Annotated in this window: 50 protein-coding genes and 3 tRNA genes (2 of these 53 only partly in view); 33 read left to right on the top strand and 20 right to left on the bottom strand. The window is 54.5% G+C overall.

Features of this window, described 5'->3' with window-relative positions; all coding sequences use genetic code 11:
* The 3 genes from ACTOVJ_RS03665 to ACTOVJ_RS03655 all read left to right on the top strand — a co-directional run.
* Positions 1 to 1114, top strand: the 3' portion of a protein-coding gene (locus ACTOVJ_RS03665) for a DEAD/DEAH box helicase (RefSeq protein ID WP_449504630.1). Its footprint begins 2219 nt before the window's first position; the window shows 1114 of its 3333 coding nt (coding positions 2220-3333); the start codon falls outside the window, past its left edge; it ends in the stop codon at positions 1112 to 1114.
* 166 nt (positions 1115 to 1280) lie between these two features.
* On the top strand, positions 1281 to 2066 hold the full coding sequence (locus tag ACTOVJ_RS03660) for an alpha/beta hydrolase family protein (RefSeq protein ID WP_449501294.1): 786 nt from the start codon (positions 1281 to 1283) through the stop codon (positions 2064 to 2066).
* Between the two features lie 66 nt (positions 2067 to 2132).
* Entirely contained in the window at positions 2133 to 3008 is an 876-nt protein-coding gene (locus ACTOVJ_RS03655) for a patatin-like phospholipase family protein (protein WP_449501293.1), read from the top strand.
* A gap of 66 nt (positions 3009 to 3074) precedes the next feature.
* Here ACTOVJ_RS03655 and ACTOVJ_RS03650 read toward each other — a convergent pair whose 3' ends face one another.
* Positions 3075 to 5048, bottom strand: a complete 1974-nt coding sequence (locus ACTOVJ_RS03650) for a potassium transporter Kup (RefSeq protein ID WP_449503709.1) — start codon at positions 5046 to 5048, stop codon at positions 3075 to 3077.
* A gap of 177 nt (positions 5049 to 5225) precedes the next feature.
* On the opposite strand from ACTOVJ_RS03650, the gene ACTOVJ_RS03645 reads away from it, so the two are divergent.
* Complete coding sequence (locus tag ACTOVJ_RS03645; protein ID WP_449501291.1) at positions 5226 to 6518, top strand: M18 family aminopeptidase; 1293 nt, start codon at positions 5226 to 5228, stop codon at positions 6516 to 6518.
* A 67-nt stretch (positions 6519 to 6585) separates the two neighbouring features.
* Here the strand turns inward: ACTOVJ_RS03645 and ACTOVJ_RS03640 are convergent, their stop codons facing one another.
* Together ACTOVJ_RS03640 and lipB are read right to left on the bottom strand one after the other, a co-directional pair.
* Positions 6586 to 7665 (bottom strand): lipoyl synthase, encoded by a 1080-nt coding sequence (locus ACTOVJ_RS03640; RefSeq protein ID WP_449501290.1) that lies wholly within the window; start codon positions 7663 to 7665, stop codon positions 6586 to 6588.
* Positions 7662 to 8420: a lipoyl(octanoyl) transferase LipB gene (gene lipB / locus ACTOVJ_RS03635; protein ID WP_449501289.1), complete on the bottom strand. Its 759-nt coding sequence runs from the start codon at positions 8418 to 8420 to the stop codon at positions 7662 to 7664. Before lipB ends, ACTOVJ_RS03640 begins: the two co-directional genes overlap by 4 nt.
* A gap of 287 nt (positions 8421 to 8707) precedes the next feature.
* Between lipB and ACTOVJ_RS03630 the strand changes: the two genes are divergently transcribed.
* The 6 genes from ACTOVJ_RS03630 (at position 8708) to ACTOVJ_RS03605 (ending at position 18635) form a co-directional block, all read left to right on the top strand.
* The gene (locus ACTOVJ_RS03630) at positions 8708 to 9709 is read left to right on the top strand and encodes an ABC transporter permease (protein ID WP_449503710.1); all 1002 of its coding nucleotides are present in this window, start codon (positions 8708 to 8710) and stop codon (positions 9707 to 9709) included.
* Positions 9710 to 9711: 2 nt separating this feature from the next.
* Complete coding sequence (locus tag ACTOVJ_RS03625) at positions 9712 to 10662, top strand: ABC transporter permease (protein ID WP_449501287.1); 951 nt, start codon at positions 9712 to 9714, stop codon at positions 10660 to 10662.
* Complete coding sequence (locus tag ACTOVJ_RS03620) at positions 10659 to 12782, top strand: ABC transporter ATP-binding protein (RefSeq protein ID WP_449502709.1); 2124 nt, start codon at positions 10659 to 10661, stop codon at positions 12780 to 12782. Before ACTOVJ_RS03625 ends, ACTOVJ_RS03620 begins: the two co-directional genes overlap by 4 nt.
* Positions 12783 to 12961: 179 nt before the next feature.
* Positions 12962 to 14647 carry an ABC transporter family substrate-binding protein gene (locus ACTOVJ_RS03615; protein ID WP_449504629.1) on the top strand — a complete coding sequence of 562 codons (1686 nt, stop codon included), beginning with the start codon at positions 12962 to 12964 and terminating at the stop codon, positions 14645 to 14647.
* 293 nt (positions 14648 to 14940) lie between these two features.
* Positions 14941 to 16905 (top strand): ABC transporter ATP-binding protein, encoded by a 1965-nt coding sequence (locus ACTOVJ_RS03610; protein ID WP_449503712.1) that lies wholly within the window; start codon positions 14941 to 14943, stop codon positions 16903 to 16905.
* Positions 16905 to 18635, top strand: coding sequence for an ABC transporter ATP-binding protein (locus tag ACTOVJ_RS03605; RefSeq protein ID WP_449501283.1), 1731 nt, complete (start codon positions 16905 to 16907; stop codon positions 18633 to 18635). The genes ACTOVJ_RS03610 and ACTOVJ_RS03605 overlap by 1 nt, the downstream gene beginning before the upstream one ends.
* Before the next feature lie 68 nt (positions 18636 to 18703).
* Here ACTOVJ_RS03605 and ACTOVJ_RS03600 read toward each other — a convergent pair whose 3' ends face one another.
* Positions 18704 to 19429: a PH domain-containing protein gene (locus ACTOVJ_RS03600; protein WP_449502712.1), complete on the bottom strand. Its 726-nt coding sequence runs from the start codon at positions 19427 to 19429 to the stop codon at positions 18704 to 18706.
* Between the two features lie 549 nt (positions 19430 to 19978).
* A complete protein-coding gene (locus tag ACTOVJ_RS03595; RefSeq protein ID WP_449503713.1) occupies positions 19979 to 21064 on the bottom strand; it encodes an alpha/beta fold hydrolase in 1086 nt (361 codons plus the stop codon).
* 116 nt (positions 21065 to 21180) lie between these two features.
* On the opposite strand from ACTOVJ_RS03595, the gene typA reads away from it, so the two are divergent.
* The 4 genes from typA to fdxA all read left to right on the top strand — a co-directional run bounded on the left by typA (position 21181) and on the right by fdxA (position 25779).
* Positions 21181 to 23103 (top strand): translational GTPase TypA, encoded by a 1923-nt coding sequence (gene typA, locus ACTOVJ_RS03590; protein ID WP_449501279.1) that lies wholly within the window; start codon positions 21181 to 21183, stop codon positions 23101 to 23103.
* Positions 23100 to 23462 carry a hypothetical protein gene (locus ACTOVJ_RS03585; protein ID WP_449503714.1) on the top strand — a complete coding sequence of 121 codons (363 nt, stop codon included), beginning with the start codon at positions 23100 to 23102 and terminating at the stop codon, positions 23460 to 23462. Before typA ends, ACTOVJ_RS03585 begins: the two co-directional genes overlap by 4 nt.
* A gap of 24 nt (positions 23463 to 23486) precedes the next feature.
* Positions 23487 to 25307, top strand: a complete 1821-nt coding sequence (locus tag ACTOVJ_RS03580; protein WP_449503715.1) for a VanW family protein — start codon at positions 23487 to 23489, stop codon at positions 25305 to 25307.
* 154 nt (positions 25308 to 25461) lie between these two features.
* Positions 25462 to 25779 carry a ferredoxin gene (gene fdxA, locus ACTOVJ_RS03575; protein ID WP_449501276.1) on the top strand — a complete coding sequence of 106 codons (318 nt, stop codon included), beginning with the start codon at positions 25462 to 25464 and terminating at the stop codon, positions 25777 to 25779.
* Between the two features lie 55 nt (positions 25780 to 25834).
* On the opposite strand, the gene ACTOVJ_RS03570 is transcribed toward fdxA, so the two are convergent.
* Together ACTOVJ_RS03570 and ACTOVJ_RS03565 are read right to left on the bottom strand one after the other, a co-directional pair.
* Positions 25835 to 26527, bottom strand: a complete 693-nt coding sequence (locus tag ACTOVJ_RS03570; RefSeq protein WP_449501275.1) for a Maf family protein — start codon at positions 26525 to 26527, stop codon at positions 25835 to 25837.
* On the bottom strand, positions 26524 to 28179 hold the full coding sequence (locus ACTOVJ_RS03565; RefSeq protein ID WP_449503716.1) for a DUF885 domain-containing protein: 1656 nt from the start codon (positions 28177 to 28179) through the stop codon (positions 26524 to 26526). The genes ACTOVJ_RS03570 and ACTOVJ_RS03565 overlap by 4 nt, the downstream gene beginning before the upstream one ends.
* 68 nt (positions 28180 to 28247) lie before the next feature.
* Here ACTOVJ_RS03565 and ACTOVJ_RS03560 point away from each other — a divergent pair, with 68 nt between their 5' ends.
* Genes ACTOVJ_RS03560 through ACTOVJ_RS03550 form a run of 3 tightly spaced genes read left to right on the top strand, consistent with a single transcriptional unit; the run spans position 28248 to position 31073 of the window.
* Positions 28248 to 29273 (top strand): adenylate/guanylate cyclase domain-containing protein, encoded by a 1026-nt coding sequence (locus tag ACTOVJ_RS03560; RefSeq protein WP_449502732.1) that lies wholly within the window; start codon positions 28248 to 28250, stop codon positions 29271 to 29273.
* Positions 29274 to 29323: 50 nt separating this feature from the next.
* The gene (locus tag ACTOVJ_RS03555) at positions 29324 to 30004 is read left to right on the top strand and encodes a response regulator transcription factor (RefSeq protein ID WP_449502717.1); all 681 of its coding nucleotides are present in this window, start codon (positions 29324 to 29326) and stop codon (positions 30002 to 30004) included.
* A complete protein-coding gene (locus ACTOVJ_RS03550) occupies positions 29997 to 31073 on the top strand; it encodes a sensor histidine kinase (protein ID WP_449501272.1) in 1077 nt (358 codons plus the stop codon). The genes ACTOVJ_RS03555 and ACTOVJ_RS03550 overlap by 8 nt, the downstream gene beginning before the upstream one ends.
* 1 nt (position 31074) lies before the next feature.
* On the opposite strand, the gene ACTOVJ_RS03545 is transcribed toward ACTOVJ_RS03550, so the two are convergent.
* The 4 genes from ACTOVJ_RS03545 to ACTOVJ_RS03530 form a co-directional block, all read right to left on the bottom strand.
* Positions 31075 to 31536: a GtrA family protein gene (locus ACTOVJ_RS03545; RefSeq protein ID WP_449501271.1), complete on the bottom strand. Its 462-nt coding sequence runs from the start codon at positions 31534 to 31536 to the stop codon at positions 31075 to 31077.
* 9 nt (positions 31537 to 31545) lie between these two features.
* Positions 31546 to 32811: an LCP family protein gene (locus tag ACTOVJ_RS03540; RefSeq protein WP_449503717.1), complete on the bottom strand. Its 1266-nt coding sequence runs from the start codon at positions 32809 to 32811 to the stop codon at positions 31546 to 31548.
* Complete coding sequence (locus ACTOVJ_RS03535) at positions 32808 to 33956, bottom strand: LCP family protein (protein ID WP_449501269.1); 1149 nt, start codon at positions 33954 to 33956, stop codon at positions 32808 to 32810. The genes ACTOVJ_RS03540 and ACTOVJ_RS03535 overlap by 4 nt, the downstream gene beginning before the upstream one ends.
* Positions 33957 to 34027: 71 nt before the next feature.
* Entirely contained in the window at positions 34028 to 34702 is a 675-nt protein-coding gene (locus ACTOVJ_RS03530) for a TIGR03089 family protein (RefSeq protein WP_449501268.1), read from the bottom strand.
* Positions 34703 to 34955: 253 nt separating this feature from the next.
* Between ACTOVJ_RS03530 and ACTOVJ_RS03525 the strand changes: the two genes are divergently transcribed.
* Genes ACTOVJ_RS03525 through ACTOVJ_RS03515 form a run of 3 tightly spaced genes read left to right on the top strand, consistent with a single transcriptional unit; the run spans position 34956 to position 39679 of the window.
* Positions 34956 to 35327, top strand: a complete 372-nt coding sequence (locus tag ACTOVJ_RS03525) for a WhiB family transcriptional regulator (protein ID WP_449501267.1) — start codon at positions 34956 to 34958, stop codon at positions 35325 to 35327.
* Positions 35328 to 35360: 33 nt separating this feature from the next.
* Entirely contained in the window at positions 35361 to 38285 is a 2925-nt protein-coding gene (locus ACTOVJ_RS03520; RefSeq protein WP_449503718.1) for a glycosyltransferase, read from the top strand.
* Positions 38282 to 39679, top strand: coding sequence for a DUF5719 family protein (locus ACTOVJ_RS03515; protein WP_449503719.1), 1398 nt, complete (start codon positions 38282 to 38284; stop codon positions 39677 to 39679). Before ACTOVJ_RS03520 ends, ACTOVJ_RS03515 begins: the two co-directional genes overlap by 4 nt.
* Here ACTOVJ_RS03515 and ACTOVJ_RS03510 read toward each other — a convergent pair.
* Entirely contained in the window at positions 39676 to 40080 is a 405-nt protein-coding gene (locus tag ACTOVJ_RS03510; protein ID WP_449503749.1) for a metallopeptidase family protein, read from the bottom strand. The genes ACTOVJ_RS03515 and ACTOVJ_RS03510 overlap by 4 nt on opposite strands.
* A gap of 48 nt (positions 40081 to 40128) precedes the next feature.
* Here ACTOVJ_RS03510 and ACTOVJ_RS03505 point away from each other — a divergent pair, with 48 nt between their 5' ends.
* Entirely contained in the window at positions 40129 to 40560 is a 432-nt protein-coding gene (locus tag ACTOVJ_RS03505) for a DUF3499 domain-containing protein (protein WP_449503720.1), read from the top strand.
* Here ACTOVJ_RS03505 and ACTOVJ_RS03500 read toward each other — a convergent pair whose 3' ends face one another.
* Entirely contained in the window at positions 40561 to 41391 is an 831-nt protein-coding gene (locus ACTOVJ_RS03500) for an RDD family protein (RefSeq protein WP_449504628.1), read from the bottom strand.
* Positions 41392 to 41436: 45 nt separating this feature from the next.
* Here ACTOVJ_RS03500 and ACTOVJ_RS03495 point away from each other — a divergent pair, with 45 nt between their 5' ends.
* On the top strand, positions 41437 to 42399 hold the full coding sequence (locus tag ACTOVJ_RS03495) for a stage II sporulation protein M (protein ID WP_449501262.1): 963 nt from the start codon (positions 41437 to 41439) through the stop codon (positions 42397 to 42399).
* Here the strand turns inward: ACTOVJ_RS03495 and ACTOVJ_RS03490 are convergent, their stop codons facing one another.
* Genes ACTOVJ_RS03490 through ACTOVJ_RS03470 form a run of 5 tightly spaced genes read right to left on the bottom strand, consistent with a single transcriptional unit; the run spans position 42400 to position 47330 of the window.
* Positions 42400 to 43593 carry a DUF58 domain-containing protein gene (locus tag ACTOVJ_RS03490; protein ID WP_449503722.1) on the bottom strand — a complete coding sequence of 398 codons (1194 nt, stop codon included), beginning with the start codon at positions 43591 to 43593 and terminating at the stop codon, positions 42400 to 42402.
* Positions 43594 to 43649: 56 nt separating this feature from the next.
* Complete coding sequence (locus ACTOVJ_RS03485) at positions 43650 to 44594, bottom strand: AAA family ATPase (protein ID WP_449501260.1); 945 nt, start codon at positions 44592 to 44594, stop codon at positions 43650 to 43652.
* Positions 44591 to 45643, bottom strand: coding sequence for a DUF4350 domain-containing protein (locus tag ACTOVJ_RS03480; RefSeq protein ID WP_449503723.1), 1053 nt, complete (start codon positions 45641 to 45643; stop codon positions 44591 to 44593). Before ACTOVJ_RS03480 ends, ACTOVJ_RS03485 begins: the two co-directional genes overlap by 4 nt.
* Positions 45640 to 46212, bottom strand: a complete 573-nt coding sequence (locus tag ACTOVJ_RS03475) for a DUF4129 domain-containing protein (protein WP_449503724.1) — start codon at positions 46210 to 46212, stop codon at positions 45640 to 45642. The genes ACTOVJ_RS03480 and ACTOVJ_RS03475 overlap by 4 nt, the downstream gene beginning before the upstream one ends.
* Entirely contained in the window at positions 46212 to 47330 is a 1119-nt protein-coding gene (locus ACTOVJ_RS03470; RefSeq protein ID WP_449503725.1) for a DUF7847 domain-containing protein, read from the bottom strand. The genes ACTOVJ_RS03475 and ACTOVJ_RS03470 overlap by 1 nt, the downstream gene beginning before the upstream one ends.
* 188 nt (positions 47331 to 47518) lie before the next feature.
* On the opposite strand from ACTOVJ_RS03470, the gene mtrA reads away from it, so the two are divergent.
* From mtrA to ACTOVJ_RS03440, 6 genes are all read left to right on the top strand, one after another.
* Positions 47519 to 48199: an MtrAB system response regulator MtrA gene (gene mtrA, locus ACTOVJ_RS03465; RefSeq protein WP_449501256.1), complete on the top strand. Its 681-nt coding sequence runs from the start codon at positions 47519 to 47521 to the stop codon at positions 48197 to 48199.
* Positions 48196 to 49830, top strand: a complete 1635-nt coding sequence (gene mtrB, locus ACTOVJ_RS03460; RefSeq protein ID WP_449501255.1) for an MtrAB system histidine kinase MtrB — start codon at positions 48196 to 48198, stop codon at positions 49828 to 49830. Before mtrA ends, mtrB begins: the two co-directional genes overlap by 4 nt.
* The gene (locus ACTOVJ_RS03455) at positions 49827 to 51500 is read left to right on the top strand and encodes an LpqB family beta-propeller domain-containing protein (RefSeq protein ID WP_449503726.1); all 1674 of its coding nucleotides are present in this window, start codon (positions 49827 to 49829) and stop codon (positions 51498 to 51500) included. The genes mtrB and ACTOVJ_RS03455 overlap by 4 nt, the downstream gene beginning before the upstream one ends.
* Before the next feature lie 225 nt (positions 51501 to 51725).
* On the top strand, positions 51726 to 52259 hold the full coding sequence (locus tag ACTOVJ_RS03450; RefSeq protein ID WP_449504627.1) for a ComF family protein: 534 nt from the start codon (positions 51726 to 51728) through the stop codon (positions 52257 to 52259).
* A gap of 182 nt (positions 52260 to 52441) precedes the next feature.
* Positions 52442 to 53101, top strand: coding sequence for a ribosome hibernation-promoting factor, HPF/YfiA family (gene hpf / locus ACTOVJ_RS03445; protein ID WP_449501252.1), 660 nt, complete (start codon positions 52442 to 52444; stop codon positions 53099 to 53101).
* Positions 53102 to 53237: 136 nt separating this feature from the next.
* On the top strand, positions 53238 to 54623 hold the full coding sequence (locus ACTOVJ_RS03440; protein WP_449501251.1) for an FAD-dependent oxidoreductase: 1386 nt from the start codon (positions 53238 to 53240) through the stop codon (positions 54621 to 54623).
* Between the two features lie 66 nt (positions 54624 to 54689).
* Here the strand turns inward: ACTOVJ_RS03440 and ACTOVJ_RS03435 are convergent, their stop codons facing one another.
* Positions 54690 to 55184 carry a YajQ family cyclic di-GMP-binding protein gene (locus tag ACTOVJ_RS03435; RefSeq protein WP_449501250.1) on the bottom strand — a complete coding sequence of 165 codons (495 nt, stop codon included), beginning with the start codon at positions 55182 to 55184 and terminating at the stop codon, positions 54690 to 54692.
* A gap of 117 nt (positions 55185 to 55301) precedes the next feature.
* Between ACTOVJ_RS03435 and ACTOVJ_RS03430 the strand changes: the two genes are divergently transcribed.
* The 5 genes from ACTOVJ_RS03430 (at position 55302) to ACTOVJ_RS03410 (ending at position 57157) form a co-directional block, all read left to right on the top strand.
* Positions 55302 to 55382 (top strand) — tRNA-Tyr (locus ACTOVJ_RS03430).
* A 100-nt stretch (positions 55383 to 55482) separates the two neighbouring features.
* Positions 55483 to 55558 (top strand) — tRNA-Thr (locus ACTOVJ_RS03425).
* 27 nt (positions 55559 to 55585) lie between these two features.
* Positions 55586 to 55659: transfer RNA gene (locus tag ACTOVJ_RS03420), tRNA-Met, on the top strand.
* A 51-nt stretch (positions 55660 to 55710) separates the two neighbouring features.
* Complete coding sequence (gene rpmG, locus ACTOVJ_RS03415) at positions 55711 to 55881, top strand: 50S ribosomal protein L33 (RefSeq protein ID WP_278013162.1); 171 nt, start codon at positions 55711 to 55713, stop codon at positions 55879 to 55881.
* Positions 55882 to 56002: 121 nt separating this feature from the next.
* Complete coding sequence (locus ACTOVJ_RS03410) at positions 56003 to 57157, top strand: UDP-N-acetylmuramate dehydrogenase (RefSeq protein ID WP_449503727.1); 1155 nt, start codon at positions 56003 to 56005, stop codon at positions 57155 to 57157.
* A 42-nt stretch (positions 57158 to 57199) separates the two neighbouring features.
* Here ACTOVJ_RS03410 and ACTOVJ_RS03405 read toward each other — a convergent pair whose 3' ends face one another.
* On the bottom strand, positions 57200 to 57671 hold the end of the coding sequence (locus tag ACTOVJ_RS03405) for an adenosine deaminase (RefSeq protein ID WP_449503728.1). 548 nt of this gene lie beyond the right edge of the window; 472 of the gene's 1020 nt are visible here — the last part of the coding sequence; its start codon lies off the right edge, out of view; its stop codon occupies positions 57200 to 57202.

Here is a 57671-nt window from a genome sequence, read left to right as displayed (position 1 = left end):
AGATATCGTCGTGACATCCTATACCCTGTTGCGCCTGGACGAGGAGGTCTATACGCGTCTTGAGCCGACCGGTGTGGTTCTTGATGAAGCACAGAATGTGAAGAACTATGCGTCGAAGGGGTTCGCGGTTGTTTCTTCATTAGGGGCGCCCACGACGTTCGTCGTCACAGGTACGCCGATCGAAAATAACCTGTCCGAGCTGTGGGCAATGTTCGCCTTGGCGGCTCCGGGGCTACTCGGTAGTCCGCGACAATTTGCGGCGGCATTCCGCACGCCTATTGAGGACAACATTGCGGGAGGCGACCGCTCTGTTGCCGATGAATATATGGCACGGTTGCGTAGACGAATCGAGCCTTTCCTCCTGCGACGAACGAAACGTTCAGTGGCGCTCGATCTGCCCGAAAAAGCGGAACAAATTGTGAGGGTAGAGCTCGAACCCGATCACCGGCGTCTTTATGACCGCCAGCTGGCACATGAACGTCAGGCTGTTTTGAAACTGACCGCCGACGGTGATGACCATCGTTTCCAGGTGCTTGCAGCGTTGACACGCTTACGGCAGATGGCGATTGATCCTCGGCTTGTTGACAGTGAATCAACGGCCACCCCCTCGAAGCTCAACGCTTTGATGGAGCTCCTTGACCAAGCAATGAGTGAGGGACATCGAGCTTTGGTCTTTTCGCAGTTCACTTCTTTCCTTGAGCTAGTAAAGGAACGGTTGGACGCCGCGGGGATTGCCTACGCTTACCTCGATGGCGCAACACGAGGACGAGCTAAAGTCATCGAGGAATTCGCTTCAGGCCAGACGCCGATTTTTCTTATCTCGTTGAAAGCTGGTGGCACGGGACTGAATCTCACAATGGCCGATTACGCAATTTTGACTGATCCGTGGTGGAATCCCGCTGTCGAAGAACAGGCAGTAGACCGCGCCCATAGGATTGGGCAGACCCGCCCTGTCCACGTCTACCGGTTGGTGAGCGAGGGAACTGTCGAGGAGAAGGTGCTTGCGCTTCAGGATCACAAACGTTCCTTGCTCGCTGTCCTCTCGGAAGGAAATGGAGCGACCAGATCCTCAAAAGCGCTCTCAAGCCAAGAATTGCAGGCATTGTTGGCATAACCTGCATACTGATGTCGCCCCAGACACTGCTACAGTGGTAGAGACTTGACGTGCGCAACTTCACGCGGTTCGTAACGATTGAGTTACTGTTTCGTCGTGAACTGGTCACAAGGCGGGTGGGGCGAGCACAATGTTTTGGTACATGTAGTCGAGGGAAGTAGAGCCGATGTCTGAATCCACCGCGGTTTCCTCCTCCAAGGAAGACGAACAGAAGGTATACGAGAATCTTCTCGCCTTGCGCGTGGAACCTGACGGCACTGAATCTTACGGTGACAAAGCAGACCAGTTCATCGAGTGGTACGGACCTGAAGGCGCCATGGTTGTGACCCTTCTTCACGGTGGATCTTTCCGCCAAAATATTGGACTGGATTTCACTCGTCCGGCTGCATTCGCGTTGGCAGAGGCTGGTTTTCGGGTAGCGTTGCCCGAATATCGCCGTCTTGCAGGGAGCCCGGAACTCACATTCGAAGACGCGCGTCTTCTCGCTCGCCACCCGCTCATTGGTTCCTCAACCTGGATTGGTCACTGTGCGGGTGCCACAATGGCACTGGATGTTCTTTTTTCTGACGAATTTGAACTGACCCACGTGGTGGCTCTTGCACCATTGTTCGATCTTGCACGAGCGGTGCGTGAGACGGCATCGGAGAATGCTGGCGATATTTCTGACTTCATGGGCGGAATGCCTGTCGATCAGCCTGAGCGCTACGCACAGTTCGATCCGATGCGACGGTGGATGGAGCTGGGGGAGGCACAGTTCGCGGCTCGCGGGCTCAGACTCGACATCATCCATGGGACAGCGGATGCCACAGTGCCTGTTGTACGATCTAAAGATCTCAATACAGAGCCTTTCAATGTCGCAATTGTTCCTGGTGCTCACCACAATGATGTGATTCGACCAGGCGATGACGCATGGATTTTCTTGCGAGGAGCACTCGGAGACGCTTCGGCTTAAGCGACGTAAGGATGTGATCGTTAAACATCATTCTCATTTGCCCTATTGTGCGCAAGAATAGAACGTATGAAGATTGCACTCGTTCTTGGCTCTGGCGGCGCTCGCGGATACGCTCATATCGGCGTGATCGAGGAAATTAAAAAGCGCGGGCACGAAATCGTCGCAATCGCTGGTTGTTCAATGGGAGCAGTCGTCGGTGGTGTTGAGGCTGCTGGTCATCTTGAGGAATTTAAAAACTGGGTGAGTGGGCTTTCCAAGCTTGATGTCCTTCGTCTGATCGGGTTCACCATCCGTGAGCCTGGGATCGTCAATCCACGTAAAGTTATCGCGCGTATTGATGACATTGTGGCAGGAGTGAGGATCGAAGATCTTCCCATACCCTTCACTGCCGTGGCCACGAATCTCATTACCGGCCGTGAAGTGTGGTTTCAACAGGGGAGCCTGGCTGCAGCAATTCGTGCGTCGATGGCTGTGCCGTCTATCGTCACGCCTGTACACCTCAATGGGCAGCTTCTCGCTGACGGGGGTCTCGTCAATCCTGTGCCTATGGAGGCGGTTGCTGCAGTTAAGGCTGATGCCACGCTTGCGGTGTCGCTCGCGAAAGGGCGTACGGCGAACGTTGACGACCCGCGCATGTTTGGGTCTGCTGGTCCAGTATCCTCCGACGACGTGTGTGAAGAAAGCGAAGAGCAGCCGGCAATCTCGCTGTGGGAGACATACTATGATCTGCCCAAGTCATTGAGAACCCGTGATGTTGCCGATCTTTCGATCTCTGCCATGCAAGCAATCATTGAACGTTTCCGATGGGCTGCGAACCCTGCTTCGTATGTCATCGAGATTCCTTACACGACTGCTGGAACCATGGATCTGCATCGGGCAGCAGAGGTTATTGAAGTGGGTCGCACTGAAGCGGTCAAAGCCCTTGACGCTTACGGATTGTAGGGGTGAGGGTGAGGAGATCGTAAAACAGATTGGGGTGTCGGAAGAAATCCGACACCCCAATCTGTTTTACACGTAGATACGCGTTGTGTACTCTACTGTCCGCTCGATTGGCATCGTACGTAGCCAACGCGGCGAAGCAGAGAAACGCGATAACTGAACAAATAGCCAGCGGAACACGTGAGGCATTTTACCGTGGTGAGGTGCTTGCTCGATCTGGAGATGATGGGCAAACACCATCGCATCTTCAATCGAAAAATCGGGCACGTTCATCGGCGTCGGCTCAGGAGCTTCGCGCAGGCGCTTGGTATACAGTTCAAGATCCGCAATGGGATTACGCGAATCCATGAAACCGTATGTGACCGTCAGATGGAAGAAACCGGGAAGTGGACACGCAATGGGCGAATTCTTCACACGTTGTTCGGGTGGTACGTGCGCCAGCGCCACGGTCTTCACGGCAAGGATCACGACTCGCTCGTGAATTGCGTCGTTGAAGTTCGTGTTCAAAAGCAGCGGGCGTGGGGTAGAAGTAAACAGCGAGTGCGGATAAATAGCTGTCCCCGGGATGCGGGAATTCACCGGCTTTTTTGATACTTGGTCGAAGTATTCGGAAAGCGGAAGTTCTTGTTCGCTTCGTTGGCGGTATACCTGTTGGGAGATTATCTTCCACGACAACATGATCGTGGTTAAAACGATGGCGATGCTCACGGGCAGCCACCCACCAGAGAAGAACTTGACGACATTTGCTGCCCATAGTGGCACTTCCATCAATGCCAGAACAAGTCCGGCGAGAGCGGCGAACCAGCGTGGCTTCTTCCACCCATAGCGGATCAGTGTGACGAGTAGTGCTGACGTGAGAAGGAACTCAGTGGTCACTGCCAAACCGTAGGCTTCTGAGAGCGATTCGGATGTGCGGAAAGTGACCACGATGAGCGCCACGGCAATGTAGAGCAAAAGATTGGCTGCCGGAATGTAAATCTGTCCGCGTTCTTTCGCTGAGGTGTAGACCACGCGCAGGTGAGGCAAATAGTTGAGGTGAATTGCTTGGTTTGTCAATGCGAAAGCGCCCGTGATTACGGCTTGCGATGCGATGAGGGTTGCGAGAGTAGCGATGATTACTAATGGGATAGTTGCCCATGAGGGTGCCAGGAGGAAGAAGGGGTTTTCCAGAGCTGCTGGATCAGAGAGTAGGAGTGCCCCCTGGCCGAGGTAGTTAATGGAGAGAGAAGGCAGTACTAAATACAACCATGCGTCTTGAATCGGACGTCGGCCAAAATGTGACAGATCGGCGTACAGGGCTTCTGCACCAGTGAGGGACAGTACGATCGCGCCCATGGCGATGAAAGCAACTGTCGGGTGTCCGATGAGGAACTCTGCCGCATACCACGGGTTGAGAGCCAAGAGAATGCGCGGATTTTCCACAATGTGAGGAGCGCCGAGTATGGCGAGCAAGATGAACCATGCGGCCATAATTGGAGAGAAATAGGAAGCGACTTGATGGGTGCCTCGGTACTGGATCGCGAATAGGCCAGTGAGGATTATCAGTGCAATCGGCACAATATACGTGGCGATTCCTGGGATTGCCACGTCCAATCCTTCAACTGCGGAGAGCACGGAAATTGCAGGCGTAATGACAGAATCGCCGAAGAACAATGAGGCGCCGACAATGCCCACAACCGCGACTCCAGATGATAGCCGTGACGGAGACTTGACGAAACGACGCACAAGTGCCGAAAGCGACAAAATTCCGCCCTCACGTCGGTTATCTGCACGCAATACGACGGCAACATACTTGAGCGTGACAAGCGCTACAAGGAACCAAATAATTGCTGAGGTGACGCCAATGAGTGTGTATTCATTTATGCTCATGCCGTCGAGCGTGAATACTGAGCGCATAACGTACAGCGGCGAGGTTCCAATATCGCCATAAACAACTCCGACCGCGCCGAAAGCGGCAGCAGCACTTGCTGTCGATACGCTCGGCACGTGGCTTGCATTCTTGCGTCCCGCAATTGCGCGGGCAGTTCCTCTGGTTTTTTCCACGAGGGTTAGCATAGACCCATTGGCGTACTTTGCAACCTCGTTTTCCTTAAGACTCTTGTGAAGGAGTGGACACCGGGAGGGAGAGAACAAGGTTTTCATGGGTACTGTGTAGCGGTGGAGCCGCTGCTGGTACGCGGCCGATTCGTGGCATTGCTCGAGGGATCTTAGACTGGGAGCATGAGTATTTCGCTTCCATCTGTTCATGCTGGCGCGCGTGAGTTCGCTGCCGGCTTCGCTGATTTTATTTCGTCTTCGCCCACCTCTTTTCACGCGGCGGCGAACCTTGCACAGGTTTTTGCCGACGCCGGGTTTGCCCGCCAAGAGGAGAGTGAGGCATGGGAAGGGGCGAGGCGCGGATACGTCGTGCGTGACGGCGCTGTTATTGCCTGGCGTATTCCTGACAGTGTTCAACTCGGCACTGGTGTCAAAATTATCGGTTCGCATACCGATTCACCGTCTTTTAAGGTTAAACCGAACAGCACGTCGAGCTCATGCGGCTACGATCAGGTCAATGTTGAAGTCTACGGCGGCCCTTTGCTTAATTCGTGGCTCAATCGTGATTTGGGTATCGCGGGTCGAGTAGTCAGCTTGGACGGGGAAGAACACCTTGTGAAGACCCCTGCGATCATGACGATCGCACAGGTTGCTCCTCATCTTGATCGTTCAGTGAATAAGGAGCTCAAGCTTTCGGCACAAAAGGACTACCGCCCAATCTGGGCCACGTCCGAGGGCGATCTCATGAGCCTCATTGCCCAGGAAGCTGGAATTGATCCTGGGCGGATCGCTGCGATGGATCTGTTCGCATACGACACCTGTGCGCCTCAGATTTTCGGTGGCACAGATGGCGTTGACTTCTTCGCTGCTGGCCGCCAAGACAATCTCACTTCTGTTTACTCCTCGCTTGTTGCGTTCCTCGATCCAGACATTGAGCTCGGTGAGGACATCCAGATTTTTGCTACATTCAACCATGAAGAGATTGGTTCAGATACGTACTCGGGTGCTGCGGGTTCATTCCTTGAAGCAATTTTGCGCCGGATGTCCGAGAATCTCTTTGGCCCAGGTGCTGAGGCTTTCGAGCGTATGCTTGCGAACTCCTCCGTGGTCAGTGCCGACGCTGGGCACGCAGTGAATCCGAACAAACCCGAACTTCATGATCCTGCGCACCAACCAGTTCTCGGGGGAGGGCCTTTGCTCAAGATTAACGCCCGCGGTGCCTACGCTACCGACGCCCCGACGTCGGCGCTTTTCTTCCGGGCGGCTGCTGGAGCGCACGTGGCTGTTCAGGAAATTGTGTCGAACAATGACGTCCCATCTGGGACGACGATCGGCCCGATCACTGTGACGCGCCTCGGTATTCCTACTGTTGATTGTGGTGTACCGCTGTTGTCGATGCATTCGGCACGCGAAATTTCAGCACCAGCTGATCTTGTGGCCTTGTCGCAGCTCCTCAAAGCCTACCTTGAGGACTGAATCACCATGCTGATGTAGGTGTGGGCGGTAGAAAATCTACCGCCCACACCCATCTTCGACATGGTGATCACGCAACGTGGTCTGAGTTTGTGGTTCGTTCGAGAATCGACGTGGCCTCCTGGTATGCAGCCGTATCAGTGGTGCCGATGCCCTGGAAGCGCTCAGGAATTTCTAATCCCTTGTGTTTCATCGCGCGAGCCCACAGCGAACCCGAACGGTACGAGGAACGCACAAGTGGGCCAGCCATGATTCCTGCAAATCCCATTTCGTAACCAATCTCTGAAAACTCCACGAATTCGTTTGGCTTCACCCATCGGTCGATTGGGTGATGTAACGGGGATGGACGCAGGTATTGAGTAATCGTCAGCAGGTCACAACCGGCGTTGTGAAGATCCTGCATTGTTGAGATAACCTCGTCTTTCGTTTCTCCCATGCCCAAGATGAGGTTGGACTTTGTAATCAAGCCCGATTCTGAGGCAAACGTAATGAGATCCAAGGAACGTTCGTATCGGAAAGCGGGGCGAATCTTCTTGAAGATACGCGGAACGGTTTCGAGATTATGAGCCAAGACCTCAGGCTTCGCGTCGAAGACCTGCTTGAGTGCGGGGGCGCCGCCGCGCATGTCGTCAATGAGAAGTTCGACGCCGGTCTGCGGGCTCATCTTGTGGATCAGACGAGTGGTTTCGGCATAGAGCCACGAAGCACCATCTTCGAGATCGTCACGTGTGACACCTGTGATGGTGGTGTAGTTAAGGTTCATCTCTTTTACCGACTGTGCCACGCGTAGAGGCTCGCCGCGGTCATACGTATCTGGACGTCCAGTCTTAATGAAACAAAAATCGCAACGTCGGGTGCAGGTGTCGCCGCCGATCAGGAACGATGCTTCGCGTGAATCCCAGCATTCGTAGATATTGGGGCAGTTCGCTTCGGCACACACTGTGTGAAGGGAAGCTCCGTTAACGCGCGATCGCATATCCTCGTACTCGGTGCCGACAGTAGCCTTCGTTTTGAGCCACTCAGGACGGTCATGCTCGATCGGGGTAGCGGAATTCTTTTCCTCGATGCGCAACAGGCGGCGTGAACCGGGGTTGATGCGCTCATTGGACATATGGTGTGTCCCGCCGATAGGGGCAGTGGTAGTAGTCATTTTGTGTCCTTTCGAGGGTGCCAGGCAACACCCGTGTTCTGGGGAAGAGTGGTGTCGCCAGCTGTAACTTCCTCAAGGAGAGGGGCGACGTCGTCGTCGACCAATTCAGTGTTGTTGCGTCCTTCGCGGCGGAAGGGTTGATAAGCGTTAGCAAGGTAAGGAATAAGCAGACGCGCGACTTTCTCCAAGGAGAAGTTGTAACCTTCCTGGGCAAGCGTGGCCACGCCGGCGTCGGCGAGTCCGCAGGGAATAATTTGCATGAAGCGGTCAAGATCAGTGGTGACGTTGAAAGCCAAGCCGTGCATGGTGGTGTCAGAGGCGAACTTGATGCCAATGGCGCACAGTTTGCGGTCTGCTTCGCCGTTTCGCAGGATCCATACGCCACTTCGTCCGTCGACTTGGGACGTTTTCAGGCCGATGAAGTCCATAGCGTCAATGAGTGCGCGCTCTGTGCTGCGGACGAATGCCACAACATCTTTTGGTGGCGTGACAGCGATGATGGGATAAATGACGAGTTGCCCTGGGCCATGGTAGGTCACTGAACCGCCGCGATCCATGGAGATGACGGGAATCTCGCTATTTGGAATGTCTTGCGGCTGTGTGCGACGTCCCGCAGTGTAGGTATCTTTCGACTCCCAGACGATAAGTGTGTCCTCGCGTTGGCCGGTTGCCACTTGTGTGTGCAAATGGCGCTGTAGTGCGTCTACAGTCATGTAATCTTGGGGGCCGCGATCGAGCAAATTTACGATATGCACCTACTCAGCCTATTCCTTTAGTCCTAGGGTTTCGAGGCGGGAAAGTGTGAGGCTGGCCAAGCTTGAGTTGCTTAGGGGCCAGTAGAAAACTAGGCTGTAAAAGTCCTGTATCGCATTTTCATGCATATATAGGGATACCGGAAAGCGAGTCGGATACGAACGGGGAACTGTCTCGCGCCGGGTGGAGATGAACGTCATGCCGTATTATTTCCACATAATTGCACCCATCGGAAGTGTGCGATCCTCGCGGGGCCGCACACTTTCTTCCCCGAGTCAGGAAGCCTCGCATGCTGAGATACCTTTTGCGGCGAATCGCGAATTACGTGTTGTTGCTATTCATGGCAACAACGATGGCGTATTTCATCGCCGGCACACAGTTGAACCCTCGTTCAAAGCTCATTGAAAACGCACTTTTGTCAGGCAAGAATGTGGATCTTGCACAGGTGACGAAGAACGTGGACACCATGCTCTTTGAGCGCAACATCAACCCACTGACCCCTGTGTGGGAGCGCTATGGTGTGTGGTTGAAGAAGGTTTTGTTCCATTTTGATTGGGGAATGAGCCCGGACGGAAAAGTGATTAACACAGAGATTGCTAATCGCGTTCCGATTTCGCTGCAATTGGTATTCATTGGCTTTTTCGTCGGAGTTTTTGTGGGCGTTGCTTTGGGTGTGTGGACTGCGGTGAGGCAGTATTCGCGCATGGATCGCACCATCACTTTCCTTTCGCTTCTGGTTATCTCGACGCCGTCGATCGTTTTGGCAATCTTGCTCCAGATGCTGGCCACCTACATTGGACAGACTACGGGATACCAGCTTGACTTTACGGGGCCGTATTCTTTGCCTAAACCTGAAGGATTCGCTCTTTTCCTGAATAGAGCTGAGCACTTGCTTTTGCCGACGATCGTCATGTCGCTTCATGGAATTGCAACGTATTCGCGTTACCAGCGTAACTTGATGCTTGATACCCTTGGTGCTGATTATGTGCGCACTGCTCGCGCGAAGGGCTTGCGTTCTGGGCGTGCTGTGCGTCACCACGCATTGCGTACCTCGCTGATTCCGATTGCCACCTTCTTTGCATTCGGTATTACAGGTCTCGTTCTGGGAGCGGCAATCACTGAACAGGTCTTCGGATGGCAAGGAATGGGCATTTACTCCGTCACAACTATCCAGGGGCTTGATGTGAACGGAACAGTTGCAGTGGTTTCGTTTGCGGCTGCCTGTACTTTGACAGGTGCCCTGCTTTCGGACATCTTGATCGCCGCTATCGATCCGCGAGTGAGGGTATAACCATGGGAAACTTGAGAACTGATGAAACTCGTGAAGTGAAAGCGAAAGTGTCAGCAGAAACGCAAAAGCGCGTTGAAGCGACTCAGCGTCTGACACGCAACCAACTGATTGTCCGCCGCTTCATGCGTAATAAACTCGCGGTCGCCGGCGTCATTGGCTTGGCAACGTTGGTTTTGCTTGCAATCTTTCTGCCGTATTTTCTCCAGTGGAGTTATATTGACCGCGATCGCGTGAATTTCTTGGCTCCTCCAGGTACCGAAGGCCATATCTTCGGTACTAGCCAGGAGGGCCGTGACATGCTGGCCTTAACGATTGAAGGTCTGCGTAAGTCAATGATTATTGGCTTCTCAGTGGCGTTCCTACAAACGTCAATTGCTGCTCTCGTCGGATCATCGATCGCATTCTTTGGTGGTTGGGTCGACAAAGTCGGAACATGGTTTATTGACCTTCTCTTGGTGGTTCCATCGTTCCTCTTTATCGCTATTTTCTCGCAGCGCTTCGCCAAATCTGCATGGTCCACTTTCTTTTTAATTATTTTCTTGGCCATCTTCTCGTGGATGCTCACCGCTCGAGTAGTACGAGCAATGACGATGTCTATTAAAGGTCTCGACTATGTCCACGCGGCAAAGTACATGTCTGTGCCGTCGCGAGTGATTATTGTCAAACACATTCTGCCGAACCTTTCATCGTGGTTGATCATTGACTTCACCCTGGGGGTGGTGGGAGCCGTGCTCTCCGAGACAAGCCTTTCCTACTTTGGCTTCGGCGTTCAGTACCCGTCAGTTTCCCTGGGATCTCTCATCGGAATCGGCCAAACTGCAGCCCTCACCCAACCGTGGATTTTCTTGCCACCCGCTGGCGCACTTGTGTTGATGCTTCTGTGCGTGAATTTCATTGGCGATGGCATGCGTGACGCGATCGATCCGAGCTCCAAGTCTGGAGGACAAGCATGAGGAAGAAAGAAGCTGTAACGTTCGAATCAAACGACCTGCCGGTGGCACAGGCTGGAGTCCCCGTCGTTGAGGTCACCGACCTCAACGTCTCCTTCCCCTCTGAGGACGGTTTGGTGCATGCCGTGCGTGGAGTGAACTTCACCGTCAATTCCGGTGAAGTAATGGCTCTGGTTGGCGAATCAGGATCGGGAAAGTCTGTGACTTCACTGTCGATTATGGGCCTGCATGATGCCAGTGCACATATCACCGGCTCGGTGAAGGTACACGGTACTGAACTCATCGGCCGCGATGATCGTTTCCTTTCCGACGTGCGTGGCAAGACAATTGCCATGGTATTCCAGGATCCACTCTCAGCACTTACACCTGTCTATACGATTGGTGATCAGATTGTTGAAGCACTGATGATCCATCAGCAGATGGATAAGACGGCAGCCTATGAGCGCGCAGTTGAGCTGCTCAAGATTGTTGGTATTCCGAACCCAGAAATTCGCGTGAAGGCTTTTCCGCATGAGTTCTCGGGTGGTATGCGCCAGCGTGCGATGATCGCAATGGCGATTGCGAACGATCCTGATCTCATTATTGCCGACGAGCCAACAACCGCTCTTGACGTGACTATTCAGGCTCAGATTCTTGATGTTCTGCGTAAGGCTCAAAAGGAAACTGGTGCGGCGATCATCATGATTACCCACGACCTTGGCGTGGTTGCCGGTATCGCTGACAAGGTGGCAGTGATGTATGCCGGACGTATCGTTGAGAAGGGCGATGTGTCCGAGATTTTCCATCATTCTGCAATGCCGTACACTATCGGTTTGCTTGGATCCTTGCCGCGTCTTGACTCGAAGAAGGAATATCAGCTGGCATCGGTTGAAGGTAACCCGCCGTCGATGCTTGTTGAGCCGACGGGGTGTCCCTTCGCCGCTCGTTGCCCGGTATCAAAACTTGAATGTCTTGACGGTGAGCCGGTGTTGAAGGGAGTTCGTTCGGCGTCCCCGATGCCTCACGAAGTGGCATGTATTCGTGCGGACGAAATTCGCCACGAAGATTCCCACTACACAGATATCTACCCGCGTCCTGAGGTGGTGCCTGCTCCATACAGCACCCCTCGTGAAGATCGCGAACAGGTGTTAAAGGTAGAAAATCTGCGTAAGTACTTCCCGCTGATGAAGGGTGCGGTGTTCCGTCGTCAGGTAGGAGAAGTCCACGCCGTTGACGGAGTGTCTTTCGATATTCGTGTGGGTGAGACCCTTGGCCTTGTCGGTGAATCTGGCTCAGGTAAGACAACCACGCTGATGGAAGTACTGAACCTGGTCAAGCCGCAAGACGGCAATATTGTGGTTTTGGGTAAGGATACTTCAACACTGTCGAAGAAGGATCGTGTGCACCTGCGTAAGGATCTGCAGGTGGTATTCCAGGATCCAATGGCAGCGCTTGATCCGCGTATGCCGATTTTCGATATCCTTGCTGAGCCTCTCAAGTACAACGGATACTCAAAGGATCAGATCGAAGAGCGTGTTAAAGAGCTGATGGGGATGGTGGGTCTTGAGCCTGCCCACGTCAATCGTTATCCGCGTAACTTTTCCGGCGGACAAAAGCAACGCATTGGTATCGCGCGCGCGCTTGCGCTTGAACCGAAGTTGATTGTTCTTGATGAACCAGTATCAGCACTTGATGTGTCGATTCAGGCGGGTGTTATTAACCTTCTTGACGAACTGCGTTCCAAGCTCGGTTTGTCCTACCTGTTCATCGCGCATGACTTGTCTGTGATTCGCCATATCGCTGACCGTGTGGCAGTAATGTACTTGGGCAAGATCGTTGAAATCGGTGATGTTGACTCTGTTTTCGATGATCCAGAGCATCCATATACCCAAGCGCTGCTCTCCGCTATTCCTATTCCGAATCCGGAAAAGGAACGTACTCGTGAGCGCATTCTGCTGAACGGAGATCTTCCATCACCGGCGAACCCGCCAATGGGATGTCGCTTCGTGACCCGCTGTCCACTATATGAGACTCTTTTGCCAGAGCAAAAACGTCATTGTGAAGAGGCCCATCCGGAGAGCGAGAAGATCGGAAAAGACCATGAAGTAGCCTGTTATTACCATCGACCGCTCAAGGTTTTCTGATCATAAATATGCACCGAAGAGTTTCCGCATACTGAACAAATGAACCACGTACTGGTTTCGTTTGATAAAGTTCGTGGAAACTCTTCGGTGTATCCCAAGGTTGCACAGGCCAAAGGTTTCCGCTCTCCGGTATTCCGGGAAGGGTTGTTCGATGAAAGTCCTAGAGGAGGACCAAGAATATGCAAGTTAAGAAGACAGCAGGCATCGCGCTCGTCGCGGCTACCGCTCTCGTACTCGGCGCTTGTGGTGGCGGCAATGCCTCCAAGAATGGCGCTTCTGCCGATAAGCCAGCTCTGCCGGGCTCCGATGTCACTCGTGTTGATCGTGCAAAGCTCAAGCAGGGTGGAAATCTCAACCTTGCGCTGTCGGGCAAACTCACACAGTTCCTGTACGGACATGCAGAGGGCACTAACGTCGACAACGGCACGCTTTTCTCCTTCACGATGCCGAATAATTGGTTAGTTTCGGAAAAGGGCGAGGTCGATATTAATCCAAATTACCTCACCAAGTACGAAGTCAAGGACAAGGATCTTCCTGCGGGTACCGCAATGGAAGAGACATTGGATCTTAACCCGAAGGCCGTGTGGAATGACGGCACTCCGATTACCTGGGAAGACTACGACGCAACCTGGAAGGCATGGCTCAACGAGAAGAACAACGTTGCTTCGCGTGATGGCTGGACTGAAATCGCTTCCGTTTCCAAGGGCAAGGACGAGTATCAGGTCAAGTTTGATTTCTCCAAGCCATACCCGGATTGGATGGGTACCCTCTCTAATGCGTACCCGAAGAAGGGTATCGATACACCTGAGAAGTTCAAGTCGTGGACTGACCCAACCAAGGAGCTTAAGCAGTACGGATCGGGCCCGTTCATTATTGATTCGTGGAACGCGGGCACTGGTGACATCATCATGAAGCGCAATGACAAGTGGTGGGGTGATCCAGCTCTCCTTGATACGGTTTCATTCCGTGTGCTCGACACCCAGGCTCTCCCAGGTGCATTCGCTTCAGGCCAGATCGATGTGTTTGATAACATCGCCACTGCGGCTCAGTACGAGACGGCGAAGAAGCGTCAAGATGCTGACATTAAGATGTCTGCCTCAACCACCTGGCGCCATTTCACGTTCAATGCTGCCAAGGGCTCCGCACTCGAGGATCCGGCATTGCGCAAAGCTATTTTCCAGGGTGTGAACACTAAGGAAATCATCGCATCTGATCTTGCTGGACTCCCATACTCGAAGCTCGATATTTCATTGGGGAACCACGTCTTCCTCCCAGGCCAGATTGGCTACGAAGATAACGCGATCAAGTACGATCCTGAGGCAGCAAAGAAGACTCTCGAAGATGCTGGCTACAAGAAGAATGGCGAATTCTACGAGAAGGACGGCAAGCGTGCCTCGTTCACATTCTCTGCCCTGACTGGTGTTCCATCCTCAGAGAATGAGGCAGCGATCCTTAAAGATCAGATGAAGGAAATCGGCATCGAGGTCAAGGTGCAGAACACTCCATCGCAGGATTTCGGCCCTGTACTCGATCAGCGTAAGTTCCAGTCCATCGCTTTCTCCTGGGTTGGCACGATCTTCCCAATGGGTGGCCTGAACCAGATTTATGGTTCTGACGGTGGCTCGAACTTCACCGGACAGAAGCTCCCCGAGCTCGACAAGCTGTTTAATCAGATCAAGACAACAATTAACCAGGATGAACGTCGCAAGCTTGCAAACGAAGCAGACAAGAAGATCTGGGATGCTGGCATGGTTCTGCCGCTCTACTACCGTCCGGCTCTGACCGGCATCCGAAAGGATCTCGCCAACCTTGGTGCAACCCAGTTTGAGAGCTTCCCCTCGGAGAATATTGGTTTCATGAAGTGATCGATTTTATCGGTTGATAACGAGCGGTTGGGACGAAGGCGTATCCTTCGTCCCAACCGTTTCTTGTTGGCACGGTGAATATGCTCGAATTTTGCATCATTCCTGCCCATTGCGTTACCCTGATCTTATGATGAATCTTCTCTTCTCTTGAGCGGCGTCGAGCCTAGCTCCCGCACTGATGTGTGGTGATTTCCCGTATTTTGGCACTGATGGCATACGCCCGTGCCAGTGAAGTGATGCCCAATGATGGCCAAAGAGATGAATGTCCCAGTAGTGGGTTGAGAGAGATAATAATGCTGCAGAAGAAAAATGCCCCTGCATCTATCAATTTAAGAAAATTCGAGGTCGGCCCCACCCCGCGCGAATTCCCGCGTTGGATGAATGTCGATTCAATTCCGATCTACGATACTAGCCGCCCGTTGCGCACAACAATCACCTATAACTGGCGTTTGATTGCGCTTGCTTCAGCCGCTCAAATCGCGGTGTTTGTCGGATCCGCATTAGTTCCGTGGGCGCTCGGAATTCTGTTGGATTCGGGAATTGACCGCGGGCTGACGGCGTCCCTGATCCCCGGTTCCTTGCTGCTCCTGGCAGTGATCATCTTTCGTGCTGTGGGGGCGTTGGCAGAAGCACTCAGCATAATGACCTGGATGCGCGCGAACTTCGGTTGGCAAAAACAGATGGTGGATTCCTTGTCTTCTGTTCGTGAAGGTGGACAAGAAAAGATGCCTACTGGTGAAGCCGTTGCCGCGCCCACAACCGACGCACAAAAAGTCGGCGCCCTCATGTACACCATCACCAACGCCGTCGGAGCAACCTGTTCCTTCATTGTGATTGCGGTTTTGATGCTCATCACTGACCTGCACCTAGGACTGATCGTGGTGATCGGATTGCCCCTCGTGATCGTCGGCATGTCACGAATGGTTCGCCCACTCCAGGCCAAACTCGATGTTAACCGCAAAGAACGCGGCGCCTTGACGACACTTGCCGCAGACGCCGTCGCCGGGCTTCGTGTGCTTCGAGGCGTCGGCGGTGAGGATATCTACAACGAACGCTACGCCACTCAATCGGCAAAAGTCGAAGAAACAGGCATCGATGCTGCACGTCTTCAAGCCACACTTTTTGGCTTGAATGCTGCGATTCCATCGGTGTTCGCTGCCGTGATCGTCGGTTTAGGAATAGCTGAGGTCGTCGACGGAACTCTCACAATCGGATCGCTGGTGGCCTTCTACGGTTACTCGGCGTACCTAGTGATTCCGGTGTCCACGGCGACTCAAATGTTCCAGTCGATCTCCGATGCGCGCGTTGCTGCAGATCGGATTGTCAAAGTCTCGACGCTCACTCCGTACACGTCTGATGCGCGTGCGAATGCTGAGCTTCGTCCACATTGGGCCACTGCCGAACTGACGGATGTTGCCTCGGGCATCGCGATTGCCCCCGGAAAAATCACGATGTTGGTGTGTGCGAACCCTGCACAGTCAGCTGCACTTGCCGAGCGTTTTGCGCGCACCGACGACGCTGCGGAGATACGTCTGAGGTGGACAAACGACGACGGAGGATACGAGTGTGTTGACCTGCGCGAGGTTCCGCTCGCCCAGGTACGCCAAAATATTGTCCTGTCCGACGCAGTTGCTCAGATTTTCCAAGGGCGCCTACGCTCGAACCTCAACGCAGGTCACGCTGAGGCTCCGAAGGTTCGCACCATCGCTCAGCAGATGGGGGATGTTGCAGGTGGGATTGCGCGCAGAACGCACGAAGAATCGCCAGGAGCAGCGAGTGAAGAAGAACTCATTGGCGCGCTCGACGTAGCCGACGGCGCTGACATCGTTGAGGGACTCGAATATGGACTAGACGGCCAGATCGCTGAACGTGGCCGCGATCTCTCGGGCGGACAACGCCAACGCGTCGCACTTGCTCGAGCAGTGCTCACTCGCGGGCCGATCCTCATCCTTGTTGAGCCGACGTCGGCGGTCGACTCTCACACGGAAACGCGTATCGCACAGCGCCTGTCGATTGCGCGTGCAGGCACAACAACACTTGTCGTTTCTGCCTCGCCGATCATGCTCGGCGTAGCTGACGAAGTTGTGCTTGTTGGCGCGCAGGGCAGTGACAACAACGTCGTCGAACTGGCTCGCGGCACCCACGAACAGTTACTGACAGATCCGCGTTACCGCGCGATCGTTCACCGTGCCGCTGGGCAAGACGACGCAAACGAAATGAACGATGCCACCCAGGTGGAGCATGAGGAGGACAACTGATGAAGCTCCCTATCGCAAATAACCGCACAATCGTGCGCGAACTCCTCGCACTTCTTGGGCACTTCAAGGGCGAATTCGCTGTGGCTATCACAATCCAACTCATCACTGCGGGGGCTGCTGTGGTCACACCGTGGGTGATCGGTGCAACTTTCGACGCTGTCGCTCAAGGCAAAGGCGGTGACGTGGTGCGCTGGTACATCACGGTGCTCGCTGCATCAGTGGTGTTGCAGTCCTTGACTGCCTGGTTTGCCGATTACAAGGCACGCGTGCTCGGACAGAAGGTCTTCAATCTGCTTCGTGTTCAACTGGTTGAAACGATTACGCATCTGCCGCTGTCAGTGGTTGAGGCTGCAGGGACTGGTGATCTTCTTGGACGAACCACCGCAGACGTCAACCGAGTTGAATTCTTCATCAGGTCGGGACTGTCACGATTGATGGTTGTGTCGATCCAGGTGATCACGACGGTTGTGGCTGCGTTCGTGGTGGCGCCAGCTGTGGGAATCGTCGTCGTTGTCGCTTTCGTCCCGTTCGGATTTGCGCTTCGTCGCTACTTGCGCCGTACAGTTGCCGGGTATCTGGCTTCCTCGGCTCTGATGGCTGAGTTCTCTGGGGACATCACGGAGACTGTCGAGCAGTCAGCCACGGTGGATGCGCTGGGGATGAAGCGGTCACGCATGACACGCTTCATGGTTCTCCTCGAGGAATCGTGGAATAACGAACGTTACACCTCGTGGATGCGCGTAATCTATGTGGGGTCGACGTTCATTATTTTGTCCGTTCCCATGATTTTGGCAGTGCTCTGGGGTGCATGGATGGTGGGCCTTGGACTTGCCACTGTTGGCGCGGTGACCTCTGTTGCTTTGTATGCGCAGCAGCTAGGATGGCCTGTTGCCGAATTTGGGTGGTGGATCGATGAACTCCAGTTTGCTTCGGTGGCTCTGGCTCGTATCTTCGGTGTCGGACAAGTTCCTCCTGATCGAGTGGCGAGTGCGAGTGCGCCCGACGCCGACGACGTCATGATTGAAGACGTGTCGTTTTCGTATCGCGACGGCCGACCCGTGCTTCGTCACGTGAGTCTCGACATTCGCCCAGGTGAACGTCTTGCAATCGTCGGACCCTCTGGTGCAGGGAAGTCCACACTCGGGCGGCTCATCGCTGGGGTGAATGCCCCTAGCTCAGGGTCGATCACGGTAGGCGGCGTGGAAGTGACTCGCATCGTGGAGAAAGAGTTACATTCGACGTGTGCGCTGGTGACACAAGAAAACCATGTGTTCGCTGGAACGATCGCGGACAACCTTCGCTTTGCGAACTCTGATGCCACTGACGATGAACTGCGCCGGGCGCTCGACATCGTCGATGCTTCATGGGTGGGAGTGCTTGAGGACGGTCTGGAAACGAAGGTCGGTTCTGGAGAAAAGAACCTCACTCCATCCCAGATTCAGCAGCTTGCACTCGCCCGAATCGTGTTGCTGGATCCTGCAATCGTGATTCTCGACGAAGCAACCTCGCTTCTCGATCCGACGGCGGCTCGAAGCGCAGAGCAGGCGATGAATCGTGTGCTTGAGGGGCGTACAGTGATTTCGATTGCGCACCGTCTCTACACCGCCTACGACGCTGATCGGGTTGCGGTCATGGTTGACGGCGAGGTTCGCGAACTCGGCTCGCATGATGAGCTGGTAAACGCTGGGGGAGAGTACGCCTCGCTGTGGCACGCCTGGCAGCAGGACTGAGAACTCACAACAGGAAAATGACGAAGGTGGCAGCACTCGCGCTGCCACCTTCGTCATTCAATGGACTTTTACCACGTGCGAATCATTGCGTAAGTGGCAAGCACTGTACCGGAGAGCAAAACGATCGGTAGTGGCTGCCACGACGTCGTCGTCACTTTTGGAAAGTCGATTGCTTGGGCATCCAGACGCGTGCGTGCTTCGCGGTTGTTGCGATACAGCGCAAGGCGCTCGTCAATTTCTCGAGCTGCCCAACTCAGGGAAACTGTGCGTTTCTCCAGGCGATCAGACCAGTCCCAGTTTACGGCGTCCTCGTGGTGCGAGCTTCGTCCGCTCGACATATTCGGAACGTCCTGCCCACGCAAGGTACGCGAAATCTCGGTATCTGAAGCGCGGCGCTCATGGTAGCCGCCTTCGCCGCGAACTCCGCGGATTCGGCTCGCCTTTGCGCTGGAGAAGACACCTGCTTTCTGGGGTACTGCCCACACGGAAATTTTTCGCCCCGTGCGCAGATGAATATACAGACCCCAACGGCGTTCGATCCGTGCAATGTCGTTCCACGGAATGTGGTACGTGCGGAAGATATTGACCACGGTGAGTCCGCCCGGGCCGATTTCAACAAAGGAATGAAACGAGAAAACCCACGCAGCCGCCGTGACAAGCGCGATAAGCGGAAGTGTTTGGGTAAGCTCCCACAGGCCGCCGTTATATGTTGATGCCGCAGCAATCACTGCAGCCATCGCAAAGCCGACATAGGCGTAGAAGCGATAACCATTTCCCACGAGGCGAAGTTTCATGCCCTCTATTGTGGCAGTTTTCGCCGCTGGCGGCGAGAGCGTCCAACTACTTTTACCTATGGCTCCTCGAATTGGAGCTAATAAGACCGAAAGAGCGTTTAAAGTACTGATGACCCAGGGGGAAGGGAGCATTTCTTAGTGCGCGTGAAGTTTGCCGGTCAGCGGCTTCCACATGCCTTCGCTGATTTCATTAGCACGGTGATATTCCTGGGCTTTGCAATTTGGTCAAACAACGTGTGGCTCGCAATCGGACTCTACTGCGTGACTATCGCCCACTGGTCATCACGCTCACCATTATCCAATCAAAGCCACGACACTAAAGAAAAGTGATTCTTATGAAAGTGAATCGTATGTTTGGTGCAGTTATTACAGCCTGCCTAATCAGTGCATCCCGGCGCCGATCGCATTCGCGTCACCACATTTGGACGGGATAAACCACCCCACCCCATGCTCAAAGTGAAGACGGAGCAAACTTACTCTGGGAGGGAGAAATGGCATACGTATTTATTCACACGCTGGTTCGTGACAACTGAGGATGAGGTGAAATATCTAGCGCGAAATGATTGTTGGTGTGCCTGCGTGCCTCGGGCCATCAGATTGCGCCATCCGAGTGAGCGCTTCTTGCGCATGTGCGATCATTTCCGGCCCGCTGTGGCCTTCCGTTTCAACCACTGTCAGGTGTGAATTCGGCATGAGACGAGAAAGGCGCCACGCGGTTCCCAGCGGACCAAAAACATCCATGCGCCCGTGGATGATCTCGGTTTCGATTGTGGCTGCGCCACCCAAATCGCGAAGCAATGGCACCTCCAAGAAACCGTCGTGAGCCCAATAGTGGGTGGTGAGAATCGCGAAATCGGCGTTGGCATCGTCGGCGCGACGGGCGGGCGGCTGCGGACGCTGCATCCCCAGTGAAACATGGGCATGATCCCACGCCAACCACGCCTGGATCGCGCGCTCGCGAACCGAAGAGTCCGAGTAAGAAACAAGTCGCGCAACGCGCTCAATGAAACGCAACTGATCGACGTCGGCCTCCGGCTCGCCTTTTCGTAAGAGACGTTCCAGTGCGGCTACCTCGGCTTCGAGACGAACAACGGCTTGTTCGAGGGCAAAATGCGCCTCGGGGAAAACGGTGGCAACATTTTGGCTCATCCACTCCACTTCCCACCGCGACGTCGTCGTCAGTGCAAGCAAAACCATGCCTCGCACATGCTGGGGAAAGGCCCGAGCGTATGCCAGGGCGAGCGTCGTTCCCCAGCCCACCGCGTAAATGACCCACTGTTCCACTCCAAGCTCAATCCGCAACGCTTCAATGTCGTCAATCAATGCGCCGATGGTGTTGGATGACAGATCCTCACCCAGATCACGAGCGCGGGGAGTGGATTGCCCGCAGCCGCGCTGATCCATTCCCACCAAGTGCCACACGTGTGGGTCAAAAAGCTCAGTCCACGTTCGCTTTCCCAAGCCGACACCTGGGCCGCCGTGGAGATACAAAGCCGGGACACCGTCAGGATTTCCGTGTTCTTCAAAATAGATCTGGGCGCCGGTAGAGGCGCTTGTCGCATCGTGGCGAGCACCGACGTCGGTAGGACGAGTAAGAAAGCCGCAACGAAAAGGAACGGAACGCGGATGTGTCATACATCTCATAGTATCTGAAACGTGTTTATTTCATCGCACTTTACCCGCGAGGTCTTGGGCGCCCGAAGTGATCCGCGTAAAGTTGCGCAAGGCAAGATTTAATGCAAAGGACATAAATGAAGCGCAACGGCATTCGTAACGTGGCCATCGTGGCACACGTTGATCACGGCAAAACCACCCTGGTGGACGGTATGCTCTGGCAGGGCGGCGCATTCGACGCGCACACCTCGGTGGAGAAGACCGGCGAACGAATCATGGACAGTGGCGATCTTGAGCGTGAGAAGGGCATCACCATTCTTGCGAAAAATACCGCGATTACCTACAAGGGGCCTTCTGCAGCCGAGTTTGGCTCCCCAGATGGCATTCTCATTAACGTTATCGACACCCCCGGCCACGCCGACTTTTCTGGCGAAGTTGAGCGCGGGCTGTCCATGGTTGACGGCGTGGTGCTCCTCGTCGATTCTTCAGAAGGCCCTCTACCACAGACCCGCTTCGTCCTGCGCAAGGCTCTCGAAGCAAACCTCCCCGTGATCACGGTGGTCAACAAGGTTGACCGCCCAGACGCCCGCATCAGCGAAGTCGTTGATGAAACTCAAGACCTCCTCCTGTCGTTGGCTTCTGATATCGAAGATACGGAGGGACTCGATCTCGATCGACTCCTTGAAATTCCAGTAGTTTATGCATCGGCGAAGGCTGGGCGCGCGGATCTCACGCAACCTGCCGACGGGGAACTGCCAGCGTCGGAGAACCTTGAGCCGCTGTTCCGTACGATTTTGGAATACGTTCCAGCTCCCGAGTATGACGAGGAAGCTCCACTCATTGCTCAGGTGACGAATCTCGATGCCTCGCCCTTCCTGGGACGTCTTGCTCTGGTTCGCATCTACTCCGGAACTCTAACCAAGGGTGCCTGGGTTGGTTTGATGAACGGCCCAGACTCGGACATGGAGCGCGTCCACATCACTGAACTTTTGCGCACGCAGGGTCTTGAGCGTATCCCAGCCACGGAAGCTGGCCCGGGCGACATCGTCGCGGTCGCAGGTATGCCAAACATTATGATTGGTGAGACTCTTGTGGATCTCGAAGATCCGCGCCCGATGCCGAAGATCCATATCGATGATCCCTCGATTTCGATGACGATCGGAATCAATACCTCGCCACTCGCAGGCAAGGAGAAGGGGCACAAGCTCACTGCTTCACAGGTTCGTGATCGTCTTGAGCAGGAGCTCATCGGTAACGTCTCGATCCGTGTGCTTCCGACCGACCGCCCGGACGCATGGGAAGTCCAGGATCGCGGCGAGCTCGCGCTTGCAATTCTGGTCGAAACCATGCGCCGCGAAGGCTTCGAACTCACCGTTGGTAAGCCGCAGGTTGTGCGCAAAGTGATCGACGGTGCAGTGTATGAACCGTGGGAGCGTGCAACGATTGACGTTCCTGAAGAATATCTCGGCGCCGTCACGCAGCTCATGGCCGCCCGTAAGGGGCAGATGGAAACCATGACAAACCATGGCACAGGCTGGGTTCGTATGGAGTTCCTCCTGCCGAGCCGTGGAATGATCGGCTTCCGGACTCAATTCCTGACACAAACACGTGGAACCGGCATCTCTGCCTCGATTTCTGAGGGCTACAAGCCTTGGGCGGGCGAGATTGAATCGCGCACCACCGGTTCTCTTGTGTCGGATCGTCAAGGCCAGGCGACGGCATTCTCATTGCAGCGCCTCGAAGATCGAGGAACATTCTTCGTCGATCCAGGCGACGAAGTCTACGAAGGCATGATTGTTGGCGTGAATTCGCGTGATGAAGATATGGACGTCAACATCGTTAAAGCCAAGGAAATGACCAACATGCGTTCGGCGACCGCAGATGTATTCGAAACTCTTCAGGCGCGCCATCACATGACGCTTGAGGAGTCGATTGAGTTCGCTGCCGACGACGAGTGCATCGAGGTCACACCAGAGAAGATTCGTCTGCGCAAGGTGATCTTGAATTCTCAGGATCGTTTCCGTGAGGCTTCGCGCAGGAAGCGGGCGGCCGGTAAATGAAATTTATGATCGGGGCTCTCCTTGGGGCGATAACAGGTGGAATCGGCGTGGTTGCTCATGCCGGAACTCTGAACGCGCCCTGGGTGGGCCTCGTTCTTGGTTTTTTCTTGGTGACAGCGGGTGGATGGGCTGTCGCTGAGCGCGTGCATATCGCTGGCTGGTCTGGATACGGGCTTGGCGTCTGGGCAGTGACGGGGTGGTTGCTGCTGGCGCCACCGGCAAACGATATTTATGTTTCGGCCACTGCCGGTGTGTCGATCGCATGGATGATCTTGTCTGCTTTGGCGTCCATCGCTGGGCTCATCATTGCTAAACTCTTCAACAGAAAGATGGACGATAACGCACATATCCACGCCTGATGGTGTGAAACGGGGGTAAGAAACATGTCTGAGAACGATAATCTTCTCGACGCATGGCGTCGCCGCACGTACAGCGACGAATCAACAACGCCAACAGACGGCGTCCAACAATTCGAACGTGACACGGTACCGCAGCCCGAGTACACATTGTCTGACACACCCCCAGTTCAAGAGAATCAGGACAACATGACCGTGGCGAAGAAACACAAATGGCCGTTCGTTATGGGCGCTGTAGCAATTGTGGCAGCTGCCTACATCGGCGCCCAAGCCTATCTAGGCGGGCACATAGCCTCTGGCACGTCGGTGGCAGGTGTCCCCGTTGGTGGGCTGTCGGTGGAAGATGCCAAGAAAAAAATTGACGCCCAGCTTTCCGATCAACTCCACGGTAAACGTGAGGTTATCGTGGGGGAGAAGTCCACCAAAATCGATCCCGTCGCGATGGGGATCGCGATTGACTATGACGCCACGATGAAACCGCTCATTGGATTCACGATGAATCCCTTGAGAATTATTGCCGAGTTTTCCGGTGTCAAAAATGTGCCGGCACAGCTGAGTGCAAATGACCAAAAACTCACAAAGGTTCTCGCCGACGCGGCAAAAGAGACAAATACTGATCCCCTCGATGCCACACTCTCACTTGACGGAGGTAAGGCTCGAGTTACTCCCGACAAGCCGGGCCATGGGATCAAACTCAGCGAAGCAAAGGCAGAAGTCTTGCGCGGATGGCTTGGAGTCAGCGGGCCGATCACCTTGCCAGTTGATGAACTCGCGCCGAAGGTAACAGCTCAAGAGCTGAATGCATTCGTGGATGAAAAAATTTCGCCTTTGTTGGGATCGAATGTGTCCGTGAAAGTGGGGCAGAAATCCGCTGACCTCGATCCGGCAGCAATTGCAACAGTGCTTAAAGTGAGCAAGGGGGCGAATCCCCAGCTCTCGGTGGATGAGGCGGCCCTTGAAAAACTTGTTGTGAACAAGGTCGGTGATTCCCTCGGTGCTCCTGAAGATGCACGCATCGAGATTGTTGATCACTCGAGTGTGAGGATTGTTCCATCGAAGGACGGTCAGACGATCGATGCGAAGGCTCTTGCCGCTCATCTCCTCGCGTTGGATGGTGAACGTCAGATTACTGCGAAGGTGTCCACAAAGAAGGCAGAATTCACCACGGAGGATGCGAAGAAACTCGGCGTGAGTGAAGTCGTCTCACAAATTTCGACTCCGCTGACCTCAGATTCTGTGCGCACGACAAACCTCATCGTCGGCACCAAAAAGGTGAGCGGGACGCTCATTAAGCCCGGTGAGCGTTTCGATCTTGGAAAAGCGCTCGGCGAGGTTGATGCAGCACACGGTTTTGTGTCTTCTGGTGTCGTGTCGAATGGCTTCAATTCAACGGCAATGGGCGGTGGTTTGTCCCAGCTGTCTACCAACACATTCAATGTGGGATACCGCTCCGGAATGAAAGACATCTCGCACCAGCCACACTCGAAGTATTTCTCGCGCTACCCGATGGGTCTCGAATCGACGCTCTGGGAACCGACGATCAAGATGATCTGGGAGAACAACACTCCCTATGGAGCTGTGATCGATACGTGGGTATCCGGTGGTCAGGTTCATACTAAGTTATGGTCCACAAAATACTGGGACGTCAAGATCCATCAAGGTTCGCCCTATGCCTACAAGCAACCAACAACTCGTGTGAACAAGGCTGCCGATTGTGAAGCATCAGGCGCAGGCGGCCCTGGCTTCTCGGTCAAGGTTGGGCGTACCGTTTCACACGCCGGCAAGGTGGCAGAGAATTCTTCGTACGTGTGGACTTACCAGCCTGTCGACGCTGTTCGTTGCGGCTGATTTCTCCGCCGGAGCCGGTGTGCGACGTTATCAATGAGCCGGCTGAGATGAAATAGGGAAGAAAATTCTGTCGAAAATATCATGCTGAGCACTTGGGAGGCGCAGTTTTCCCGCTTAGACTTGAGCGCAGTGACTTAGTGGAAGGATGGTCAACGTGACGTATATTATCGCGCTACCGTGTGTGGACGTAAAGGATCGCGCCTGCGTAGATGAGTGCCCTGTGGACTGCATTTACGAAGGTGAGCGTACACTCTATATTCACCCTGGTGAGTGTGTCGATTGTGGCGCATGTGAACCGGTCTGCCCAGTTGAAGCGATCTACTATGAAGACGATGTGCCCGAAGAATGGGAACCATACATGGCGGTGAATTCGGAATTCTTTGACGAGCTAGGTTCGCCTGGCGGCGCTGCCAAACTTGGGCCAACTGGCAAAGATCACCCCTTTATTGAGGCTCTTGCGCACAATGCCTGAAATGTCTTGAAGGGGAGCAACGATGAGTTGCTCCCCTTCAGTTTTTATGCACCATTCACGTGAGATCAAAATATTGGACAGGAGGATCAATCGGGCGCGGACGCCCGGCATCGTCCTGCCAAAAATTGATGATGTTCAGTCCGATACTTGCCATGAGCTTGCGAACTGTCGGAAGGGAGATTCCGACGACCCCGTGGTGGTCACCTTCGATCGAGTCAATGAAAGGCCCGCCCACGCCATCAATCGTGAAGGAGCCAGCCACCTCCAGCGGCTCACCAGTGGCGATGTACGCCTTGATCTGTGCATCACTCATTGTGCCCATATGAATGACAGCTTTTGACACTGCACATGCACAACGCCCAGTCGCGATATCGATCACCGTGTGTCCGGTGAATAATTCACCGCTCCGTCCGCGCATCTTGCGCAAACGCTCAAAGGCGACCTTCGCTGAATGCGGTTTTCCGACCACTTCACCGTCAAAAGAAAACATTGAATCACATGCCACCAGAGCATCAGGGACGGTGTACCCAGCAGCGGCGCGCTCCTTCACTAGTTCATAAACTGCGTTCGCCTTCGCCTGCGCGAGCGTTTGAACCTGGGTTTGAGGATTGACATGAGGATCGTCTTTCTTCAAAGCGTCCAGGATTGCGTTTTCATCTACGTCAGATACTGCCACCCATGGGTTAATGCCAGCATTGAGCAGAGTCTGGCGTCGGGCAGGAGATGCAGAAGCGAGAAGGAGCCTCATCGCAGAACCTTCGCTGTCAGATCTAAGCCGAGGGAACCCAACGAGAGTGCTTTCATATGCCATGCCTTCAGATCGAAATCAGAACCCGCGGCTGCTGCAGCTTCGGCACGCATTTTCTTCCACAGGCGATGTCCGACCTTGTAGGACGGTGCTTGACCTGCCCATCCGAGGTAACGGTTGAGCTCAAATTGGAGGAAGGAGCGATCCATCGCGACATTATCTTTGAGGAATTCCCATGCCACTTCACGATTCCACGTAGGGTTGATGTGACGGTACTTCGCGGGGGACGGTTTTTCTAAGTGGACGCCGATGTCGAGAACCACTCGAGATGCACGCAAACGCTCAGAATCAAGCACGCCCATGTAATCGCCTGGATCGTCATGGTAGCCCAGTTCAGCCATGAGGCCTTCGGCGTACAGAGCCCATCCTTCCCCAGAGCCTGAGTTCCAACACAGCTCTCGACGCCAATCATTGAGTGAATCAGCAAGGTATGTCGCCAGGCCAACCTGCAGGTGATGGCCGGGAACGCCCTCGTGATACACCGTTGTCTTCTCCTGCCAGAGGTTGAATGTGTCCGTGCCGTCTGGCACTGACCACCACATGCGACCAGGGCGAGAAAAGTCCGACGTTGGGCCGGTGTAATAGATCGCGCCGGTCCCTGATGGTGCGATCATGCACTCGATTGTCTTCAGGGGATCGGGGATATCGAAGTGGACACCGTCGAGGTCATCTAGAGCCTGATCCGCGGTGTGCTGCATCCATTGCTGGAGTTCGTCAGTCCCGTGCGCTTGGCGATCAGGATCTGCATTCAGACGCGAGATTGCTTCCTCGATGGTGGTTCCCTCGCCATAAAGTGTGCGCGCGACGTCCTCTTGCTCAGTCACGATACGTGCGAGTTCACTGACACCCCACTCATACGTTTCATCAAGATCCAGATGTGCACCTGTTGACGTGCGGATTCGGCGTTCGTAGCGTTCGTAGCCGAAAGCATCTTTCTCAGTGCCGTGTGGGGCAATCTCTTTGACAAGGAAATCGGACAGACGTGCGTAAGCTGCGCGTGCTGCGTCGGCTCCTTCTTTTAGCGCTTGAGCGTTGATGGGCGACGCCGAAGCACCACGTTGCGCAAGCTCGACAAACTGGCTCTGCTCGGAGGCTTTTTGAGCGGTTTCCTTGATCGCAAGGTCAATTTGGTAGATGGCTGTCGGAGCTCCATGAGCGGCACGATGTGCCAGGGCATCTTGGTATCCGGCCAGCGCATCGGGGACTGCGGCAAGACGACGTGCGATCGTTGCCCAGTCCTCGTCCGTCTCGTGATTCATCAAATCAAAGATTTCTGCAGCACTTTGAATAGTTGAGGTGATGTTATTGATGTCGGCGTATTCGCCGGCCTCAAAATATTCAACCTCAAGCGCGAGGGACTCAGAAAGAGCGGCCTGAGTGATTTCATCGTTTTCGTTTTCTGGTTCAAGTTTTGCCAGCTCAGCTAGTTGCGAGCGGGCAAAATCAACGCGAGCTTCTTCGCCAGCGTATGACAGGTCAGAGAATGTGGATTCATCGGCACCAGCGCGCCCGAGGCTGGTGACGTATTCGGGTTGAGTGTCCAGAATTTTCTGAACGTAAGCATTTGCGAAATGGTCAATAGTAGAAGTCATGCGATAATTTTAGCGTGCTCAGGGTATGCCTTTGACACTCGTGTCTCAGTTGCTAAGATGGCTCTGTGATGGGAGCCACAGATGACGATGAGGAACCAGAGATCAGTAAAGTAGAACGCTATACGCGTCACCTCACTGATGGAGCGCCGAGGTACAACCTCGCTCAAGCCGCAGCACGCGCAGGTACCTCAAAACACGATGTGCGGATGTTCTGGCGTTCGATGGGGTTTCCCGCAATCGGTGACGAAGAAAAAATTATCTTCACAAATTACGACGTCGACGTGATCCGTGCACACCAAGAAATGGCGAACCGTGGCAGTGCCGATTCCATGGCGATGAACTCCCTCATTCGTGCCCAATCCTACTTCGCAGATCGTCAAGTGCTGTGGCAGTACGAAGCGCTCGTAGAAATGGCGGCGAAACGCTTTGGAGTGGACGAAATATCCGCTCGCTACTATGTGCTCGATCATTTCGGTCAATACGAAGATTTCTTGATGTATCAGATGAAATATGCGTGGCGCCGTCACGTTGCAGCCTTTTTGCGACGCACCGAAGTCGAACTCGAGAACATGCACTTCAATGAGGACGTAGAGATGCCTCTGATGCGCGCACTCGGCTTTGTCGATTTGGTGAGCTTTACTCACACATCGGAAAAGCTCACGCCTCACGAACTGGCCGAACTGATCCAAACTTTTGAATTCACGTGCCGCGATGTGATCTCGTCTTATGGCGCGCGCACAGTGAAAATGGTGGGTGATGCAGTGCTGTATATTGCTGACGATCTTCCCACAGCTGTGCGTGCAGTCACCGGACTCATTCATGCGCTCAACGATGCTCCGGACATGCCTAACGTCCGTGCATCGTTGGTCTGGGGCGGGGTGTTGTCACGCTTCGGTGACGTCTTCGGGCCAAATGTGAATCTTGCGTCGCGGTTGTGCTCGATCGCTCCACACGGTGGCGTCCTCCTCGACGATGCTACGGCCACTGCAGTCGTGAAACTTGGACAATCTGGGCTGTCAGTTGAGCCCTCCGACGACGTCGACCTGCGCGGAATTGGAACCGTGGCAACTTTTACTTTGCGTGAGTTGACCTAGTTTTCCGTATTCGCCGGTAAACTAGAAAATGCGCTGGGAGGAGATGCAGTATGGCAAAAGTAGTGCTGGTAGAAGATGACGCAGCGATTTCAGGTCCGCTTGTTCGTGCTCTCACGCGCGAAGGCTATGACGTGGTAGCCGCATCGAGTGGGGCAGAGGGGATTGCTGCGACCGCGGCTCCCATCGATCTTGTGATCCTCGATCTCGGGCTACCGGACATGGATGGCCTTGATGTGGCGCGACGTATTCGCCACGCCGGGCTTGCTGTACCGATCTTGATTCTTACGGCTCGGACAGAAGAAATTGACATGGTCGTGGGTCTTGACTCCGGCGCTGATGATTACGTCACTAAGCCCTTCCGTTTGGCAGAACTGCTCGCGCGTGTGCGCGCGTTGCTACGCCGATCTTCGCCGTCGGAAAGCTCTGTCGGCACGCTCAGTGCCCAGGACGTAACAATTGATCCAGTCGCACACCGTGCCTACCTCGCTGATACAGAACTGTCACTCACAGGCAAAGAGTTTGAGCTCCTGATGATCCTCATGCGCAACGCCGGGCGTGTTGTTTCACGCGATGCCCTCATGGTTGAAGTGTGGGGAGACAGCGCGGATACATCCACCAAGAAACTTGACATGCATATCTCCTGGTTGCGTCGCAAACTCGGCGACACCCCTGCTCATCCGCACTACATCTCAACCGTTCGCGGCATGGGATTCCGGTTCGAAAATGCGTAAAATTCTGGTTCGGCAGATCACGGCTGTTGTTGCTGTGACCGTCTTGATCCTGGGCATTCCAGCCACGATTTTCACCTCCAGTTATCTTTCGGCTCAGCTTGTCGAAAATAACTGGCATTACCAAATGATTTGGGAAATCGGACGACTTGTGCTGGGGATGGTTGCCCTGTCACTCCTTGCTCTTGCTGTCGGAATCACAATGGCGGTGCGTCGCGCTCGCGAGCTCTCTGCACCGTTAGTCTATTTGGCGGCAAGCGCCGAACAGCTCGGTGGAGGCCATGTTCGTCCACACGTGGCGACCACGGGTATTGAAGAAATTGACTTGGTCTATCAAGAGATCGAGCGAGCTGCGGATCGTCTGGCTGCTCGTCTTTCGGCAGAACGCCAGTTTTCTGCCGACGTCGCGCATCAGCTTCGTACACCACTTTCGGCACTCTCGATGCGTTTGGAAGAAATCCAGTATCTGACAGATTCTGATGAGGTACGCGAGGAAGCGGACGCTGCACTCGGACAAATCGAACGTCTCACCGGCGTTGTCAATGAGCTGATGAGGGGAGCAGAACGCGAGGTATCGACGCGCCCTACAGATGTGCGCACCATTTTCGCTCAACAGAAAGCTGAGTGGAGCTCAAAGTTTGCTGCAGAGGGACGCACGCTGACCTTCGTCGGCGGACAATGCTCTGTTCTTTCGGCGCCAGGTTCGCTTTCTCAGATACTGGCGACCCTCATCGAAAATTCTCTTGTTCATGGTGACGGCGAAACGCGTGTCAGCGCCACACCCTCCGGACGGCACACGAATATCAAAGTCAGCGACGAAGGGGCAGGAGTTGCTCCTGAAATCGCTGATCATATCTTTGACAAAGGATATTCGGGTGCAGGATCAACTGGTATTGGCCTTGCTCTTGCACGTGAACTGGCTCAGGCCGACGGTGGCCGGTTAACGTTGACATCGATGGCGCCTGCTGAATTCACGATTACGCTGATCTGCGTCCCCAATTCCCTTGCACCAGCTCAAGTTCTTCCCACTGGTTCGCTGGTCTTTGCGACACCACGCAGAAAGCGACGCTGACCTACTGCGTAAAGATGAAGTAACGGTAACAGACGTAGCGGAAGGCAGTTCCGAGAACCAGACCCACACCGTTAGCAGAAATATTATCGGCAAGCTGGCTAGTGAAACCGAGAATATAACGCGACACCCACAGACAAGCCAAAGCAATGAGGAGACCAGCGATATTCACTGCAATAAAAGCCACGAGTTCACCCCCAGCGTCCTTGTGTGATTTGCCTGCGAAGGTCCAGAATCGGTTGACTACCCAGGAGAAAATTACTGAAATCGACACCGAAATGGTCTTGGCGACGAACTGCCCACGACCCGGGGTAAAGAACCACCCTGAGTAGGCCAGCACATTAAACAAACCGACGTCCACGACATAGCTTCCGAGGCCGACGATACAAAACTGGATGAACTCAATTAGCCACTGACCAAAGGTTTGGCCGCGCAGTAGCGTTGAAACGATAGGCGGATATTTCACGATGACTGTCTACTTAAAATTCTCGGGCGTGATGCTCCCGGAGCGGACTTTATCCCAGAACGACGGATCATCGACGAGTTTCACAGTCGATTGTGAACCGTAATGATAGTTTGCATTCTCGATCGGGGGAGTGCCCATGTTCTTCGCGCTCGTCGCGCTGCGAAGCGCAAAGCCAGCCCGTGCAACATCAATGAGTGATGTCGATCGATCCGCAGTCAGTACCGTGCCGACGGAACTGACCAGAGAGTACTGAGTCGACGGGTTGAGGAAATTGGCCGGTGTTAGTGCCTTGGACAAAATCTTCGACACAACCTGGCGTTGGCGCATGGCGCGTCCAAGATCTCCCATCGGGTCAGAGTAACGCATACGCGAAAACTTCAAGGCTGTGACACCATCGACATCGTGGCATCCTGATTCCCACGCAAGTTTCGCGTGCGAATCATTAAACGACTGATCCCAACACAGGTTGATTCCACCGACGGCGTCGGTAAGATTCTCAACACCGCGCATCCCGATCTCTAGATAATGGTCAATGGTGAGCCCAGTGAGCTTCTCAACCGTCTTCACCGTGAGAGCGGCATCTCCCATGGAGAACGCTGCGTTGATCTTCCCCTTGCCGTGGCCAGGAATTTCAACGAGGGAATCCCGCGGAATCGAAATCAATGATGTATTTCCAGACTCAGGAACCTGGAGCAACATGATCGTGTCCGAACGCTGTCCTTTCGTTTTCGAGGTCGGCGCATAGTTAGCACGTGAATCTGAGCCCACGATGAGATAGGTAGTCCCGGATGTATCTGCAGCGTTCGAGAGAGCATCCTTGCGATTGATCTTGGCATTGCCCATGGAATACAAATATGCACCCCAGCCAACGACAATCAGTAGAAGAGTAAGGAAGATAATTCCGATGCGTTTTCCCCACCCCATCCGGCGTCGGCGAACGGGAGGGCGAACAGAAACCACTGGTTCATCCGATGTTAGTCGTTCGCGGTAGTCCTCAACCGGGGGACGTGACATGCGTCTGGCAGGAGCGAATGACGGAGGTTGGGAAGGAGCCTGAGCAGGCCGAAAATCGGCAGTACGCATCACCCGTGTTGGCTCAGGATGCCCTTGTGCCGATTCAGAGTCGGTATTTCTCCCTGGTTCTCGACGCACCGGCGTCGTAACATTCGGATCGGAAGTGCCGAAAGCTGAACGCCGACGAGGAGCAGACGGCTGCCGGCGTCGGGGCGCTCGTGGCTCTTCGTTATGGTGACGACGATCATGTGCGTCGGTCAATTCTTCTCCTTCAAGATTGCCCAGCCGCTGCCAGCAACTTCACCGAGACCACCATTTGCTGAAGAAATAGCAGTGTTCTTGGGTGTCTTGTTGATCGCGCTCTGCGGTACCGGTTGGTCTGCTTTCAACGCCTGCCAGACTTGAGGAGCTGTTGCTGCTGGGACAACGCGAGCTCCAGCCCACTCCCACGGCATTGTGTAGAAATGAAGCGAGTCGCCCTTCAATCCTGTCAAATTCGAGGCGAGTGATGCCAAAAAGCTCACGTCACCTAAACCGCTGGAAACGTCAAGGTGCTTGAGCACAGATTGGACAGTGCGATAGAGGGTCGGAAGATCCGATACCGAATTCTGCTTCAACGCTTTGTTAATAATAGATGTCACCACTTGCTGCTGGCGGTCGATACGGCCAATATCGGATCCGTCTCCGATGGAGTAGCGGGCACGTGCAAGCGCGAGAGCATCTTCGCCTCCGAGTGTTTGACATCCGGCAGGGAGTTTGAGATGGGCGGCTTTGTCATCGATCGGCTCAGCGACGCAGATATCGACGCCTCCGAGTGAATTGACGATATCTTGGAAACCGTTGAAGTTCACCACAGCGTAGTCATCGATGTATAGACCCGTCAGTTTTTCAGTGGTGGATACAGCACATGCCGCGGCAGCGCCGACGTCGCCAGTTTTTCCACCGAGAGCAAAGGCATTATTGAACATTGACACATCGCGTGGATCTGTTTTTGAGCCGTCGGGCAGAGTACACGAGGGGATTTCGACGAGCATGTCACGCGGGATGGAAACAACATCCACACGCTTGCGATCCTTGGAGATATGCATGAGCATCGTCGTATCAGCGCGCATTCCCGTCACCTTTGAATGCGTGGTGTAGCCTTCGCGAGAATCGGAACCCAAAATCAAAATATTGAGCGCACGGTTCTTTTTATCTGCATTCTGTGCGGTGGGACGGTTATCCGAAATCAAGGAGTGGAGTTCGTGCGTTTGAATCGACGACACCAAGTTGTAATAGATCACACCGAATGCGGAACCGAGGAAAAGCACAATGGCAAGCAAGGTCAAACCGATGACACGACCCCAGTGGAACCGTTGGACATCGGCGCTTCGATGGGTTTCGGCGCGTTCGTAAAGAGTGTTCACTTTGGCAACTCTACTTCCATTTGAGTCCCGGTGCGTGCCCCACCGGCGACAAAACTGTTGTTTGTCTCATGTTAAAGGCGTGTAGAAGGAGTAAAAAGTGACGCGTGCTCGATTTCCAGAACGTTTTCGGACGCCGAGCTGCCAGTAATGACAAGGGAATCACCGTGAGAAAACGCCGTATATGCCACACAAAGAGATTCGATCACGCTGGGTTTGTGAAGTGCGATTCTTCCAGCGGGAATGTCATCGATAGCACGCGAATAGAAAGACGCATTTGAGTTTTCTCCTCGCCCTGAAAACATCAGCGCGTCAGGAAATGACATCACATCTGCCACTCCGTCATAGACGTCAGGTTCGAGATCACCGACCCACGATATCGCTAACGATCCCAGCGCAAGAGCCACGATGGTGTCGTCGGGGTCACGTTCGATTCCTCGTGGGTTTGCGGTGACGATAACTGTTCCCGGTTCGGCGTCTGCGATTTTTGCGCGACCCACCACAACATTGCCCCCTGCGGTGAGCGCCGCTAGACCCCACGCGATGGTCTTCCAGTGCACCGGAAGATCGAGGGCGACTCGGTTACCTGGTTCGAGAGCAATTTCGTCCACAAGGAAATTGGCGATCTTAGCGACGTGGTTTGCCAAGACTTTTCCTGACAGCTCGATTCGATCCTCGCCATACACTGTCAGTGCCGGGGACGTGCCGATTTTCATCAGTTGTTGATACATCAAATCTGGGTGGGACATGGTATTCCTTTCCAATATCTTCCCTGAGAGTAATCGTTGTGGCTCTCAGACACTGTGGACTTCGGCGGGTGGCGAACGCGAGCCGAAGAAATGGCGGTATTCCAGCAAAATTCATCAGTTTCTATGCTTTTGCAGGCTCTTTGGTCAACGTGGTAAAAATCGCGAGGGGGAGTTTCTCATAAAGAATTGACTTTTTGGGGATAACACACGTGTAATTTATAGGGTAAGCAAATAGTCAAGGAGGCCACAACGCATGTGGGAACGGAATAACAACCGGCTCCAGGTCGCCCATACCGAGGGCGAGACCTCTGCCGCTGATCCGTGCTCGGCACAAAAGTTGATGGCAGGAATTTTTAATCTCGGTTATGGGAACACCACTGAGGTCGAAGATCTATCGTGGATGGAAGATGCCCTTTGTGCACAAACTGATCCCGACATCTTCTACCCCGAAAAGGGTGGCTCTACTGCTCCAGCGACCTCAATTTGCCGCAACTGCCCCGTTCAAGCTCAGTGCTTGGACTATGCGGTGACGAACGACATTCGGCACGGGATTTGGGGCGGAACTTCGGATAATGACCGTAAGCGCATGTCACGTGAGCGAAAAGCGCGAGTAGCGGGACAGTAGATGAGCCTTGCGTCACGTGAAAAAGTCACGGCCGTGGTAGTAACCAGCGGCCGTGATTTTGCTTATGCCCGTTCAACCCTCGATGCGGTTGCACGCCAGAGCCACCTGCCCACACAGACGATTTTGATCGCCACTGCACCGCTGACACGTGATCTGTCAGATAATTCGCGCCACGAGGTTCTTCCAAATTTCTCCTTTGTCTCAGTCCAAGGTGCACACAACTTCGCTCAGGCTGTGAAGGCTGGTCTGAAAGACGTCGGCGAGGATGGGTGGATTTGGCTTCTTCACGCAGATTCTGCGCCCCAAAGTGAGGCGCTTGATCATCTCTTGCGTGCCGGTGAGCACTCTCCGGCAACTGCAATTGTGGGAGCTAAACAAATCAGCTGGGACGCAGGTACTCTCCTTGAAGTGGGTATCCGAGCGACGCGCAGTGCACGGCGTGTCCCTGAAGTCATCCACGATGAGCGCGACCAGGGCCAGCTCGATTCGCGTAGCGACGTTTTGGCTGTGGGAACTGCTGGAATGCTCGTTCGAGCGAGTGTATGGAATGAACTGGGCGGTTTGAATCCTGATTTTGGCCCATTCGGTGACGGCTTAGAATTTTCAAGGCGAGTTCGCCTAGCCGGACATCGTGTCGTCGTCGTTCCATCAGCTGTCGTTCGCCATGCGCGACTATCCCTTCCGCGCTCCTTTGCTCAACGACGTCGGGCACAGCTAGTGAACTCCCTCATTGCTGCGCCTAGCCTACTCATGCCCGTGATGTGGCTGGGATATATCCTCGGGGCGCCGATCCGAGCGATGATCCGACTGGCAAGGAAAGAACCGCAACTTGCAGTCGCTGAACTTCGCGCTGGAGGAGGGCTTCTGAGTTCTCTTGGGGTAGTGTCGCGAGGCCGGGCAGCTCTGCCTTCTCATACCTCGCGTCCGCTTGGGCAACTTGAGGATTCACCAAGTGAGGTACGCGCTTTGCGACGTGAAGCGAAACGTTCGGCTGAAGAAGCTCAGATGCTTGCCTTGCGGCCCTCATCCCTGGAGCTCAAGGCTCGTGCCGAACTCAAAGAACGCACTCATCGGATGGCGCTCCTCGCTTTTCTCCTTGGGATAAGCGTGACGTGTGTTCTCCATTTGAAGAATCTCACTAGCGGGATACTTGTCGGTGGTTCGCTTGCTCAAGATACACATACCGCGTCCGAGCTGTGGCAGATCATGTTCTTGGGATGGAACCCAGTAGGTGATGGGCACCCTGGTGGCTTGGATCCGTTTTGGTCACTGATGATTCCTTTTGTATGGATCGCCGGTGCCATGGGAGGAACCCTGGCAGCTGTGGCGACGTTCATCCATGTGATTTCGCCGGTTCTTGCTGCGCTCACTGCTTTCCGCGCAGCCGGAGTTTTGACGATCTCTGCACCCATGCGGCTTATTGCAGCCCTGGTATGGATCACCGCGCCGCCATTCCTCGAAGCTCAAACCTTTGGATTCCTCGCGGTAAGTGTGATTCACATTCTTCTGCCACTTGTTGTCAGTGCTTTTGTGCGCGCCTGGCGGGGACAAATCCATGGAATTTTTGCCCTCGCATTTGTCAGCGCCATCCTGACAGCGACCACGCCCATCTTTGTCATGATCGGCATTGTCCTGTCGATCATCGGTCTCTTCACTCGACACAGACAGCGGTTGCGCTGGGGATGGGTGGCGTTACCATCGTTAGCAGTTTTTGCCTCGTCATGGTCACTTGCGACTGACCACCCAGCGGCGTTTTGGCTTTCGACTCCAGGCGTTCCGTCTCTTCCCGGAGGAGAACAGTCAGCGACGACGTTGTGGGACTTTTTCGCTTCCAGCTCGGTGACATCCCAGCCTTCCTCGTGGCTTTTGCTTTGCGGCCCTATCGCTGTTGTCTGTATCGGTGTGCTGTCCCTTGTACGACACACTGACTTTGGGCGTTGGGGGTGGTTGATTGTAGCGATCGGTTTTGCCCTCGCTGGGTTCTCGCTGCAAGTCAATGGAGTATGGATTGTCTCTTCTGCATCGCTTGTCACGACGGGAACGCTCCCGCAGGTGGGGCTTTCCATTGCATGGCTTGGGCTCACGCTCGCGGTGTTGGCCGGTACCTACAAGTTACGTTCAATGAGCCGCGGTCGAGCATTCGGCGTTGCACAGATCGGTGCGCTCACCCTCGTTGTGGTACTTGTTGGCTCCTCGCTGGTGACGGCGGTGACGTGGGCGATTACTCATCGTTTCGGCGATGTTCTGGATTCGACGTCGGAAAAGTTGCCTGCCATTGCCCAACCGTTACAATCCGGAAATGATAAACAGCGCGTGCTGGCTCTGATTCCCGCCTACGATGGGGTACGTGGAGAAGTGTGGCGACGTGATGGCATTGAAATGAGCCAGTACTCTCGCCTTTCTCATCCGGCTGTTGACACAGCGAACAGCGAATTAGCACAGGCTGTTGCAGATCTTACGGCAGAATCGGCGTCGGCGATTCATGCGCTTGAGCGTCACAACATCGGTTTGGTGCTCGTTCCTAGGAGCGAAAATGCTGTGCATACACGACTGCTGGCCTCACTGGGAGCGAACTCTGGTCTGGAATTTATTGCCCAGACTCAGGTGGGAACCTTCTGGCGGGTGTCCTCCGCGCCTGCTCGAGTTACCCTTGAAGGACAGCCAATTCGCTCCGATACCATCAACGTCAATACTGATATTCGCCCTTCACGGGAAGGGATTGTTCGTTTGGCCGAGCGCGCTGACCCACGATTCGTAGCCACTCTTGACGGAGAACCGTTGAAACGCGCCGATGATCCATGGGCTAATGCGTGGACGGTTCCTGCCCACCATGGAAAGCTTGAGATCATGTACGACGATCCTGCTCATCGGGCGCTCGTTGCGGTGACGATCACTCTGTTTGTGCTCACTGCCATTGGAGCATTGCCGATCTGGCGTCGTAAGGGAGTGATCGAATGAAAAAACTGATCGCCACGGTCGCAGTAACTGTGTTGACAGTGCTGGGGGCGTCCTTGCTCTTCCGACAACCGAGTCAATCACAAACACTTGCACCACAGGAACTTCCGACTCGAGGAGGCACAGCATCGCTCGTGTGTCTGGGAGGCGTGACTCCCGGAGTGAAAGCAGGGGTATCCGCATCGAAGACGGATGCACGACTTTCGGGTCAGGGGCTCATTCTGAGCACAGCACAGGGCGGAACGTGGAGTGATTCGGCAGGAAAACGTCGTATTCCCGTCGGAGTATTGACAGATCCCACGAAGTCGGCGCTTGGTGTTGGTGATGTACGGGGAGTGGCGACGTTCGATACGAAAGCACTTCATGACACCGTCGTCGCAGGATCCTCCTCACACGAAGCAGTAGCGGGAGATTTACGGTCACTGGCGGTTAGCCCATGCATGTGGGCGACCTCAGATATGTATCTCATTGGCGGATCAGGCGGGGTCGGTTCTGCCAATCGTTTGGTGTTATCCAACCCGTCACCGACAGCTGTTGCGATTGACATCCAAGGATATTCGGCACGCGGGTCGGTACGTCTAGGTGGGGCAAGCCAAGTTGTTCTTGCTCCCGGCGGTTATCAGGAACTCTGGCTTGATGGTCTGATTGAAGCGAAAAAGGAAGTGGCTCTCCATCTATCGACGAAATCAGGGAAGTTTGGAGCTGTTATCCAGGCATCTGCCCTTGAGGGAGCCAAACCTGCAGGTGTTTCCTTCGTTTCGCCGTCCTCCTTTGGACAAAACCTTGTCATTCCTGGGATCAGGGTTCCGGCGCAGGCAGACTCCCTACTTCCAGATCCCGCGTGGAGCGGCGTAGTTCGACTACTTAATCCAACCGACCACCCGGCAACAGTTACCCTTTCGACAATCTCTAACTCAGGCCAACGTCCGCTTCGCGGGGCTCAGGATATTGAGATCGTCCCCAGTGGAGTTCTCGATCTGACGCTCGATGGTCTCCGTCCAGGAGACTATGCTGTCCAGGTGTCGTCGAACTCGCCGGTGAGTGCTGCGGTAGGAACATCAATCGCGACGTCGGGTGGCACAGACACAGCGTGGGCGGCTGCAGTGCCAGCGCTTTCGCGCTCAGCCGCAGTGGCATCGGGGAATTTGCACTTAGTTGGCAAGGGGACAGCAGAAGTAACAACCTATAAAAAAGACGGCAACGTGATTGCCACGCGCTCAGTTGATGTGAAGGCTCTCGCCACAGTTGACATCACCGACGCTGCGGCTGTGAGCGTGGTGGCATCGACACCTATGCGCGGTGCGGTTATGGAGGAAACGGATAACGGAATTGAATGGGTGCCCTTGTCTGCTTCTGGGTCAAGTGCTACTTCACTCGATGTTCGACTCCTGAACTAAAAGTAATCGATATCCTCACCACGTTCACCGAGCACAGCGGCCACTTGATCGACGACGACGTCGTGAACGATGAGCCGTGGTTGTGGACTGCGTTGTGCTGCAGTTTCGATCGGACGACGGTAAAAGATGAGTCGGCCGCGCTTGCCCATTGCGCGATCAAAGGGAAGGAACCGCGCCAAGGGAACTCCGTCTTCCCACGGTGCAGGATCGGATTCAGGAACGTCGAGAACAGCGACATCAAGATCCGAGAGACGACCACCAAGATGCTCGTTGAGAGCCGCAAATTCAGCGGCGATGAGGTCGTCGAACTTGTCAGCGCGCGTACGCCAGGCAGGGAGGGCAGGATCTAGGAGAAAACCACGGATCCCGCGCCCGTGGCGGTCTCGATATTTGCGTCTCATCACGCGTCCATCCTATCGTGGTCATAAAAAAGGTGGTAACTTCGCATCGTGCAAGGAATTCGTAGGTGTTCACGTAAAAATTGCCCCAATCCAGCCGTAGCAACAATGACGTACGGGTATGACGAGGCAACGGCTGTCATCGGGCCGCTTTCTCCGATGCTCCAGCCAGGAACAATTGACCTCTGCCAAGCACATGCGCAATCAGTGACGATGCCGGTTGGCTGGCAGGTGATCCGGCTCCAAACAGAATTCGAAGAGGCACCTCCGTCTTCCGATGATCTTCTTGCGCTCGCTGATGCGATTCGAGAAGCCTCGCGCACTGAAGTTCCTCCGCCTACCCCTGCGAAGCGAGAAGTCCGCCGGCCAACTGATGTGATTCAGAAAACTCCGCGGCCACGCTTCGCCGTGATCGACGGCGAGGGTGAGGCTGAGCCTCATGAGTCTGAGGCGGGACTGTCGATTCATCCGGTCGAAGAGTAGCTACTTCACTGCGTACGGCAACGTCGCGACTCGTTGTCTGATTTTTTCAGCGCGATTGAGTTCCTCGGATGCGCGCGTAGACTGGGCAGTTGCTGCTGCATGAAGAACCCCAGCGATAAAAGTTTCTGCAGGTATTTTCTGGGAGGGTGTGGGACTGACGTAGTTCCATAATGCAGCCGCGAGTGTCTGTGAACGTTGGGCGCGCGTATGCGGATCGAGTTTATTCATGATTGTGAGGTGCTCAGTAGCATCGTTGATTAACGACGCTGGTGCCCCGTGAACCTGCGCAATCGACGACCACTGCTCAATCTCAGGTGGACAAACGAATTGTCCAGCGGCAGCGGTTGGTGAAAGCCGACGGATGACGAGTGTGCCGGCGAGAAAGTCGCCCATGCGATTTCCTGTGCGCGAGAGAGCGCTGACGATTGTCGCAAGAGTTCCACACGTCAGCCAGATTTCTGCAATTCCGACCAGTGAGCGCAAAATCGCTTCACGGAAGGTGATCGCTCCGCCGTCGGCACGGACAACTTGTGTCCGAGTGACAAGTTTGCCCAAGCTACGACCGTTTGTTAGCGCTGTGACGAGAGCGGGGATGAACAGCATGACCGTTGCAAGAGCAACGATGCTGGCCGCTTTCGACTGAGGAGCATTGAAATTGACAACGTCCGTAACTGACAGAGAGATCATGACACCACAGAGAACAATAAAGAGAAGGCTGTAGTCGATAACCCCCGACAACATCCTGGAGAGCACGGTGGCCGGAGGTAATTCGAGTGCCACCCCATCGCCAGTGGTGATGCAATCGTCAGGAAATGGGTATGGTGTGTTCACACGGAACATTTTATCGAATCGTACGTTTTGTGCGAAAATGCGAATATGTACCCGATTGCATTTGCCCGTGCTCACGACGCTCAGTGGAAGCGCTTAGAACAACTGGCGCGTTTGCGGCACCGTAACGGGACAGAATCGGAAGAATTTTTGCGCCTTTACCGAGAGGTGTCTGGACACCTTGCATATCTGCGCACAATTCATGCGCCACAGGTGTACATCCTCGAAGTTTCGCGTATCCTTGCGCTGTCTCGCTCTCGGCTGACTGGAGCACGTCGGTCAAATTGGGCAGGTGTGGCACAATTTTTTGGCCGCGAACTTCCGCGCGCATTCTTTCGAGTCCGGTGGTGGGCGGCAGGATTTGCTGCGCTGACGCTCGCCGTCGCGCTCGCGACGGGGATCTTTCTCTCCACCCACCCGCAGGCTTTCGCTGCGCTCGGTGACTATCAGGAGCTCGAGCAAATTGCGAGGGTTGAATTTTCTCAGTATTACACTGAACATTCCCACTCTGATTTCACCGCAGTAGTGTGGACAAACAATGCCTGGATTGCGCTGGTCTGTGTGGGGGCAGGGTTCACGGGAGTCTTTCCCATTTATATGATCTGGCAAAACGCCCTCAATTTGGGAATAATGGGCGCGATTATGGCACACTTTGGACGTCTTGACACATTTTTCTGGTTGATTTTGCCGCATGGCTTGATGGAGCTGACAGCGATTTTCTTTGCTGCTGGTGCCGGTACAAAACTGTTTTGGACGATCCTTGTGCCCGGTCCGTACCCTCGATCTGTTGCCCTCGCGAGTGAAGGAAAGCAGACACTCCTCGTCGGCTTGGGGTTGGTGGGAGTCCTTGGAATCTCAGGACTTGTGGAGGGATTCGTCACACCGTCCAATTTACCTGCACTTGTCAAGGTCGCCATCGGAGCGATTGTTCTCGCAGCCTTTATCTCCTGGTACGAAATCGGAGGCCGTGCGCGCTTTGAGGTTCGTCATTCAGTCCAGTACGCGGCTTGATCAGAGTGCTCCAGCTGCTTTGAGCATGAGGTACTCATCGGCGATTCGAGCTGGAAGCTGACCTGCGGGTGCATTCACGACACGCACCGCTTGCCGGGTGAGTTCGACTTGATATCCCAAAGAGTCGAGGTATTCACGTGCGTCAGCTGCTCGAAGATAAGCGTTCCATACTGCGTCAGGCGAGGTTTCAAGTGAGTCAATGGTGACATTTGCGACGATGACGCGGCAGGTTGCACGCAACGCGACGAGATGGTCGAGATTGACGGTCGTCGGGTCCGTGATGACGATGATCAGAGAGGGACGTTGCTGATATACCAGTGGCATGAGAAGACGAAGGTCTGTTGCCGCTGGACTTGCTTCAACATTCGCTAGTGCAGCGCCGACGTCGGCCACCGGATTATGGGAGCGTTGGGGACTGACGTGTGCGCGGATCATGTGATCCAGCGCGACGACTGTGAGTGCGTCACCTGCCTTGGAAGCTAGGGCGCTCATGAGGAGAGCAGTTTCAATGGCTGCATCGAAACGCGGTGAATCGCCAGAGCGTAAGGAAAGCCCACGTCCGGAGTCGAGCACAACCATGATTTTTCTGTCTCGCTCCGGAAGCCACGTGCGGACAAGAGTGCGCCCGAGCCTAGCTGTGGAACGCCAATCAATCGCGCGCACGTCGTCGCCGGCGACGTAATCGCGCAGAGAATCGAACTCAGTGCCTTCGCCACGGTGGAGAAAAAGTGAGTGGCCGTCGAGCTGGCGCAGTTGCTTCAGACTTGCACCAAGGACGCGAGCGGAAGTAAAGGCAGGCAGCACGAGAAGTGTCCATGCAGTCGGCCGTGTGGATTGTCGACCAGCGAGATGAAGTGGGCCACGGGTGCGGATCGTTATTGCAGAAGACGACAGGGTTCCTCTGCGCGTGGGACACATGACCGCCTGAGCCTGTGTTGGTATCCGAGTGTCGAACGAGTGACGCGTGGGACTAAGACCAGCTGATGGAACCCATGCGTCGCGAAATTCCCCAACGATCGGTGTGCGCGAGGTGACGGTATATGTCACTTGAGCACATTTTCCTAACCGTACCGATGCTGGAGCATGACGTTCGATATGTATCTGTACGGGGGATGGAGCCACGAGTGCATCCACAACACATGCAAGTGCGAGGAGTAGCAGATACGTCACCACTGCTACCCAGGATTCGCTCACGACGGCGACGATAATACCGCCGCAGGCTATGAGCACAGCAGGTAAACGCACATACATCAGCGCGGTACCGCCACGGTTTTTGTGATCTGCGAGATCACATCACTCGGTTGAATGCCGTCGAGTTCTGCCTCGGGACGCACGGTGATACGGTGAACGAGGGTTGGGAGAGCAAAACCCTTGACGTCATCGGGCGTGACGTAAGTGCGTCCCTGGAGCCATGCCCAACTGCGTGCAGCAGCGAGCAAGGACATCGCTCCGCGTGGTGAAGCCCCTACCATCACCGTCGGGAGGGAACGGGTGGCGTGAACGAGATCCACAATATAGCCGAGAACTTGTTCGGAGACCTCAACCTGTGACACTTCATCGCGAGCCTGACGAATATCATCAGCATTTGCTACGGCCGTGATTCCCGCGCTGGAGAGCTCTGTGGGATCAAAGTGGGCTGCATGTCGTGAAAGAATATTGAGTTCGACATCGCGCGAAGGCAAAGGGAGTTGAAGTTTCATCATGAAGCGGTCGATTTGGGCCTCAGGCAGAGGATAAGTTCCGGCATGTTCAATGGGGTTTTGAGTAGCAATGACGATGAAAGGGTCGGGAAGAGGTTTGGGTTGACCATCAACACTGACATGGTGCTCAGCCATCGCTTCGAGCAGAGCAGCCTGGGTTTTCGGTGGCGTACGGTTGATTTCATCGGCGAGGAGGATCGAGGTGAAGACCGGTCCGGGACGGAAGGTGAACTCACCAGAGTGAAAGATGAGAGAGCCTGTTAAGTCCCCTGGCATGAGATCTGGCGTGAACTGGACACGAGTATGGGGAAGGGCAGTTGACATCGCGAGCGATCGTGCTAACAATGTTTTCGCAGTTCCCGGCACTCCTTCAAGCAGGACATGGCCAGATCCGAGGAGGGCGACAAGTACTCCTGTCACAGCGTGGTCGTTGCCGACCACTGCCTTGGAGATTTCATGGCGAATGGCCACAAATTTTTCGTGCGCTTGGCTCATAACGTTCCTTCGAGTTCGTGTTGTAGTTCCACTAACTGACTGTCGGTGGTGATCTGACGTGTGTAGAGAAGTTCGGTGAGTTGCTGAGGATCCTGTGCAGTGTGCTGTGCCAGCGTAGTCACCACCATTTCTGGGGTGTCATGCCGGTCAAGCCCGACTGTTTTTGCGACGCGTGCAATTGATGCCGCCCTCAGAACGGATGCTGCATGACCAGCGTCGCGTGAGAGGGAGTAGGCCAGTGCTAGGCCACGGCGTGATTCACGCGCATCGATGACAGACGGCAGACGTTCAGGGACGAGGGGGCCGAAGCGACGCCCGAGGAGGAGTGCAGTGAAGACAACGATTCCTCCCGCTCCAATCAGAGCAGGAATAAGCCACGGATAGGTCAGAGGCTGATTGTCTTTCACCGTGGGTGTATGCCAGACGCCTCGCACGCTCACCCATATGATGCTGCGGTGAGAACCAACAATGTCCAAGCCCAGTGCTGCATTGTGATGGGTTGCTAGATGCGCATTTGTCAGTAGTGACCCATCAGCAAGCAAAGTGATATTGGAATGTTGAGAAACTGCCACGCCTCCGTCGGCGGGGAAAAATCCCGGGCCGGGAATGACTTGGTGAAGAGGGCCGATGGTGCGTGCCGCAAAGTGACTATCGGAAGAAGTCGCTGTCGTCGCGCCGATCCACCGTGGTGCGACGTCGTAGCCCCAGTTCTTTAATGAGGCGGTGGTCTCGTCAGAGATGATGACGATATGTGCCTGCGTCTTTTTCGCCTGTTTCGCTTGGGAGGGAGTCATCGCAGCCGCGACAGACCAGGGGAGAATGAGAGTGGAATCGCGCGATGAACGAGCCACCGCGTCGGAAATTGACGTGGTGTAGGAAACTGATGCACCGTTGTCCTCAAGCAAAGCGCTTAGTGCTCCTGCTCCTTCTGGGCGTACGCCGTCGGGTGCCAAAGCGTCCTGATTGGGTGGCGTGGGTGAAAGGAGTAACGCTGCAGTGATGAGAATGAGGACTATTGCAGCAATGATCACGAAGCGACGTTTTCTCATGGCTTCACCGCCCAAGCAGCATGTGCGAGATGACGAGCAGCAGCGACATCCTCAGCATGTGCGTGTGCATGTCCATAGGCAATGGCGTTGAAAACCTCGGCTACTGCGATGGCGTCAATGGAAGTGGCGCTGGCGGCCACCGCTACTTCAGTAGCTGTCATGGCCGACGACAGGCGGATGACACCGATTTCATCGAGCCGCGTCATTGCGGCGCGGAAGTAAGCCAATACCTGAAGGTCAGGATCGGTGTGCGAATCCGCAGCTTGCAAGAGAAGAGCGGCAGTATCGGCAGGGGAGGAGTGAGATGTCGGCGATGCGTTTGGGCGTGGTGTTCGGCGGAACGATCGAGCAATGAGGATGATCACCAACGCAGCGACGATAACGGCAATCGCAATCCATAGCGGCGACAGCCACGAAAATGTTCCGGTGCCGTCACCAGAAGAAAAGTGTTCAAGTAACCAACGCCACCCGCGCGAGAGCCAACTCTCGCGCGGGTGGTATTTCGATTTGGCAAGCTCTGCCTCCGCCGCGCGCTGCGCGTCGGAGGGGTCCAAGCTCATCCACAACATCAGTTCTCCATGTAAGCAGCCGGAGTAACTGCTTCACGAGTGATGCGCATGTTGATGTACAACACAGCCTGAATCGACAGAAAGAAGGGAACGAAGAATACTGAGAGCAGCGCTGAGGAAATAAAACCGATGAGCGCTGCAGTCAGCGCAGATGTGATATCTGTAGCGAAGGCAGCGGTCAAAATCACGGAGAACAGGCCAAAAACCACAGCTCCTGCGATCACGATTCCAATGATTCCCAGTCCCAAGAGGCACAGGTAACCGGTTGATCCGCGGGTCAGCTTCCACGAGCGTGCGATCGCGGCGAACACTCCTTTCCGCTCGATCACCATAACGGGATAAATCACAAACAGTCGCGCGTAAAGCGGGTAGAGAGCAATCAAGAGAAGTAAAACAAGAGCAAAGCTCCCCAAGATTGCGCCAACAGCGGCAGCAAACTCATTCGGGTTGGACGAATTGACGTCTGAAAGTGCGTTGATCACTGTCGCAAAGAGCAAAAGTCCAACCACAGTGGTGACAACAACTGTGGCGAGAACCTGGAAAATTAAAGCATGGAGTACTGTCTTCCCGGCCCCACGCCCGGCGTCTGCTGCGGCCTCGGAGAAGGAAACTTTGCGTCCGAGAGAGCCTTTGATAGCGGCGCGTGTTGATGCGCCAGTCATCAATGCGACTAGTGCCGCCCCAATGAAGAGGCTGATGAGGAGTGACCACATGCTTGTGCCATCCAGTATCTGTGCCATTTCAGGTGTTGTGGTGGCGGCAGGTACTTCATCGAGAAGATAGGAAGTCGCAGAATCAACGACGAGGCCTACGAGCCAAATCAACATGGGTACGCCGATCAGTGCCGTCGGATTAAAACGGATCGTGCGCATCGCGGCATCGAATGTTTCGCCCACGCCGAGCGGACGTAGCGGAAAGAGTGACGCTGGAGCGCCGAGAGGTTGCGCTGGTTGTTGACTGTACTGCGGATAGGGCTGACCCATACCTGTGTTTTCCTGCGGTTGGCCGTAGGAACCAAAGGGAGGAGAGAGGGGAGAACTATCTGACTGATGCGGAGTCTGATCCCAGTGTGGAGTCGAATCTGATTCAAAAGGGTTATTGGATGGTGGCGTTGTCATGGGGATCCTTTTTATTTCGGGCGGACATATCTTGACACTAACTCCCATCATCGTATCGTAGGTGCGCATGTTCACAGCATGTGATCGGCGTATAGAGAAACCTTGTTGCGCGGCCTCTATCCGAGGTTTGCCCTAGTCGAAGTTCGCACAAACGTGGATAATGGAAACAGTGATCGAAAGGAGAAGGAATGAGCTTGCGTATCCTCGTCGTTGACGACGATCCGGGTATTTCGGAGATGGTGGCAATTTTGCTGGAGTCTGAGGGATACCAGGCCACGGTGTGTGCGAACGGTGCGCATGTGCTTCCACTTTTCCGGGCAGAACACCCCGATCTTGTTCTTCTCGATGTGATGTTGCCCGGACTCGATGGTGTCTCGGTGTGTCGCCAGCTACGCGAAGAATCTGATGTCCCCATCATTATGATGAGCGCAAAAACCGATTCAGTGGATGTCATCGCTGGTCTTGAGGCAGGGGCGGATGATTACGTCACTAAACCATTTGAAAACTCTGTTCTTCTTGCACGTGTTAAAGCGCGCCTGCGTCGGCAAGAACCTGAAGCGGATGTTTTCAAAGTTGCCGATCTCGCCATTGATCTCAAAGGTCACGAAGTTCGCCGAGGCTCAGAGGTATTGCATCTGACCCCGCTTGAGTTCGATCTCCTCGCCGTCCTTGCACGGAAGCCTTTCCAGGTTTTCTCCCGCGAAGAGCTTCTTGAGCAGGTGTGGGGCTATCGCCACAGCGCGGATACGCGACTCGTGAATGTTCATATTCAGCGTCTGCGTGCCAAAGTTGAGAAGGATCCTGACGATCCTCAGGTGGTGCTGACAGTCCGTGGCGTTGGATACCGTGCGGGGGCTGTGGCTCAGTGAGCCCACAACCGTCGAACACGTTTTTCGGCCGACTCTCGCACCGAATTGCGTCGTTGCGTGAACGCTGGCAATCGTCGCTCTCCACTCGAACGATGGTTATTATCGTGGTCGGCGGTATTCTTGGCTTTTTTATTGCTGGTGCAATTGTTGTAAGTCAGATTCGGGGGGCAGTCTTCAATGCTGCTCTGCAAACAAATATTGAGCAATTCTCTGCCGATGCGACGATCGCTCAAGACCGCTTTACACAGACATCCTCGCCGACGTCAGGTCAACTCCAGCAAGTAGCAAACAGCGTCGTGTCATCGATGTACGATCCTACCCGCGGATTGATCGGATCAGTGCTGGTGCGATCAAGAGGGCAAGGGGCTCCGTCGGTTCAGATTCTTGAGCCACAAGTTGCGACGTCGACCCAAATACGCTCGTTAATCACCCCCGAGCTTCGTTCAAAGACTACCACCGGGCAAGTGAGCTACATGTCTGTGGCAGTGCCTGGACAGGAGAGCGAGGCTCCTGGTTTGATTCTGGGGACAGCGCTCACTATTCCGTCTGCCGGCCAATATGAGCTTTATGCTGCTTATTCATTGTCTTCACAAGAATCGCTGATCCGTTCAACATTTCGTGTCCTGACCTTCTCTGTTGTGGCATTAATCGTTCTCCTTGCATTTGTGTCGTGGCTGATCATGCGTCTCGTCCTCAGACCTGTGCAGGAAGCGTCGGCAAGTGCACATCAGCTCGCTGAAGGTGAATTCGAAGCGCGTATGGAAGTTCGGGGGACAGATGAACTTGCCCAGTTGGCACGATCATTCAATCAGATGGCTTCCTCACTTGAGGATCAGTTCACAAAGATGGAGCGAATGTCGAAAGTCCAGACGGACTTCGTTTCAGCCGTGTCGCACGAGCTGCGCTCTCCAGTGACGACGATCCGTATGGCCGGCCAATTAATCTTTGACAAACGAGAAGAACTGTCGCCTGCATTACGACGAAGCGCTGAGCTTCAACATGACCAGTTGAAAAATCTGGAGATGATGCTGTCCGATTTGTTGGAGATTTCCCGTTATGACGCCGGTGGTACTTCACTTGCTACCAAGCCGACCGACGTCGGCGAGCTTGCTCGAACCGTGATCGAACTGGCCGATCCTCTCGCCCAAGATAATGGTGTGACGGTGTCGATTAGTGTCGAGGGAAACCCAGAAGCGGAAATCGAGCCTCGTCGAATCGAGCGAATTCTTCGGAATCTTGTTGTGAATGCGCTCGAACATGCTGAAGGAAATCCTGTATCAGTGCGGATCGTTGGTAACGATACGGCTGTGGCTGCCGAGGTGATGGACTGGGGGATTGGGCTGGACGATGAGCAGGCAGCGCATGTTTTCGATCGTTTCTGGCGTGCGGATTCCTCGCGTGTACGCAAGACCGGTGGAACGGGACTCGGCTTGACAATTGCGAAAGAGGACGCACTGATTCACGGGGGCACTCTTGAAGCAACAGGTGTGATGGGTGTTGGATCAACCTTCCTCCTGACGATCCCGAAGACTCCTCATACGCCCTTTATAGCGCCAATTGATCTGGTAGCGCCGGAACCCCGAACAGCCGACCTCGCTGTCGTGACCATGCACGATGAGGAGGAAAAATGAAAAAGCTCTCTGCGTTGCTGGTTGTTTTCATCCTGGTTCTTGCTGGGTGCGCGGCGTTGCCGACGTCGGGGCCTGTGTATGTCACTGCGAAGCCGTCGGCTTCGAATGGCAAGGTGGGTTTTAAGGCGCAGTCTCCATCCGAAAATGCCACTCCTGAAGAGATTGTTCAAGGGTTTTTAGCTGCCTCTGCCGTGGGATTTTCTGATGACTTTTCGGTTGCGCGTGAGTTCCTCACCCAATCTGTTGCGTCCAAGTGGAATCCGCGCGTCCAAGTGCGTATTTACCCCGATGTCGACAATCAATCATTCTCGCGTGCAAAATCGGGTGCGGTTCGCTTTACTGCGTCGGCATCTGCCACCTTGGATGCTGACGGTGAGTATCAGTCTTCGGCTCCAGATTCGACAATTGTTTCCGAATTCTCACTTGTCAGGAATGCACAGAATCAGTGGCGAATCGCGGCTCTCGATGACGGCGTGATTATGCCCGACTCACTTTTCTCGTCGATTTTCCGCTCCGTGTCAGTCTACTTCCTGTCCTTGAACTCGGATGCTCTTGTCCCCGTGGTGTATTACTTCCCAGAAGATCGCGCTGCGACGTCGGCGCTGTCGGCGCTTCTGTCCGGCCCGCCGTCGTGGTTAGCAGGTGCTGTCAAGAGTGCACTACCCAAGGGAACTGCCCTGGCGACTCCACAGGTCGATGTCATTGATCAAGTGGCTAGAGTGAATCTGACAGCTGAGGCTGCAGGCTTGCATGACACAGAGTTGGGTCTAATGGCGGCTCAAGTCAATTCAACGTTGAAAGGTCTGGGAGGCATTTCTGAGGTTCAGGTGTCCTCTGGGGGTGCCGAGCTCGATATGTCGACAAGTGCAGATGTGCCGGTTTATCCCTACGGCCAGTACCCGCTTCTTGGAATGGCCAACAATGAGATTCACGAACGCGGTATGCGTGATTCAGGAAGTATCGCTTTTGCGGTGGATCCGGCGTTGAAACTCACGCACCTTGCTCAGACCTACGATCCGCATGGGCCAGTGATTGCGCTTGGCAATGACTCTCACACTATCTATTCAATCTCCCAATCGGGAGTGGCTCATTCGCTGATTAGCTCGCATTCTTCGCTTGTAGCGCCGTCCACAGACCGACGCGGATACGTGTGGAGCGGGGCGATCAAATCTGACGGAAAGATCCTGGCGACTCCTGTGCGCGGTGGCCCGGTGATGTCCTTCGCTGTTTCCGCGCTCGCGGGTACGGAAATTGTCTCCGTGAGAGTGTCGCGTGATGGGACACGCATGGTCATTGTAGGGAATGCTTCCGGAGTGTCCAGTGTGTTTGTGGTGGGAATCTTGCGTGATGCGAACGGTGTGCCATTAGGGTTTGCGGAGGCGGCTCACATGGGCGTACGTCTGAATACGATTTCTGACGTAGCATGGGTTGATGCTTCCACACTTGTGGTGGTGGGAGTTGAGGGGGGCGCGAATGATCCGGCGTTGTACAGCGTGCCGATCTTTGGGCCGATCCGGCGTTTACCGGGCACCTTTATTCCGAAGTCAGTTACTGCTGGTCGCGGACTTGATTCAGTGGTGGCAGAAACCCCCGATGCTTTGCTTGAGTTTGATTCAGGCGCATGGCGCAAGATTACCCCGGCTCTGACGCAACCTACTTTCCCTGGCTAGGCTTGTGGATAACGCGGCGGTGCGTGGGCGTGCTGTCATTAAAGTGGTTGTATGTGGAGATCATTACTCAACCTTATTTTTCCTTTATGGTGTGCCGGATGTGGGTGCTGGGATACAGCTCTGTGTGGCCGTTGCCGTGCGGCGTTTTCCTCTCGCTGGATTGAGTGTACGTCTCAAGCGCCCTACCTTATGTTGGTTGGCGAGGATGGTGATTACCCAGCATTCGTGACGTATTGTTTGGGCGAATATTCAGGTGTTCGACGAAGAGCTATCATTTCGTGGAAAAACGTCACGAGTGCTCCGCTCGATCGTGCGATGGCCAGTGTGATCCCTGCAGTGACGGCTTCACTTTTCCCCGACGCAGGTGGGCCGGTGAGCGTCATTCCAGCACCGTCGTCGCCGGCGCGCACGAAAAGGGGAATGTTCGTCGCCGGTGTGATTGCCTCTCACATCGCACGAAAGAATGGGTGGGATGAGGCCAATGTCTTGCGCAAAGCGCAACGCCATCGGTGGGCTGATATTGAGCGGCGAATTGATGCACTCCTCGGAAGGCGGAGGCGTGGGCTCACTATTGAAGAACGCGCAGCGAAGAAACGGGCGGTCAGTTGTCAACCCATCACTGGTGACGTCGTGCTGGTCGATGACGTTTTGACTACAGGAGCAACGTTGGCTGGTGCGGCGCGTGCCGTGGCCGACGCTGGTGGGCGGGTTGTGGGTGCACTCGTTTTGGCAAGTGGAAAAAATCCGCGCAGAGTGTAACGGTTAACACTTTGTCGACAAGCCCGGTATAATTTTCATTACCGAAAAGGTCAGTTCAACTACCTAGCGTCGCAATGGTGCAGCGCTGAGATGACAAGGGGGTGGTGACAGCTCGTGAACACCGAGCTTAGGGTCCCTAGCGGGTATTGCCCGCTCAGCTAAATGACCACAAGGAGGTCATCGTGGAATTTGTAGTTAAGGGTCACAACGCGGACGTTTCGGATCGTTTTCGTACCCATGTGGAAGAGAAGCTTGAAAAGGTTGAGCAGTTTGCTCCGCGTGCACAGCGTGTTGAGGTAGAGATTGCTCATGAATCCAACCCCGCACAAGCAGAAACCTCAGAGCGGGTAGAGATCACTGTTATTGACAAGGGTCCTGTGGTTCGCGCTGAAGCTGCCGCCTCGGATCGTTTGGCAGCTCTCGATTTAGCTTCCACGAAGTTGTTTGAGCGCTTGCGCCGCAAGCATGAGAAGATGAAGGCTCGCCGTCGCCGCTCTGCTACTAAGGACGAAGTACCTGCAGATCTTCCACTGGACGATCTTCTGTCGAAGAAGCCTGAAGAAGAACCGGAAACTGAGCGAACGATTCCCACTGAGTTGGGTGAAGCGATTGAAACCCAGCTGGGAGATTCGCCGGCGATCGTTCGTCAGAAGCTCTACGAAGCACGGCCAATGAGCGTTGAAGAAGCGATTGACGAGATGGAGCTTGTGGGGCATCCGTTCTATATCTTCATTGATGAAGAGACGAAGCAACCGTGTGCCGCCTACCGCCGTCGTGGATGGACGTACGGAATTATTCGTCTTGACGCTACTACTGCCGATTTTGGACCGGGCGAAGCGTAAAACGCCACAACAATGAGTTGACAGGCCACCGGGGCGACACGAATGCGTGTCGCCCCGGTCACTTTGTCTGGGGGGATCTTTGGCATTTTCGCTACTATGGAGTGACAAAAATTGTTTGAGTAAAAGAGGTAGTAACGTGAGCGAACGCCCACTCCAGGTGGCAGTGATCGGTGCAGGACCGGCGGGTATCTACGCATCGGATATCTTGGCGAAGTCAGATGTTGATGTCCAGATTGATCTGTACGAAAAGCTCCCGGCACCGTATGGCTTAGTGCGTTACGGCGTAGCTCCAGATCATCCGCGCATTAAGACCATCATCAATGCTCTGTACAACGTGCTCCAGCGTGGCGACATCCGCTTTGTTGGAAATGTAGAGATCGGTCGAGACATTACATTCGATGAGCTCCACGAACACTATGACGCAGTGGTGATTGCGACGGGAGCTGACAAGGATCGACCGTTCAATATTCCTGGTGCAGATTTACCTGAAGTATACGGAGCTGCCGACTTCGTGGCGTGGTATGACGGGCATCCTGATTACCCGCGTACCTGGCCTCTTGAGGCAAAAGAAGTAGCCGTGATTGGTGTCGGCAATGTGGCATTGGATGTCGCTCGTGTGTTGGCGAAGCACGCTGAAGACATGATGGTCACTGAAATTCCTCAAAATGTTGAGGAGGGGTTGCGTGCCTCACAGGTGACAGACGTGCATGTCTTTGGACGCCGTGGCCCGGCGCAGGTGAAATTCACCCCGATGGAATTACGTGAACTCGGCCAGGTGCCTGACGTCGATATCGTCGTCTACCCAGAGGACTTTGAATACGATGAGGGTTCGGAGCAAGCGATGGCATCGAACAAGATGACTCGTCAGTTGACGAATATCCTCACCGATTGGGTCTTCCAGGATCCTGAAGAACTTACGGCTTCACATCGCATTCATATTCACCTCCTCCAACAGCCTGTTGAAGTCCTCGGCGACAACGGTCATGTGAGCGGTATTCGTATGGAACGCACGCGCCTTCGTGGTGATCAAAGCGTGGAAGGCACCGGCGAATTTATCGATTATCCAGTTCAAGCTGTGTACACAGCCACCGGCTACAAGTCATCTGCGATTGCTGATGCCCCATTTGACGATGCCGCAGGAATTGTTCCTAATGCAGGCGGACGTGTCCTTCGTGATGGAGTGCCGATTCCGGGAATGTATGCGACTGGCTGGATTAAGCGAGGACCGGTAGGTTTGATTGGCTCGACCAAGTCCGATGCGAAAGAAACAATCGACAACCTTGTCACCGACTACAAGGCGGGTGTTTTCCACGCGACGACGGAGAACGTCGGCTGGGATGCAACGAAAGAAGTCCTGGATGGACGCGGGGTTCGCTACACGTCATGGGCCGGGTGGGGACTACTAGAGGAATTTGAAAAGTCCTTGGGAGCTTCCGTTGGACGTGAGCGCATTAAGGTTGTTCAGCGTGAAACAATGACAGCAATCTCGCGTGGCGAAGAACACGATGGGAAACTGTACTGAGCAAAATTCTCGCGAGGTGAAATATTGAGGGGTGAGAACACCGTGTGTGTTCTCACCCCTCAATATTTACCGGTAATTGGTGAATTGAAGTGCGATATCGAGTTTGGCGCTCTTGAGTAGTGCGATCACTTCTTGGAGCGCATCGCGGGACTTTGAGCTGACGCGGACTTCGTCACCCTGGATTTGTGCCTTGACTCCTTTGGGGCCTTCATCGCGGATCAGTTTAGTGATCTTCTTCGCATTATCCTGGTCGATCCCTTCTTTGAGTGATCCAACGAGACGGAATTCCTTGCCAGAAGCTTTTGGCTCGCCATCGCCAACGTCGACCTGTTTGAGGGAAAGCCCGCGGCGAATGAGCTTTGACTGAAGCACATCCCACACTGCCAAGACGCGCTCGGGGGAGTTGGCGATCATCGTGATCGTATCGCCCCCGAGTGATACTGAAGCTCCAACATTCTTAAAGTCGTAGCGTTGCGAGATCTCTTTTGCCGCCTGGTTAACTGCATTGTCAACTTCTTGACGATCATATTTCGACACAACATCGAAGGAAGAATCGGCCATAGTGATTCCTTTCGTTCGGGCTCAAGTGTGAGCCGAGACAAATTTGTTCCCTCTCAGTTTGACATGTTTGGGCGATTCCCGTTAAGGTATTGACTCGTGCACGACACACTGCACAACGGCAGGTTTGCAGAGCGGCCAAATGCATCTGACTGTAAATCAGACGGGTAACCTTCGGGGGTTCGAATCCCTCACCTGCCACAGTCCGGTTCACCGGAATGAGAGAGTGATGTGGATCATGGATTTCGCAACTCTCTCAGTTGGAAAATAGCGGTCAAAGATTGTTACGATTTCCAGCGTTGCCCCGATAGCTCAGTCGGCAGAGCGTCTCCATGGTAAGGAGAAGGTCAAGGGTTCGATTCCCTTTCGGGGCTCCATTCATTTCCCGAATGAAATGAAGATGCGGCGGGGTAGCTCAGTTGGTCAGAGCGCACGACTCATAATCGTGAGGTCGCGGGTTCAAACCCCGCCCCCGCTACTGCCGGAAAGCAATCCCGCTTCCAGCCAAACCGAACGTGAGGAAAATACCGTGGCTAGCAAGTCAGCAGACGTTCGCCCTAAGATCACCCTCGCATGCGAGGTTTGCAAGGAGCGTAACTACATCACCAAGAAGAACCGCCGTAACACGCCGGATCGTCTTGAGCTGAAGAAGTTCTGCCCCAAGTGCAACGAGTCCACCGCGCATCGCGAGACTCGCTGAATTGAGGCGATGAAGAAAAGACCCGCAGTGCGGGTCTTTTTGTTTCCCATTTTGGATCTGATGCCTGGTTATCCTCTCAGCGCTCAGAGTAGTGTCGCCTCAGTCGAGTAACATAGCATCTATGTCCTGTGAAGTTTTTCCTGAGCCGCCCAGCGGCGACATCCCAGATTTGATCCCTGCGCAGTCGAACAGAATTGCATCATCCCCATCGTCATTGGCACAGTTGACGACGATGGGCGTCGGCGCGAAAATCGGCCGCTACGTCGAAACATTCACAAGAGAAGAACTGATCGACGTAATTCGCCAGGCGGACGAAGCTCAGATTCCACTTCTCGTGCTCGGTGGGGGATCGAATATTCTGGCGTCCGATGCCCCCTTTGACGGCGTTGTTGTGCGCGATATGCGTACGGGTATCGAAACAGTGATGGAAGACGGGTGTGGAGGCGCACAAATGCGTGCGCTCGGCGGTACTCCCTGGGATGACGTCGTGCGCTATGCAATTGAACATGAGTGGCGTGGACTCGAAGCACTGTCTGGAATCCCGGGTGCGGTTGGAGCTGCGCCGGTTCAAAACATCGGAGCCTATGGGCAGGAATTATCAGATACTTTTGCATCGGCTACCACGTATGATCGCCAGACCGGAGAAATTAAGACGCTGTTTCTCAGCGATATGAAGTTCGCCTATCGCGACTCCATCTTGAAACAATCGATTCCGCAGTGGGGGTATTCTCCGCGCTGGATTGTCCTTGATGTCCTCTTCCATATGTTCAGAGGATCGATGTCTGCGCCGATCAAATATGGTCAGCTTGCTGGCGCTCTCGGTATCGACGTCGGACAGAGCGCTCTTGCCTGGAAAGTTCGCGAAACTGTGCTCGCTTTGCGCGCACGAAAAGGGATGGTTCTCAACGATTTGGACCGCGATACGTACTCGTGCGGTTCGTTTTTTACCAACCCTATTCTCAATGCCGACGCTGCGGCGCAACTTCCCCCCGATGCTCCGCGTTACCCTGCGCCGGAGGGCATGGTGAAAACATCAGCAGCGTGGCTTATCGACAATGCGGGGTTCCATAAAGGCTTCGCAATAGGGGAGAATGCCAGCTTATCCACAAAGCACACATTAGCACTGACAAATCGGGGCCAGGCGACAGGTGATGATATTCGTGCCTTGGCTCGTCATATTCGCGATGGAGTCAGGCAGAGGTACGGGGTCGATTTGCATCACGAACCCGTTCTCCTCGGCTTTGGCTTGGATCCTTCGTCTACTGACGAGAAGTGAAAGTGAATCATGAGGGCAGGGTAGGACTTTCCTACTCTGCCCTCATGATTCACTTTCGAGCCATTGATCAACCTCAGCAGTCCATGCTTGCTTAGATGACTGCGAGGCAAGAGATGCTCGAATGGAGCCTTTGGCCAGTTGAGCTATTTGCTCGTCGGTGAGTCCCTGAGCACGTGCAATTTCATACTGGTCAGTCAGGCGTGAGAGGAACAACAGCGGGTCGTCTGCGCCGAGTGCAACAGTGGCACCGGCGTCGACGAGCGTGTGCAACGGTACTTGATCGGACGCGGTATAGACCCCCAGAGATACATTCGACGCAGGACACACTTCCAACGCGATATCGCGCGAGATGATTTCGTCGAGGAGGCGTGGATCTTCAGCGGAACGTACTCCGTGGCCGAGTCGTGCAGGATGGAGATGGTTAACGACCTGTCGAATATGGTCTGGGCCCAGGAGCTCCCCGCCGTGGGGCACTGAAGCCAAGCCCGCACGCGCTGCAATCGCGAATGCTTCT

The organism is Arcanobacterium sp. (ex Cirak et al. 2026) (genome assembly GCF_053585065.1).
Note: the sequence above shows the minus strand (reverse complement) of the source record. Positions and strands in the feature narration are given on the sequence as shown.

Coding starts and splice junctions, on each gene's coding strand:
- ACTOVJ_RS03660 (WP_449501294.1), top strand. CDS start 1,281: ATGTCTGAATCCACCGCGGTTTCCTCCTCCAAGGAAGACGAACAGAAG.
- ACTOVJ_RS03655 (WP_449501293.1), top strand. CDS start 2,133: ATGAAGATTGCACTCGTTCTTGGCTCTGGCGGCGCTCGCGGATACGCT.
- ACTOVJ_RS03645 (WP_449501291.1), top strand. CDS start 5,226: ATGAGTATTTCGCTTCCATCTGTTCATGCTGGCGCGCGTGAGTTCGCT.
- ACTOVJ_RS03640 (WP_449501290.1), bottom strand. CDS start 7,665: ATGACTACTACCACTGCCCCTATCGGCGGGACACACCATATGTCCAAT.
- ACTOVJ_RS03630 (WP_449503710.1), top strand. CDS start 8,708: ATGCTGAGATACCTTTTGCGGCGAATCGCGAATTACGTGTTGTTGCTA.
- ACTOVJ_RS03625 (WP_449501287.1), top strand. CDS start 9,712: ATGGGAAACTTGAGAACTGATGAAACTCGTGAAGTGAAAGCGAAAGTG.
- ACTOVJ_RS03620 (WP_449502709.1), top strand. CDS start 10,659: ATGAGGAAGAAAGAAGCTGTAACGTTCGAATCAAACGACCTGCCGGTG.
- ACTOVJ_RS03615 (WP_449504629.1), top strand. CDS start 12,962: ATGCAAGTTAAGAAGACAGCAGGCATCGCGCTCGTCGCGGCTACCGCT.
- ACTOVJ_RS03610 (WP_449503712.1), top strand. CDS start 14,941: ATGCTGCAGAAGAAAAATGCCCCTGCATCTATCAATTTAAGAAAATTC.
- ACTOVJ_RS03605 (WP_449501283.1), top strand. CDS start 16,905: ATGAAGCTCCCTATCGCAAATAACCGCACAATCGTGCGCGAACTCCTC.
- ACTOVJ_RS03600 (WP_449502712.1), bottom strand. CDS start 19,429: ATGAAACTTCGCCTCGTGGGAAATGGTTATCGCTTCTACGCCTATGTC.
- ACTOVJ_RS03595 (WP_449503713.1), bottom strand. CDS start 21,064: ATGACACATCCGCGTTCCGTTCCTTTTCGTTGCGGCTTTCTTACTCGT.
- typA (WP_449501279.1), top strand. CDS start 21,181: ATGAAGCGCAACGGCATTCGTAACGTGGCCATCGTGGCACACGTTGAT.
- ACTOVJ_RS03585 (WP_449503714.1), top strand. CDS start 23,100: ATGAAATTTATGATCGGGGCTCTCCTTGGGGCGATAACAGGTGGAATC.
- ACTOVJ_RS03580 (WP_449503715.1), top strand. CDS start 23,487: ATGTCTGAGAACGATAATCTTCTCGACGCATGGCGTCGCCGCACGTAC.
- ACTOVJ_RS03570 (WP_449501275.1), bottom strand. CDS start 26,527: ATGAGGCTCCTTCTCGCTTCTGCATCTCCTGCCCGACGCCAGACTCTG.
- ACTOVJ_RS03565 (WP_449503716.1), bottom strand. CDS start 28,179: ATGACTTCTACTATTGACCATTTCGCAAATGCTTACGTTCAGAAAATT.
- ACTOVJ_RS03560 (WP_449502732.1), top strand. CDS start 28,248: ATGGGAGCCACAGATGACGATGAGGAACCAGAGATCAGTAAAGTAGAA.
- ACTOVJ_RS03555 (WP_449502717.1), top strand. CDS start 29,324: ATGGCAAAAGTAGTGCTGGTAGAAGATGACGCAGCGATTTCAGGTCCG.
- ACTOVJ_RS03550 (WP_449501272.1), top strand. CDS start 29,997: ATGCGTAAAATTCTGGTTCGGCAGATCACGGCTGTTGTTGCTGTGACC.
- ACTOVJ_RS03530 (WP_449501268.1), bottom strand. CDS start 34,702: ATGTCCCACCCAGATTTGATGTATCAACAACTGATGAAAATCGGCACG.
- ACTOVJ_RS03525 (WP_449501267.1), top strand. CDS start 34,956: ATGTGGGAACGGAATAACAACCGGCTCCAGGTCGCCCATACCGAGGGC.
- ACTOVJ_RS03515 (WP_449503719.1), top strand. CDS start 38,282: ATGAAAAAACTGATCGCCACGGTCGCAGTAACTGTGTTGACAGTGCTG.
- ACTOVJ_RS03510 (WP_449503749.1), bottom strand. CDS start 40,080: ATGAGACGCAAATATCGAGACCGCCACGGGCGCGGGATCCGTGGTTTT.
- ACTOVJ_RS03495 (WP_449501262.1), top strand. CDS start 41,437: ATGTACCCGATTGCATTTGCCCGTGCTCACGACGCTCAGTGGAAGCGC.
- ACTOVJ_RS03485 (WP_449501260.1), bottom strand. CDS start 44,594: ATGAGCCAAGCGCACGAAAAATTTGTGGCCATTCGCCATGAAATCTCC.
- ACTOVJ_RS03480 (WP_449503723.1), bottom strand. CDS start 45,643: ATGAGAAAACGTCGCTTCGTGATCATTGCTGCAATAGTCCTCATTCTC.
- ACTOVJ_RS03475 (WP_449503724.1), bottom strand. CDS start 46,212: ATGTTGTGGATGAGCTTGGACCCCTCCGACGCGCAGCGCGCGGCGGAG.
- ACTOVJ_RS03470 (WP_449503725.1), bottom strand. CDS start 47,330: ATGACAACGCCACCATCCAATAACCCTTTTGAATCAGATTCGACTCCA.
- mtrA (WP_449501256.1), top strand. CDS start 47,519: ATGAGCTTGCGTATCCTCGTCGTTGACGACGATCCGGGTATTTCGGAG.
- ACTOVJ_RS03455 (WP_449503726.1), top strand. CDS start 49,827: ATGAAAAAGCTCTCTGCGTTGCTGGTTGTTTTCATCCTGGTTCTTGCT.
- ACTOVJ_RS03435 (WP_449501250.1), bottom strand. CDS start 55,184: ATGGCCGATTCTTCCTTCGATGTTGTGTCGAAATATGATCGTCAAGAA.
- ACTOVJ_RS03410 (WP_449503727.1), top strand. CDS start 56,003: ATGTCCTGTGAAGTTTTTCCTGAGCCGCCCAGCGGCGACATCCCAGAT.